General features: G+C 66.4%; 55 protein-coding genes and 1 pseudogene (1 of these 56 running past the window's edge). 34 read left to right on the top strand and 22 right to left on the bottom strand.

Annotation, left to right across the window (positions count from 1 at the left end; genetic code table 11):
- Positions 1-435 precede the first annotated feature (435 nt).
- Genes EV647_RS01530 through EV647_RS01540 form a run of 3 tightly spaced genes read left to right on the top strand, consistent with a single transcriptional unit; the run spans position 436 to position 3,098 of the window.
- Positions 436-1,479, top strand: coding sequence for a sigma-70 family RNA polymerase sigma factor (locus EV647_RS01530; protein WP_238176962.1), 1,044 nt, complete (start codon positions 436-438; stop codon positions 1,477-1,479).
- Positions 1,480-1,500: 21 nt separating this feature from the next.
- Positions 1,501-2,727: an alpha/beta hydrolase gene (locus EV647_RS01535; protein WP_133997241.1), complete on the top strand. Its 1,227-nt coding sequence runs from the start codon at positions 1,501-1,503 to the stop codon at positions 2,725-2,727.
- Complete coding sequence (locus EV647_RS01540) at positions 2,724-3,098, top strand: hypothetical protein (protein WP_133997245.1); 375 nt, start codon at positions 2,724-2,726, stop codon at positions 3,096-3,098. The genes EV647_RS01535 and EV647_RS01540 overlap by 4 nt, the downstream gene beginning before the upstream one ends.
- 514 nt (positions 3,099-3,612) lie before the next feature.
- Here EV647_RS01540 and EV647_RS01545 read toward each other — a convergent pair.
- A complete protein-coding gene (locus tag EV647_RS01545) occupies positions 3,613-3,933 on the bottom strand; it encodes a Dabb family protein (RefSeq protein WP_202876002.1) in 321 nt (106 codons plus the stop codon).
- A gap of 19 nt (positions 3,934-3,952) precedes the next feature.
- Here EV647_RS01545 and EV647_RS43575 point away from each other — a divergent pair, with 19 nt between their 5' ends.
- Entirely contained in the window at positions 3,953-4,255 is a 303-nt protein-coding gene (locus EV647_RS43575; protein ID WP_370342098.1) for a TetR/AcrR family transcriptional regulator C-terminal domain-containing protein, read from the top strand.
- 211 nt (positions 4,256-4,466) lie between these two features.
- Here EV647_RS43575 and EV647_RS01555 read toward each other — a convergent pair whose 3' ends face one another.
- The gene (locus EV647_RS01555) at positions 4,467-5,441 is read right to left on the bottom strand and encodes a hypothetical protein (RefSeq protein WP_133997251.1); all 975 of its coding nucleotides are present in this window, start codon (positions 5,439-5,441) and stop codon (positions 4,467-4,469) included.
- Positions 5,442-5,573: 132 nt separating this feature from the next.
- Positions 5,574-6,026 (bottom strand): hypothetical protein, encoded by a 453-nt coding sequence (locus EV647_RS01560; RefSeq protein ID WP_133997254.1) that lies wholly within the window; start codon positions 6,024-6,026, stop codon positions 5,574-5,576.
- A 372-nt stretch (positions 6,027-6,398) separates the two neighbouring features.
- On the opposite strand from EV647_RS01560, the gene EV647_RS01565 reads away from it, so the two are divergent.
- The 9 genes from EV647_RS01565 to EV647_RS01605 all read left to right on the top strand — a co-directional run bounded on the left by EV647_RS01565 (position 6,399) and on the right by EV647_RS01605 (position 14,947).
- A complete protein-coding gene (locus tag EV647_RS01565) occupies positions 6,399-7,388 on the top strand; it encodes an NAD(P)-dependent oxidoreductase (protein ID WP_133997258.1) in 990 nt (329 codons plus the stop codon).
- Entirely contained in the window at positions 7,385-8,332 is a 948-nt protein-coding gene (locus tag EV647_RS01570) for an RNA polymerase sigma-70 factor (protein ID WP_238176963.1), read from the top strand. Before EV647_RS01565 ends, EV647_RS01570 begins: the two co-directional genes overlap by 4 nt.
- A 10-nt stretch (positions 8,333-8,342) precedes the next feature.
- A complete protein-coding gene (locus tag EV647_RS01575; protein ID WP_133997261.1) occupies positions 8,343-9,065 on the top strand; it encodes an SDR family oxidoreductase in 723 nt (240 codons plus the stop codon).
- Between the two features lie 84 nt (positions 9,066-9,149).
- Positions 9,150-9,911, top strand: a complete 762-nt coding sequence (locus EV647_RS01580) for a metallophosphoesterase (protein WP_238176983.1) — start codon at positions 9,150-9,152, stop codon at positions 9,909-9,911.
- A 17-nt stretch (positions 9,912-9,928) separates the two neighbouring features.
- Positions 9,929-10,765: a PhzF family phenazine biosynthesis protein gene (locus EV647_RS01585; protein WP_255517890.1), complete on the top strand. Its 837-nt coding sequence runs from the start codon at positions 9,929-9,931 to the stop codon at positions 10,763-10,765.
- Positions 10,766-10,947: 182 nt separating this feature from the next.
- Positions 10,948-12,156: an MFS transporter gene (locus tag EV647_RS01590; RefSeq protein WP_238176964.1), complete on the top strand. Its 1,209-nt coding sequence runs from the start codon at positions 10,948-10,950 to the stop codon at positions 12,154-12,156.
- Positions 12,157-12,241: 85 nt separating this feature from the next.
- The gene (locus tag EV647_RS01595) at positions 12,242-12,919 is read left to right on the top strand and encodes a helix-turn-helix domain-containing protein (protein WP_133997267.1); all 678 of its coding nucleotides are present in this window, start codon (positions 12,242-12,244) and stop codon (positions 12,917-12,919) included.
- A gap of 385 nt (positions 12,920-13,304) precedes the next feature.
- Entirely contained in the window at positions 13,305-13,844 is a 540-nt protein-coding gene (locus EV647_RS01600; protein WP_133997269.1) for an alpha/beta hydrolase, read from the top strand.
- Between the two features lie 302 nt (positions 13,845-14,146).
- The gene (locus EV647_RS01605) at positions 14,147-14,947 is read left to right on the top strand and encodes a zinc-binding dehydrogenase (RefSeq protein ID WP_166680179.1); all 801 of its coding nucleotides are present in this window, start codon (positions 14,147-14,149) and stop codon (positions 14,945-14,947) included.
- Between the two features lie 1,214 nt (positions 14,948-16,161).
- Here the strand turns inward: EV647_RS01605 and EV647_RS42745 are convergent.
- Positions 16,162-16,548: a hypothetical protein gene (locus tag EV647_RS42745; protein WP_238176965.1), complete on the bottom strand. Its 387-nt coding sequence runs from the start codon at positions 16,546-16,548 to the stop codon at positions 16,162-16,164.
- A gap of 691 nt (positions 16,549-17,239) precedes the next feature.
- Positions 17,240-17,449 carry a hypothetical protein gene (locus EV647_RS01620; protein ID WP_133997280.1) on the bottom strand — a complete coding sequence of 70 codons (210 nt, stop codon included), beginning with the start codon at positions 17,447-17,449 and terminating at the stop codon, positions 17,240-17,242.
- A gap of 215 nt (positions 17,450-17,664) precedes the next feature.
- Here EV647_RS01620 and EV647_RS01625 point away from each other — a divergent pair, with 215 nt between their 5' ends.
- The 3 genes from EV647_RS01625 (at position 17,665) to EV647_RS01635 (ending at position 19,671) form a co-directional block, all read left to right on the top strand.
- Entirely contained in the window at positions 17,665-18,333 is a 669-nt protein-coding gene (locus EV647_RS01625; protein WP_133997283.1) for a hypothetical protein, read from the top strand.
- Between the two features lie 31 nt (positions 18,334-18,364).
- Positions 18,365-18,913, top strand: a complete 549-nt coding sequence (locus EV647_RS01630; RefSeq protein WP_133997286.1) for a SigE family RNA polymerase sigma factor — start codon at positions 18,365-18,367, stop codon at positions 18,911-18,913.
- Positions 18,914-19,224: 311 nt separating this feature from the next.
- Positions 19,225-19,671 (top strand): hypothetical protein, encoded by a 447-nt coding sequence (locus EV647_RS01635; RefSeq protein ID WP_133997289.1) that lies wholly within the window; start codon positions 19,225-19,227, stop codon positions 19,669-19,671.
- Positions 19,672-20,576: 905 nt separating this feature from the next.
- Here EV647_RS01635 and EV647_RS42435 read toward each other — a convergent pair.
- Together EV647_RS42435 and EV647_RS42440 are read right to left on the bottom strand one after the other, a co-directional pair.
- Positions 20,577-20,831 (bottom strand): hypothetical protein, encoded by a 255-nt coding sequence (locus EV647_RS42435; protein ID WP_238176966.1) that lies wholly within the window; start codon positions 20,829-20,831, stop codon positions 20,577-20,579.
- A gap of 32 nt (positions 20,832-20,863) precedes the next feature.
- The gene (locus tag EV647_RS42440) at positions 20,864-21,019 is read right to left on the bottom strand and encodes a hypothetical protein (protein ID WP_202876007.1); all 156 of its coding nucleotides are present in this window, start codon (positions 21,017-21,019) and stop codon (positions 20,864-20,866) included.
- Between the two features lie 1,410 nt (positions 21,020-22,429).
- Here EV647_RS42440 and EV647_RS01650 point away from each other — a divergent pair.
- From EV647_RS01650 to EV647_RS01665, 4 genes are all read left to right on the top strand, one after another.
- Positions 22,430-23,083: a LysE family translocator gene (locus EV647_RS01650; protein ID WP_166680180.1), complete on the top strand. Its 654-nt coding sequence runs from the start codon at positions 22,430-22,432 to the stop codon at positions 23,081-23,083.
- A gap of 243 nt (positions 23,084-23,326) precedes the next feature.
- Complete coding sequence (locus tag EV647_RS01655; protein ID WP_133997295.1) at positions 23,327-23,701, top strand: hypothetical protein; 375 nt, start codon at positions 23,327-23,329, stop codon at positions 23,699-23,701.
- A gap of 324 nt (positions 23,702-24,025) precedes the next feature.
- Positions 24,026-24,343, top strand: coding sequence for a DUF4326 domain-containing protein (locus EV647_RS43580; protein ID WP_133997298.1), 318 nt, complete (start codon positions 24,026-24,028; stop codon positions 24,341-24,343).
- A 415-nt stretch (positions 24,344-24,758) separates the two neighbouring features.
- Positions 24,759-25,307 (top strand): TIGR03086 family metal-binding protein, encoded by a 549-nt coding sequence (locus EV647_RS01665; RefSeq protein WP_133997302.1) that lies wholly within the window; start codon positions 24,759-24,761, stop codon positions 25,305-25,307.
- Positions 25,308-25,508: 201 nt separating this feature from the next.
- On the opposite strand, the pseudogene EV647_RS42750 reads toward EV647_RS01665, so the two are convergent.
- Positions 25,509-25,900, bottom strand: a pseudogene (locus EV647_RS42750) (transposase); the annotation flags it as partial.
- Between the two features lie 164 nt (positions 25,901-26,064).
- Between EV647_RS42750 and EV647_RS01670 the strand changes: the two are divergent.
- The 5 genes from EV647_RS01670 to EV647_RS01685 all read left to right on the top strand — a co-directional run bounded on the left by EV647_RS01670 (position 26,065) and on the right by EV647_RS01685 (position 31,713).
- Positions 26,065-26,709: a maleylpyruvate isomerase N-terminal domain-containing protein gene (locus EV647_RS01670; RefSeq protein ID WP_166680181.1), complete on the top strand. Its 645-nt coding sequence runs from the start codon at positions 26,065-26,067 to the stop codon at positions 26,707-26,709.
- 689 nt (positions 26,710-27,398) lie between these two features.
- Positions 27,399-28,544 (top strand): site-specific integrase, encoded by a 1,146-nt coding sequence (locus tag EV647_RS01675; RefSeq protein WP_255517891.1) that lies wholly within the window; start codon positions 27,399-27,401, stop codon positions 28,542-28,544.
- Positions 28,545-28,617: 73 nt separating this feature from the next.
- A complete protein-coding gene (locus EV647_RS41825) occupies positions 28,618-28,764 on the top strand; it encodes a hypothetical protein (protein ID WP_166680183.1) in 147 nt (48 codons plus the stop codon).
- Between the two features lie 70 nt (positions 28,765-28,834).
- Entirely contained in the window at positions 28,835-30,505 is a 1,671-nt protein-coding gene (locus EV647_RS01680; protein ID WP_202876008.1) for an ATP-grasp domain-containing protein, read from the top strand.
- Positions 30,502-31,713: an MFS transporter gene (locus EV647_RS01685; protein WP_133997310.1), complete on the top strand. Its 1,212-nt coding sequence runs from the start codon at positions 30,502-30,504 to the stop codon at positions 31,711-31,713. Before EV647_RS01680 ends, EV647_RS01685 begins: the two co-directional genes overlap by 4 nt.
- A gap of 13 nt (positions 31,714-31,726) precedes the next feature.
- Here the strand turns inward: EV647_RS01685 and EV647_RS01690 are convergent, their stop codons facing one another.
- Complete coding sequence (locus tag EV647_RS01690) at positions 31,727-32,611, bottom strand: aminoglycoside phosphotransferase family protein (RefSeq protein WP_133997313.1); 885 nt, start codon at positions 32,609-32,611, stop codon at positions 31,727-31,729.
- Between the two features lie 155 nt (positions 32,612-32,766).
- Here EV647_RS01690 and EV647_RS01695 point away from each other — a divergent pair, with 155 nt between their 5' ends.
- Positions 32,767-33,915: an MFS transporter gene (locus EV647_RS01695; protein ID WP_166680184.1), complete on the top strand. Its 1,149-nt coding sequence runs from the start codon at positions 32,767-32,769 to the stop codon at positions 33,913-33,915.
- Positions 33,916-33,939: 24 nt separating this feature from the next.
- On the opposite strand, the gene EV647_RS01700 is transcribed toward EV647_RS01695, so the two are convergent.
- Together EV647_RS01700 and EV647_RS01705 are read right to left on the bottom strand one after the other, a co-directional pair.
- Entirely contained in the window at positions 33,940-34,830 is an 891-nt protein-coding gene (locus EV647_RS01700; RefSeq protein ID WP_133997319.1) for a hypothetical protein, read from the bottom strand.
- On the bottom strand, positions 34,827-35,321 hold the full coding sequence (locus EV647_RS01705) for a SigE family RNA polymerase sigma factor (RefSeq protein ID WP_133997322.1): 495 nt from the start codon (positions 35,319-35,321) through the stop codon (positions 34,827-34,829). The genes EV647_RS01700 and EV647_RS01705 overlap by 4 nt, the downstream gene beginning before the upstream one ends.
- A gap of 98 nt (positions 35,322-35,419) precedes the next feature.
- On the opposite strand from EV647_RS01705, the gene EV647_RS01710 reads away from it, so the two are divergent.
- Positions 35,420-36,208 (top strand): alpha/beta fold hydrolase, encoded by a 789-nt coding sequence (locus tag EV647_RS01710; protein WP_133997325.1) that lies wholly within the window; start codon positions 35,420-35,422, stop codon positions 36,206-36,208.
- Here the strand turns inward: EV647_RS01710 and EV647_RS01715 are convergent.
- On the bottom strand, positions 36,205-36,975 hold the full coding sequence (locus EV647_RS01715; RefSeq protein WP_133997328.1) for an SDR family NAD(P)-dependent oxidoreductase: 771 nt from the start codon (positions 36,973-36,975) through the stop codon (positions 36,205-36,207). The two genes, EV647_RS01710 and EV647_RS01715, sit on opposite strands and share 4 nt — an antisense overlap.
- Before the next feature lie 132 nt (positions 36,976-37,107).
- Here EV647_RS01715 and EV647_RS01720 point away from each other — a divergent pair, with 132 nt between their 5' ends.
- A complete protein-coding gene (locus tag EV647_RS01720; RefSeq protein WP_133997331.1) occupies positions 37,108-39,939 on the top strand; it encodes an AAA family ATPase in 2,832 nt (943 codons plus the stop codon).
- Here the strand turns inward: EV647_RS01720 and EV647_RS01725 are convergent.
- From EV647_RS01725 to EV647_RS01735, 3 genes are read right to left on the bottom strand one after another with little or no spacing between them, the layout of a single operon-like run.
- Positions 39,936-40,664: an SDR family oxidoreductase gene (locus EV647_RS01725; RefSeq protein ID WP_133997334.1), complete on the bottom strand. Its 729-nt coding sequence runs from the start codon at positions 40,662-40,664 to the stop codon at positions 39,936-39,938. The two genes, EV647_RS01720 and EV647_RS01725, sit on opposite strands and share 4 nt — an antisense overlap.
- Before the next feature lie 21 nt (positions 40,665-40,685).
- Positions 40,686-42,158, bottom strand: coding sequence for a DHA2 family efflux MFS transporter permease subunit (locus EV647_RS01730; protein WP_133997337.1), 1,473 nt, complete (start codon positions 42,156-42,158; stop codon positions 40,686-40,688).
- A 1-nt stretch (position 42,159) separates the two neighbouring features.
- Complete coding sequence (locus EV647_RS01735) at positions 42,160-42,327, bottom strand: muconolactone Delta-isomerase family protein (protein WP_133997340.1); 168 nt, start codon at positions 42,325-42,327, stop codon at positions 42,160-42,162.
- A 159-nt stretch (positions 42,328-42,486) separates the two neighbouring features.
- Between EV647_RS01735 and EV647_RS01740 the strand changes: the two genes are divergently transcribed.
- Entirely contained in the window at positions 42,487-43,842 is a 1,356-nt protein-coding gene (locus tag EV647_RS01740) for an NAD(P)/FAD-dependent oxidoreductase (RefSeq protein WP_133997343.1), read from the top strand.
- 11 nt (positions 43,843-43,853) lie between these two features.
- On the opposite strand, the gene EV647_RS01745 is transcribed toward EV647_RS01740, so the two are convergent.
- The 4 genes from EV647_RS01745 to EV647_RS01760 form a co-directional block, all read right to left on the bottom strand.
- On the bottom strand, positions 43,854-44,552 hold the full coding sequence (locus EV647_RS01745) for a hypothetical protein (protein ID WP_133997347.1): 699 nt from the start codon (positions 44,550-44,552) through the stop codon (positions 43,854-43,856).
- A 75-nt stretch (positions 44,553-44,627) separates the two neighbouring features.
- A complete protein-coding gene (locus EV647_RS01750) occupies positions 44,628-45,587 on the bottom strand; it encodes a family 43 glycosylhydrolase (protein ID WP_133997351.1) in 960 nt (319 codons plus the stop codon).
- Positions 45,588-45,628: 41 nt separating this feature from the next.
- The gene (locus EV647_RS01755; protein ID WP_133997355.1) at positions 45,629-47,041 is read right to left on the bottom strand and encodes a glycoside hydrolase family 32 protein; all 1,413 of its coding nucleotides are present in this window, start codon (positions 47,039-47,041) and stop codon (positions 45,629-45,631) included.
- Positions 47,038-48,096, bottom strand: coding sequence for a LacI family DNA-binding transcriptional regulator (locus tag EV647_RS01760; RefSeq protein WP_133997358.1), 1,059 nt, complete (start codon positions 48,094-48,096; stop codon positions 47,038-47,040). Before EV647_RS01760 ends, EV647_RS01755 begins: the two co-directional genes overlap by 4 nt.
- A 160-nt stretch (positions 48,097-48,256) precedes the next feature.
- Here EV647_RS01760 and EV647_RS01765 point away from each other — a divergent pair, with 160 nt between their 5' ends.
- The 4 genes from EV647_RS01765 to EV647_RS01780 are packed head-to-tail and all read left to right on the top strand — an operon-like array spanning position 48,257 to position 52,756.
- Positions 48,257-49,660, top strand: a complete 1,404-nt coding sequence (locus EV647_RS01765) for a sugar ABC transporter substrate-binding protein (protein ID WP_133997361.1) — start codon at positions 48,257-48,259, stop codon at positions 49,658-49,660.
- Positions 49,660-50,592, top strand: coding sequence for a carbohydrate ABC transporter permease (locus EV647_RS01770; protein ID WP_238176968.1), 933 nt, complete (start codon positions 49,660-49,662; stop codon positions 50,590-50,592). The genes EV647_RS01765 and EV647_RS01770 overlap by 1 nt, the downstream gene beginning before the upstream one ends.
- Positions 50,589-51,428 carry a carbohydrate ABC transporter permease gene (locus tag EV647_RS01775; protein ID WP_133997364.1) on the top strand — a complete coding sequence of 280 codons (840 nt, stop codon included), beginning with the start codon at positions 50,589-50,591 and terminating at the stop codon, positions 51,426-51,428. The genes EV647_RS01770 and EV647_RS01775 overlap by 4 nt, the downstream gene beginning before the upstream one ends.
- Entirely contained in the window at positions 51,425-52,756 is a 1,332-nt protein-coding gene (locus EV647_RS01780) for a glycoside hydrolase family 32 protein (RefSeq protein ID WP_166680185.1), read from the top strand. The genes EV647_RS01775 and EV647_RS01780 overlap by 4 nt, the downstream gene beginning before the upstream one ends.
- Positions 52,757-52,814: 58 nt before the next feature.
- On the opposite strand, the gene EV647_RS01785 is transcribed toward EV647_RS01780, so the two are convergent.
- Entirely contained in the window at positions 52,815-53,759 is a 945-nt protein-coding gene (locus EV647_RS01785; protein ID WP_133997367.1) for a hypothetical protein, read from the bottom strand.
- Between the two features lie 214 nt (positions 53,760-53,973).
- Here EV647_RS01785 and EV647_RS01790 point away from each other — a divergent pair, with 214 nt between their 5' ends.
- Positions 53,974-55,575 carry an MBL fold metallo-hydrolase gene (locus EV647_RS01790; protein WP_133997371.1) on the top strand — a complete coding sequence of 534 codons (1,602 nt, stop codon included), beginning with the start codon at positions 53,974-53,976 and terminating at the stop codon, positions 55,573-55,575.
- On the opposite strand, the gene EV647_RS01795 is transcribed toward EV647_RS01790, so the two are convergent.
- Positions 55,554-56,246, bottom strand: coding sequence for a sugar transferase (locus EV647_RS01795; RefSeq protein ID WP_133997374.1), 693 nt, complete (start codon positions 56,244-56,246; stop codon positions 55,554-55,556). The two genes, EV647_RS01790 and EV647_RS01795, sit on opposite strands and share 22 nt — an antisense overlap.
- A gap of 15 nt (positions 56,247-56,261) precedes the next feature.
- A protein-coding gene (locus EV647_RS01800; protein ID WP_133997377.1) for a hypothetical protein crosses the window boundary here: on the bottom strand, positions 56,262-56,831 show its 3' portion. Its footprint extends 507 nt past the window's final position; the window shows 570 of its 1,077 coding nt (coding positions 508-1,077); its start codon lies beyond the right edge, outside the window; it ends in the stop codon at positions 56,262-56,264.

The following is a 56,831-nucleotide window of genomic DNA, read 5'->3' on the forward strand; positions in this document are numbered from 1 at the left end:
CCCGCTTCCTCCTGACCTCGCGCTGAGGCCAGCATCTTCCGAAGGGGTCAGTTTTCAGTTGCCGCCTGGGGGTCAGTTTTCACCTGCCGTCGACAGTCACTGGTTGCAAGGCGCCCTGCGCACCCGGAACGTCAGGTGATATCACCTTGACCTGGACGACCGACCTCTCGATCGAGATCGGTGAGTTACGCGATCGCGCCGCGCACCAGCGCGCCGTACACACAAGGCGATTGACCGGTGCTCGACCGTCCCACGATGCGCAGCGCATGGGTGCGTCCAGCTGCTGCGCTGGTCGACTCCGCCACCTGGCCGGTCCAGGCGTCGACGTCGTCACCTGATGACCCACGCGGAGCCAGTCGAGGTCGTACCCCTATAGCTTCAGACACCGAGATTGACCCGAACTGGGCGTCGACCGATGAATTTCGGGACGCTGCGGTGTCTACACAACTGATGGGAACTAGACAGTCAGATCAACAAGCCCCAGTCGATGGGCACACGCTCGATGAAGCGCGGCTGGGTGACGAGGCAGCATTTCGGGCGCTGGTGGAGCCGCACCGGCGCGAGCTACACGCGCACTGCTACCGGATGCTCGGCTCGATCGCCGATGCCGAGGACCTGGTTCAGGAGACGCTGTTGGCCGCGTGGAGAGGGATCGGTCAGTTCGAGGGTCGCGCCACGGTGCGCGCATGGTTGTTTCGCATCGCGACCAACCGATGTCTGAATGCATTACGTGCCGCCTCCCGTAGGCCGCACGAACAGAGCACGGGTCTAGTGGTTCCTGAGCAGACTCGTCGGTTCGAGCCTTCGTGGCTCGAGCCGTATCCCGACGCGTTGCTGGACGAGATACCGGATACGGCTCCCGGTCCGCATGCACGCTACGAGAAGCTCGAGTCGATCAAACTCGCCTTCATCATCGCCTTGCAGCAGTTGCCGCCGCGGCAACGTGCGGTGCTGATCCTGCGCGACGTGCTCGGCTACCGCGCCGCCGAAGTCGCCGACATGCTCGAGACCAGCGAGGCAGCCGTCAACAGCGCACTCAAACGAGCCCGAGCAACCCTCGCTGACCGCACGTCGGAGGAAGGGCGGGAACCGGCTCCGGCGACCGACTCGGCTCGCGAGCAGGAGTTGGCCGGGCACTTCGCGGCGGCGTTGGAACGCGGCGATATCGCGATGCTACTCACCCTGCTCACCGACGACGCGCAACTGTCGATGCCACCGGACCCGATCGTGTACGAGGGCGCGGAGGTGGTCGCGGATTTCATCCGGGAGCGGTGCCCAGGTCGGCTCCGCTTGATTGCGACTCGGGCTAACAGTCAGCCCGCCTTTGCCTGCTACGTCCGCGATCCCCAGGCACCGATCTCCCACGCGTACGGCCTCTTGGTCCTCAGCCTCCACGGTGATCGCATCACGGCCATCACTCGTTTCACCGACAGCGGCGTCCTCGCTTCGTTCGGACTGCCGCGCACCCTACCTGAATAGCTATACGAGAAAGGACTTCGGTTGTCGAACACGGATCAGTTGGGTTTACTGATGGCGCGACTGCGTGACCTCCCGGCAGCGGAAGCGGTGGCCGAGGTGAGGAAGTACTTCGAGGGGCTCGATCGGGATGCTGCGATACAACTCGCCGACGAAAGGCCGGACGAGGTTGGCGAGCTGGACGGAGCCCCGATCGAGCTGCGGTATCGGGCGAACCACCTGCGCTTGACACGCGACCGGAACGAGCTTCTCGCAAAAAGCACGGCTGGGGAACCGTCCGGCCACGATGAACAGCGGCTTCGTACCCTCAACAGGCTGATGACTCCGATCACCGAGCTTGGCACCGATCAGGTGGGACGTCCGATCCCAATTCAACGGGAACGGCAATTTCTTGCTTTGGACAATGATGGTGACGGCAAAGTGGTCGAGGTGTTCGGCGACCTGCGAACCGCACGCAATGTCGCTACGTCGATCAACGGCATCCGCGTCGACGAAGAAGACGTCTTCGCCTATGAAAACTACGTCCAGGCACTACGGACGGAAGCTGGTCCCGAATCTGCCACCATCATGTGGATGGGGTACGACTCCCCCGACGGACTCGACGCCGCAAGCCCGAAGGTGGCCTACGAGGCAGCGGACAAATTCCATCGTTTCTCGGCCGGACTTAACGCCGTGATCCGGCACGACGCGCGAACCACGGCGCTCGGCCACAGTTACGGCAGCCTGGTCACCGCACAGGCTGTGCGGATGGGCGCAGAGTTCGACAACGTGGCCTTCGCGGGCAGCCCGGGTCTGGGCCAGGACATCCGTACCGCCGCCGATCTTGGAGCACCTAACACGCGGTTCTTCGCGGCACGAGCGCCGGGCGACTACGTATCGTACAGTCAGTGGTTCGGGCGCGACCCCGCCGAGATGCCTGGAGTCGTCCGGCTCCAAACAGCCGGCGACGTCTCGGTGCGAGGTCACTTGCAGTACTACAGACCGAACAGCGAATCGTTGCGCAACTTCGGACGGATCGTCCGAAGCGACTACCACGCCATCACCGAGACCGGCACATCCGTCGGTCAGGAGACCAGACTGGCACCAGGCATCTCCTGGGCCGGTCCCCTTCGCCCGATCTCAACCGCTGCCGGCAAAGCATTCGACGGTGTCGCCCGCCTCACCGGGGTGCGACCACCATCCCCCGCTACCACGACGACTTCCCAACGCCGACCATCCGAGCAATGCCGGCAAGAAGGGCCTACGCGATGACACTCGAGCAAGCCCGCGACCTGCTCCGCGACGAACTGCTCGCCGCCGCCTGGGCTGTCGCTCCCGGCGTTGTCACACAGGACTCCGGGCCGATCAACCCTGGCGCGCCGTTCGGTGAACGAGGGCCATCGGTCTGCATTGTCACGGTGGAGACAACCGACCCATCGCAGCGACGTACCGGCGCAGAACTCGTCACCGCAGCCGGTCGGGTCCTGGCCGAACGCGGCTGGTACGTCGGCCAGGCCGAAAACGAGACCGGACACCACCGGATTGCCGTCACCCGCAACGGCTTCGACGTGGCCATCCATGCCTGGGACAACGACTGGAAACTCACCCTCACCGGCCAGACCCCACTGCCAGAAGACGCATAGGCACGGGTCGTTGCAATGTATATCCTCTTCACAACCATCAAGGAGATTCACGCCGAGACACTGCCCGTCACCGAGAGCACGCCGCGCATGCGAGTCGACTAACTCGCTATCTCCATCAACTCCGAGGGCTCCGCACCGCTCATGCGGGGGTCGAACGACCGAGTGCTCCGATGGGTGGGGAGTGACGAACTGCCACGACCTGCGTGGTTGTCACCTCAGCCGGATGCAGCCTGAACGCGAGAAGGACTCTGGCGAACCTTCAGCTGGTAGCAACCCATGCGGGGTCGGATCAAGCTGTCGCCGCGGCCTGACGAGCGTCGCAATGGCTCGTGCAGCGAGGCGAGTCTCGCTGTGACCGTGATGTGCTGGACCCGCCAAGTGCCCCGGGCAACGCGCAGCCAGCCTTCGCTCTCTCCGCGGCGGATCGGCAGGCCCGCGAAAGTCGCGCACATGAGGCGCGCACGCCAAACAATGTCCGCCCTCACGCAGTTACGGCCTCAGTCTTCAAGGCCACCTACACGTCGGCCCCGAAGACTTCGTTGATGCGTCGGCCCCAATCCGGGTATAGCTGTGCCTTACTCAGGTGCAGCTCGTAGGCCCCTTGTCCGACCTCCGAGTCGTCTTCGTCGGTGAACCGGATCGCGCTCAACTTCTCGAACGTGTCGAGGATCTGGTCGTCACCGGCGAGGTGGACCGGGTCGTGGATGTACTGCTCCAGGGCTTCCAGGTCGGGCACCGCCACGAGGTACGAGTGCGTGAAGCCGTCGTCAGCACCGCCGAAGTCGGGACCGACCACGCCAAACGCAACAGAGTCCAGCGATGCGATCCGCCGCATGCACGCGGAGCTAGCAAGCATGCCCGAGCTGCAGGACATCGTGCGAGACCGTGCCACGGACAGAGTGAACGACGCACTCGCGGACCGGCTCGCGCGCCTGGCGGTGGCCGGACGGCTGCGGATCACCGACCCAGCGGTCGCGGCCGAACAGCTGGCCGCGTTGCTGACTGCACCATTGGAGGCGCGCTCTCGCTTTGGCACTCGCAAACTTTCCACAGCCCGAGCTCGCCGACGTCACGCGGAACGCGGTACAGACTTTCCTGCGTGCCTACGGCAACGAGCAGACAGGGCAGCCAGTCGTCAGCGGTCGATAGCGAAGTAGTTCTTCTCCCGGCACCAACCACACAGTCAGCAACAGATCTGGCCACGCAACGCGCGATGGTCGCCGTGAAGTCGCAAGCAAGCCGACGGCTGCACCGCCTCACGAAACGAGTCGGGCCATGGCCAAGCAGGTTGACGTGTCGGCGTCGTTACTCCAGACGGTTGAGCGGTGGGATCGGGTCGAGCTGTGACGCCGTCAGGCGGTCGAGGCATCAGTCCGGCTCGTGAGTAATCGGTGGGGTGGAACGCCGGCCGGACGAGCTGGTCGTAGGCCAGCCATTATCCGCGAGGGTCTTCAGGATCGCGGCGCGGTGCGGGTTGAGTGGAATGGAGATAAGGGCCTTGCCACTTGGACTCCGGAGGCGAAGGTACTGACTGCCGGTTGTGGCGGAGGCGATCGCAGTGCGCTGGACAACCTGGGATATGAGCCGGCCGTACGTCACAGTGACGCGATCCGGCCGGATGCTGAGCGAGATCGCGAGCCGGCGAGATGCTTGAAGCGACCGGGCCACCAGGAGAAATCCGATCACAGCACCTGCACCGCCGACGGCTATGAGCACATCGTTTGAAGGCACGCCACCGACGGCGGCCCCAGTGGCGACGATGGCCACGCAGACGACCAGTACCGCGACGGTCTGGGGCGAGGACCTGATCGGCGTTGTCGATCCGTCGCGAACCTGGATCCGGGTTTCGTCTTCGGAGGGCGGCGATGTCGGGATGGGTCTCGGCGGAGCTGGGAAGGTGCTGTCCGGGGCGATCCAGTGCCAGCCGCTGGCCTCAGTAATACGGCGTACCTCCTCAACGTCGAATCGCGCTAGTGGAATCGTGCCTGTCGACGTCGTTCCGTCCAAATGCAGCACCGGTCGGCTGCCGTCGTCTCGCACCCGCAAGACGCTGTCGGGATTCCGGAGCAACTCCAAGCTCGTTCCAGTTGCGCGGAGGCCGGTGATCCTGTCCGATCGAACCTCTATCCAGTCCGGATGCCGGGTCGCGGATCGGGCGGCCCAGATGTACGCGACCGGAACCAGTAGCAGGGCGCCGACAGCAGAGGCGATCGCCACCCACCACACGCCGTCGAAAGCCTCAAACACGGCGATCGCCACCAGGACCAGCGGTCCGCCGATATGAGCGCGGCGCTCCGCCGGAGTCGGCTTGCGCGCACAGACGATCGACACTTGATCCGCCACCGGCACCTCCGAAGATCTGGTACTCAGACGCTATCTACGAGACAGGGCCGACCGAGCTATACGGCGCGCTGTCCAGCGTCCTCGGCAACGCACTCACTGACTTGCCAGAGCTGCCTCAGATCATCCTGGGCGTCAGGATGGAGGCTGGAACAGTCGATCACCGTACGGGTGTGGGCGGCCGTGCTGCTCTTCCCACATGAGGAGGGCAGCTTGCCACCCGGGCAGGTCGGGCCGGTACTCGCGGATCGTTGCGTTGTCCGGGAGGCGACTGATGAACTCCCAGTAGTCTTCCAGTGCCTCGCGCACCTCATCGATGGTGTATTTGGCCTCACCACTCGCAAGCTCAGGAGTGAACTTGAGATCATCAGCTAACCGGGTAACCGTATAGCCCTCGCCGCTCAGCTCCTCTGCCGACTCAACTTCGTTGGCCACGTCCTCGATGACTGCCAGAGCCGCCAGTGCCCCGGAAGGGGTGTGTCCAACATCCGTCACGATCCAACTGCCGAGGACTTGGTAGCGGTGATCGTCAGCCCAGAAGACGGGTAGACGGAAGCGGTCGTCAAGGGTGTACCTGATGAAGCTCACGATGGCCGCCGTAGTGGTGAGGGGTATTTGTGATCGGACCCTTGGCGCTCCGCCAGCCAGCACTTGACTCGGCTCGCTGAGCAGCTTCGCACGGATCGCGCGATTGGTCCTACGACAAGCGAGCCCTGGAGGCGGGCCCAAGGTGCGCACGAGGCCGATCACCGGATGAGAAGCCTTGACCGGCTGGCATTGGCGCTCCGGAAATCGGACGCTCTGCGCTCAGTTCGAGTAGCTGCCGCTGTCATTACATTACAGATACGAGGCTGTAGTGGGATGAGTGTCCTGGGTGCAGCATCATAAGTGTCACAGCGGGGATGGCTGTCTCGTCTCAGGGGTTGTCAGTGGAAGCCTCGGATGTGCGGAGATAGTGACATGCGTGTTTTCGTAGCGGGAGCTGCTGGTGCGATTGGGCGTCGGCTGGTGCCTCAGTTGGTTGCACATGGTCATCAGGTGACGGCGTCCACGCGTGGGCCAGCGAAGGTGGCGCAGTTGCGCAGGCTGGGTGCCGCAGCGGTGGTCGTGGACGGGCTGGACGCGGCGGCGGTCGGTGAGGCGGTCGGCCGAGCGGAGCCGGATGTGATCGTGCATCAGATGACCGCGTTGGCGGGTACGGCGGATCTGCGGAGGTTCGACAAGTGGTTCGCGACGACGAACAAGCTGCGGACGGCGGGTACCGAGCATCTGCTCGCGGCCGCCGAGGCCGCCGGTGTCACCAGGTTCGTCGCGCAGAGCTACACCGGCTGGTCCAATATCCGTGAGGGTGGACCGGTGAAGACCGAGGAGGACCCGTTCGACCCGGACCCAGCCAAGCATCAGGTCGAGTCGATGAAGGGGCTGCAGTTCCTGGACAGCGTGGTTCCGGCGGCGCCGTTCGAGGGCATCGTGCTGCGGTACGGCAACTTCTATGGCCCGGGTGGGTCGGAGTCGCTGGTCGAGTTGGTGCGTAAGCGTCAGATGCCGATCATCGGTGATGGTGGCGGGGCTTGGTCGTGGATTCACCTGGACGACGCCGCGTCGGCGACGGTGGCGGCTGTTGAGCGGGGAAGGCGTGGGGTCTACAACATCACCGACGACGAGCCGGCCGCGGTCGCCGAATGGTTGCCGTACCTCGCGCAGGTCGTCGGCGCCAAGAAGCCGCTGCGCGTGCCGGTCTGGCTGGGCCGTCTGGCCGCGGGGGAGGTCACCGTCCGCTGGATGACCCAAGGCCGCGGCGCGTCCAACGCCAAGGCCAAACGCGACCTCGACTGGCAACCCAGGTGGAGCACCTGGCGCGACGGATTCCGTGAAGGCCTGACCGACTCCCTGACCAACTCCGGCCAGATGCCCAGAACCGCACCCGGCTCGGCAAGGGAAAAAGCGTGACCCATGCACGCAACAGACCCGGCGACTCGGAGGCGTTCGAGGAGCTGCGTCCGTTGATGTTCTCGATCGCGTATCGGATGCTCGCGAGCGTCGCCGAGGCCGAGGACGTCGTACAGGAGGCGTTTGTCCGTCATCAGCAGGCCCTCGAGCAGGGTGTGGACATTGCCTCACCGAAGGCATACCTGTCCGCCGTGGTCGCCAGGCTGTCCATCGACCTACTCCGGTCGGCGGTGAAGCGACGTGAGACGTACGTCGGCCAATGGCTGCCCGAGCCGCTCCTGACCGACGCCGAGGCGGACCCACAAGTGCAGGCGGAACAGGCCGACTCGCTGTCGATGGCCTTCCTGCTGGTACTTGAACGACTGAATCCGGTCGAGCGTGCGGTCTTCCTGCTCCATGACGTCTTCAGCTATGAGTACGACGAGATCGCGACGATCGTCGGCAAGAGTGAGACGAACTGCCGTCAGCTCGCCGCCCGGGCGCGTCGGCACGTGAAGGCGGAGAAGCCGCGCTTCGAGGCCTCGGCCGAACAGCGTGATGCACTGGCCGGCCGGTTCTTTGCCGCCTTCACCCAGGGCGATGTCGAGGGCCTGATCGGAATGCTCGCCGCGGACGTGGTCGCCTACGGCGATGGTGGTGGCAAGGCGCCGCAGTGGAGCATGCCGGTCGTAGGCGCCGATCGCGTCGCACGGCTTTTCGTCGGCATGAGCCGGGACATCACGAAGTACGGGATCACGGTCGAGCCACACGAGGTGAACGGCCAGCCGGGCGCGATCCTGCGGATGGCGGACGGTCAACTGGTGAACGTTTTCGTGCTCGACATCATCGATGGCGTTGTCCAGACGGTGCGCTCGGTCATCAACCCGGACAAGCTGCGTCATCTCGGAGCGGTGGCTGATGTGCGTGCCATCCGCAGCCGGAACAAGGCTCAGAACGACTCGTAGGAGTTCAGCCATGGCTAAGGGCAAGACCGCGCTAGTGACCGGTGCATCGCGAGGGATCGGCCGGGCGATCGCGATCCGGCTCGCCAGCGACGGCGTACGCGTGGCGGTCGGTTACCTGCGCAACAAGGAGCGCGCCGATGAGGTCGTCGAGACGATCGCGGCTGCGGGCGGGACGGCGGTTGCGGTGCAGGCGGACCTTTCGCGTCCTGGTGAGGTTGTGGCGTTGTTCGACCAGGCCGAGCGGGCGATCGGTGCGCTGGACATCGTCGTTGCGAACGCCGCAGACATCATGGAAAGGCCTTTGGCCGACTGCACTGAGGAGGACTACGACCGCATCTTCGGCACGAACGCGAAAGGCGTGTTCTTCGTCCTGCAGCAGGCCGCGCGGCGCGTGAAGGACGGCGGCCGGATCATCGTCAGCTCAACCGGCGGCACGCGGATGTTCTTCGCGAACCAGTCGCTCTATCTAGGCAGCAAGGGTGCCGTCGAGCAATTCGTCCGGTCACTCGCCGTCGAGCTCGGCGATCGCAACATCACCGTGAACGCGATCTCTCCAGGGCCGACCGACACAGACATGATGCAGGACCAGTATCGCGACACCATCGCGATGATGTCGCCGTTCCGCCGCATCGGCCAGACGGACGACGTCGCGGACGTCGCTGTCTTCCTGGCTGGTCACGACGCCCGATGGATCACCGGCCAGAACATCGCCGCAGGCGGCGGAGTCTTCTGACAGCAGAACGCGAACTCGGAAGGCATGGATGAAGATAGGTTTGCAGGGATCGCTGAACAACCAACCTCAGGAGCTGCTGTGGTGATGTCGGTTGCGGTGCTATCCGATGTCCACGGAGTGCTGCCGGTGCTGCAAGCCGTGCTCGCCGAACCGGACGTGACATCGGCAGACCGCATCGTGTTGACGGGTGACATCGTCGCAGGTCCGCAGCCTGTGGCTGTTCTCGACCGTCTCCTGCAGCTAGGCGACCGGGTCATTATGGTGAGGGGTAACGCGGACAGAGACATCGTGACCCTGGCGACGGGCGACATGGTGGACAGTCCGTTCGACATCGACGTCTGGGCGGCAAAGCAACTCTCGCCTCAGCACATCGATGTTCTGGCAGCCCTCCAACATCCGGTCACTCTGCACATCGACGGGTTCGGGCCGGTCTTGTTCTGCCACGGGTCGCCGCGCGATGACAACGAAGTGGTCCTGGTGGACACCAGGTTGTCGCGCTGGGCGGAAGCCTTCGCCGACGTACCAGACGAGGTGCGCACAATCGTCTGTGGACACACGCACATGCCCTTCATGAGGCTCGTCGATCGGCGACTGGTCATCAACTCCGGAAGCATCGGAATGCCGTACGGTGCTCCGGTCGGCCACTGGGTGCACCTGATGGACGGGAACGTCAGTCTCCGACGCACGGATATGGATGCCGACAGCGTCGTGGAGCAGATCGTTGCTGGCTCGACCTATCCCGACCGCCGCGCCTGGGCCGACGAATACATCAGGGCGGTCACCAGCGACGCCGAAGCCCTCGCCGTATTCGCACCTCGGGACGGCCGATCGGCCGCAGGCTCGTGAGCCCGTCCGTCACTGTAGTGAACGCCTGCCAGCGTGGTTGGGAGGGTGGAAGCCCCACGGCAGTGGTGGTCGACGACACTCCTCTGAGTGATTCCGAGCGTCGCGCGATCCCAATTGCTGCTGGCACCTCGCATGCCGTGTTCATCTCTGCCGAGTCATCTCCGGAGGTCTCGCTTCGCTTCTTTACCGTCGCCGGAGAGCTGCCGGCGTGCGGACACGGCACTGTCGCGGCCCTGGCGGTACTTGCTGAGCGCGCCGGGCAGCCGACGTACGAGGCCACCTTGCGGTCCGGTGGCCGAATGTACCGGGGTCACGCAACCGGCGACCGCGGTAGGTTCCAAGCAGCATTCAATCCTGGCCCCGTCGAGCTGCGCCCCGCTGCAGTTGGGGAGAGCGTGCCGATCATGGATGCCTTGGGCTTTGAAGCCGAGGCGGATCTTTGTGTCGCAGCGCTGGAGCGTCCCCGAGTGCTGGTGCAGCTCCCGGACCGCGAGACACTCGCGAGCTTGAAGCCCGACCTGGATCGCCTCCGCGAGGCCTGTGATCAGCTGCGGTTCGTGGGCTGTTACGTCTACAGCACGCCAGGACCGGATGGTCGCCTCGCAGCTCGCATGTTCGCGCCGTCGATCGGGGTGCCCGAGGACATGGCCAACGCCAACAGCACCGCGTGCCTGGCCGTTCACCTGTTCGGCCGAGGCCTGTCCGTCCTACAGGTAGACATGGGCGATTCCCTGGCCCGGCCCGCCACGATCAGGACAACAATCGGCACCGGACGCCGTGTCTGGGTCGGCGGCTGTGCAACGATTCCTTTCGACGCCGAGAAGGTCCACCTAGGTGACGGTGAAATCAAGTAACAGCGAATGCACGTGCTGCTTGATCGGGACTTCGGAAGCTCCCCCAGCGTCGGGCCCGGTGCGGTCTCACCCTTCTCGTCCTGCAGTTCGCCAAGCTCGCCGGTACAAGGAGTCTGCGGGGGCCTACTTAGGTTGAGGAAATCCTGAGTGATGGCCGGGTCTGTCACGAGAGGAGGCTGCCTGTGGACCTGACGACGTACCGCGATCTTTGGAAGACCCAGGGTGTGATGGCGCTGCTTGCCTCGGCGCTGGTCGCGCGGCTGCCGATGATGGCGGTGATGGTGCCGCTGTCATTCCTGGCAAAGGATGCCGCTGGCAACTTTGGCTGGGCCGGTGTTGTCGCGGGCGCCTACTCGATCGGTACAGCGGTCGCCAGCGTGGCCTGGTCACGAATGGCGGACCGCAGAGGAGCGCGGCGGGTCGTTATTGGTACCGGCACGGCCTGGGGGGTGCTGACGGCGGTGGTGGCCTTGTTACCGGACAGCTGGTTTCGGCTGCTCCCGGCCCTGGCGGCCCTGGTGGGTCTGTTTGTCCCGCCGATCATGCAGGCGCTGCGGGCCAGCTGGCCAACACTCGTGCAAGGCGCTCGCCTGAGTGCGGTCTATGCGCTGGACGCGACCGCGCAGGAGTTGCTCTTTCTGGTCGGCCCACTGCTCGGTGCACTTGCTGTCAGCTTCGCCAGTCCGCGGATCGGCTTGTTGACATGTGCGGTGACTGCCGCTGTGGCCATCTGGTGGTTCGGTCTCAAGCAGCGGCCGCGGACGTCGTCCGCCGGTAGCAGCGAGCCCCGACCGACCGCGCGACAGCTGGTGGTCCACCAGTACCGGCTGCCGCTCCTGCTCACCTTCACCTGCCTCGCCATGGGGTTCGCGTCGTTGTCGCTCGGGATGGTCGCGTTCGCCGAGCAACACGGCAACCGCTTGATCGCCGGAGTGCTGGAGACGGTGGTGGCCTTCGGCAGCCTGAGCGGCGGTCTGGTCAGCGGCGCGCTGCCAGGTCGCCGAAATTCCTACGTATGGCGCCGGACACTCCTGCTGGGGGTGCTGGTCACCGGCTGCGTGTTCGCCACATTCTCGGTGGTCGCGCTGGCGGTGACGCTGTTCGCGTTCGGCTGCATGATCGCACCGACGGTTGGCGCGATCTCCGAGCGGGTCGGTGTGCTGACGCCGTCATCAGCGCGGACCGAGGTTTTCGGCTGGATGCTAAGCGGCGGGATGGTCGGGTCCGCGGTCGGATCGGCGACCGCCGGCGCGCTGGTCGAGGCCTTCGGTGTCCCCGCCGCGTGGGCCCTGATGGCGGGGCTGACCGTGCTGGCGACCCTGACCTTGCTCCGCGTGCCGCCACACCGGCCGGCCGGACCCAGCGAGCGAGACGTTGCCGCTCCCGCGTAGAGAACCCGTGGCTCCCTGCGCTAGGCAATGTTCACATCGGCACCGCGCACCGCGAATCGACCGGGCGCCTCAGTACCCTGGAGCGATGAACGGGTATGGGCAGTTCTGTGCGGTCGCACGCGCACTGGATGTGGTCGGCGAGCGGTGGACCTTGCTGATCGTTCGCGAGATGCTCTCCGGGCCGGTCACATTCGGCGACATCCGTCGCGGCATCCCTCGCATCCCACCTGCCACGCTGACCAGCCGATTGCGCTCACTTCGCACCGCTGGCATCGTCGACTTATCCGACCGGCGGTACCAGCTCACTGAATCCGGGCTGACCCTCGCTCCAGTGGTCCGCGAGCTGGCCCGCTGGGCGATGACAACAGAGAGCGCTGCCTTGTCCGATGATGATCTCGACACCGCGGCACTCACGTGGGACATGCAACGTAGAGTCGATGTCGACGCTCTGCCCGAGCGTACCGTGGTCCTCGCCTTTGAGTTCACCGACCGATCGCCTGCTGACCGCTACTTCTGGCTGCATCTATCTAAGGCAGACGTCAACCTGTGTCGGGAGGACACCGGAGCGCCGGTGAGCCTCTGGCTCAGGGCACCGACCGCCGAGGTTACCCGTTGGTGGCTCGGCGATCTGACCTGGTCACAGCTACAGAAGCACCCCGGCGTCACAGTCCACGGCGACCGCGCCCTGCAACGGCAAATACAACGCTGGTTTCTTCGGTACGCGTTCAATCGGAGCGCTCTAGCGCGGATGCCTTCTGCTTAGTGGAGGGACATGGTTCAAGATTTGAACTAGCCTCCCCCGCTGCTCTGACCGGACGATGAATACGTCGGCGTTACTGATTCGTCGACGGACCGGTATCGCACGTCCAAACGAGGACGGAGAAGCAGAGCTCGATGAACACCTCGCCCACTCTGGTGCACCGAGGCGGTTGGCGCCTGGACGCCTCGCCATTCGACAGGCCCCATCGGCGGGGTCCGGACGGTAGCCATCTGGAGCTCGAGCAACCTATTCGACTGACTCAGCTCGCCAACTGGACCGGCGACGGCCGAGTTGATCGTGTGCACCGACTGTGCGTAGGTACTGACCGAGCTAGCTGATAGAGGCGCGGAATAGTGCGCAAGATTCGACCTGGGGAGTCGGGGATTTGATGCGGTTCGTGATGGTGCCCGGAATCGGCAACTCGGATAGCGGACACTGGCAGAGCATCTGGCAGGCCAGGTGGGGTCGTAACGCGTCCAGGATCAAGCCAAGCTCCTGGACCGAGCCCGATCTGGATGATTGGTGCGCTGCCATCGAGCGAGAGGTGCGAGGCGAGAAGGACGTAACACTCGTCGCCCACAGCCTCGGCTGCCTCGCAGCAGCTCACTGGATCGCGACGAACATGCAGGAACCCATCTGCGGCGCCCTGCTAGTGACACCACCTGATCGTCAGGCTCACTCGTTCCCGGCTGTGGCGTCAACCTTCGTCGCCGTCGACGACGGACCGATCAACATCCCAGGTCTCATCGTCTCCTCCGACGACGATCCCTACTGCACCCCTGATGCGGCCAGGGAGATGGCGCGGCACTGGGAGTTGCCCACCGTCAGCGTCGGCGCACTTGGTCATCTCAATTCCGAGAGTGGAGTGGGCGAGTGGATTCAGGGCCAGACTGCGCTCCGCGTGTTTCTCGCTTTGGCTACGAGATGAAGAATGACGCAGTCTGAGCCAGCACAGAATCTCATTCAAACGGCGTCGGCGGAAATTTAATGTTCGAGCATGGAGGACAGTATGCCCCGTGTCATACGGTTCGATGAATATGGTCCACCCGAGGTTCTGCGGGTGGAAGAGGAGCCTGAGCGCGAGCCAATGCCCAATGAGGTCCGACTCAGGGCCGAGGCCCTTGGGTTAATGGCTGCCGATCGACTGTTTCGCGCCGGGACGTACCCAGAGGCCGCTACGCTGCCAGGTGCAGGTCTGGGCTATGAGGTGTGTGTGGCGTCGTAGATGCTGTGGGCGCCAGCGTTCGGAATATCAAGCCAGGGGAACGTGTAAGCAGCTTCACGAACTTCTCTCTCAATGACTACTGCACTCATGCAGAAAGCGTCGTTCTGCCCGAGCGCAGTGTCACCAAGACACCACCAAATCTCACGCCTGAGCAGGGTGCAAGCTTTTGGAGCGCTTACCTGACAGCGTATTGCGGGGTAGTCGAACTGGGCCGACTGGAACCAAGTTCGGTAGTCCTAGCGACGGCCGGAACTAGTTCGGTCGGCACGGCTGCGATACAGGTCGTTAAGGCGCTGGGGGCGACGGTTATCACGACAACGCGATCGCGAGAGCACCGCGAGCGGCTTGAGAGCATTGGTGCCGACCACGTCGTAGTGCTGGCAGACGAGGATCTTCGCGACGCGATTCCCGATATCACGGGCGGACGAGGGGTCGACATCGTTTTTGACGCCGTCGGCGGGGCGCAGTTTGGGAATTTCGGGGCCATAGCTGCGGTCGGAGGCAGCCTCATCGCCTATGGAGTCCTCTCCAATGAGCTACCCGTCGTGCCCGTCGCCGAGATCATGGCAAAGAACCTCTCTATCGACGTCTACACGCTCTTCACTCACACTGGTAATCGGCACTTCAACGCGGAGGGTCAACCAGAAGTAGTCGAGCGCGCCCAACGGTTCATCCTCGACGGGATCGCCCTCGGCCACCTTGAACCGCAAGTGGCTACGTTATTTGAAGGGTTCGATCGATACATCAATGCCACGATGTTTATAGAGAAGGGATGGAGCACAGGAAAGGTAGTAGTCCGGTTGTGAGGGAGTCCGAACGTCGGAATCCATTCCTGGACAGTGGGGCGCGTGGCGTCACGCGTTGATTACCGGATGCGCCGCGGATGCGCCGGCGATATCCCCTCGCGACGCGCAGCGCAAACTCACAGTCTGTCGCGAACCGCCGCTCGCGGCGCTTAGCCGCCGCTCGAGGACGTGCTTAGCTCGATCCGGACTGCTCGCTAGAGCCCCGTTCCAGATGTTCATACTCGATATACACCGGGACGATCTTGGCGGTAATTCTCGCAATGGAGGTGAATCATGAATGATCGCATACGGGTGAGCTGGGGCTGGCGGTTGAAGTGGCTTATGGATGACGTGCGGGAGCACTCGCGGTTGGTGTGGCGGCTCTACGTCAGCCGTATGTACTCCTGGAACAGGCGATGATTGTCATTACGCACGTGAGCTGATGCCATCTCCCACAGCCTGAGCGCCCAGCTCATCGGCCATATCAGGTTCCCGAAGGTCGCGATCGCCACTCACAGAAGCCGTCAGCATCAACGTTTGCCAGCTCGAGGCGGAATTGCGCGGGACGGGCGAGTGAACCGCATGCGCGTGCTCTGTTGGCGGCGATGAACGGCCGCACTGACAAGGCGGAACTCGGATCGATCGGTCCAAATAGATAGCGGCACGGCACCGTGCCCCAGAACCAAGAGGCTGACATATGATCGCTCTGCTGACGCTCGTCGTACTGATCGGCTGGGCGCTCAACCGCAATCACCGACGCCAGGCTTGGCCATCCAGACCGGGCATTGCGCCGAGCGACACGGCCGATCGCGACGCGGAACGCCTGGCCGACGACCTGCGTGCCGGGGACCGGCAACGCCAGGAACGCCCGCCTGACTTGCTGTCGTGGTTCTTTCGCGAGTCGATCAATTGGACGTCGAGACGCCGTGCTGCCGTCCGGCGAGCCAGAGCTCATACCAACTCTGGTCGAGTTTCGACTCGTCGTACGAGGACCGATCGGAGCTAGGGACACAGCGATGAGTTTGCGTTGCCCAGTGTCTGCAGAATGATGGGCCGAGACATGCGGGTGAAGGAGCGCGCAGGAGCCGACATCCTCGGGGCGGCGACATCCAACCGCGCGGTGTGCGCACGGTCCGCGATGTTGTCTAGCGGGCGCGACACTGCTGTAAGCCCGTCACACAAGACAACGAGTCCTTCGCAGAGCGCGGTCAGGCCCCAGGAGCGACCCGCAACATTCACACCCTGGCCGAGAAACTCGGAAGGTAGTCAGACTGATCGCTTCTCAGATGCTTCGGCCGGGACTGTGCGGTCAGTCTCCAGATCGAAGCTTGAACGACCTCGCGCGTCAGCAAGCCGGCCTGAAGCATCGGAAGCTCCTCAAGCACCTGGCGAGCCGTCTGTTGTATGTCCGCGACCTCCAGCATGAGCACAGCTCCCAGCTTGTCGGCGCGGTGGTAGAACTCGCGAACGGCACCGGTCGCGTAGTGGGCCCAAACATAACGCGCTTCTGCACGCCGCAGTGGCGCGAGCCGGGCCGGCTGGAGTACTAGTTGCCATTCGGAGGTACGAGATTGGAGGACCTGGTCACCCAGACAGCAGCCATCGTCATGCCAGAGCAACATCCAAACAAGTTCAAGTCTTGAACCACCGCCGTTCCACGTTGCGTCTGGCAGGGATGACTGGCAACAAGGGTAGGCGTCTCGCGGATCGTTCCTGGGTCCCGTCAGACACCAACCACCGCTCCCCCGGCCCACCGTTCCGCGCTCCGCTCCAGGCCAGGTAGTCCGTGTTACGACGTCGACTAGTGCCGTCGCCAGAAACGTTGAGGTTGTTTGCGGTGCCAGGCTGTCGCCGGGTGGGGTTGGCCGGCTCTGGTGCGTGTGTGGATGGTCGACGGTTTCCAAGATGTTGCCGGTCCTGGTCTGATCTGCAGCCGGACAGAAGCTGTTAGGCGGCCCGGGTAGTGCACTGAGTGTCAACGTGTGCGTGCGTACAGCGTCTCACTGGTGCACTACCCGTCCAGTTGCAGATCACCGCCTTCGAACAGCCGCTCGCGCGGCGTGAGTTGGTTTGGACCCGAACGTTCCTTGGAGAGGCACTAGTTTGCTGCCGGCCGTTACCAGCCAGCTCCTTCGTCGGGGGATCACTTCGTTCAGAGCGCGTTTTCAGTTGGTCGGCGAGCTGGACGGCCTCGATATCCGGTACGCCGGTCATGACTGCCTCGTCCTTCAGGTGATCCCACACCGTCCAATCGTCGGCGGTTCCGCTCGAGTACGCGGTGAAGATCATCGGCTCGTTCGTGTCGTTCAGCCCCTACGCAATCACAGCAGATTCGTAGTCCCACATCATGCCGATGATGCGGCTTTCGGGCAGCTCGGTGCGCAGAAACGTCCTCTCGTAATGCCGCCCAGGCTCGGGCTCGATGACGTTCTCCGCTGGGAAATCGAACCCGTTGTCGAGACATCGGAAGCCGACGAGTCGGGGCGACGCGGCTCTGATCGACAGTGTCTGATCGGTGCGCAAGAGAAAGGGGTGGTGCCGGGGCCAGGTCGGCGGGCGCGATGTGGCTGCAGTGCAGCGCATGCAACCCGGTGTCGGGGTTTGGGAGTACCTACGGGTGGACGTTGTCCATGAGGCAGATCCCTTTCGAGATGCCGCGGTCAGCGGGCAGTCGTCCCCGATGACCGATTTGCTGCACGGCATGGTGCCGGACAGTACAACGTGAAGGAGATAAGCACGTGATTCTCGGTTTCGCACGGAAGGCCGCCATGACGGGTGCGGCAGTCGCTACGCTTGGTGGTGTCGCGTTCGCCGCCTCTGCGTTCGCAGCAACGATCACACATCACGAGCCGGCGGTCACTGCTGGTGTGCAGCCTGCCAGTTTGGCCGGCCAGACCGCCCCGTCGAGCGTCGTCTCCCGGGTCATCAGCAAGGGGATGGTGGATGGACGGGGGTGGTCGGTGGCGTTGGAGTTCTACCCGACATTCCCGAACGGATACGTGATCCCGGCCAAGGCCAAGCCACTGTCCGCGAACAAGTCGTCGTTGGTGTGCCAGCGAATGATGATCGGAGGTGTGCGCATCGACCACCAGGGCGGCCCTTGGGCTGACTGCTCCTTGGTTGCCGGCGCCCATGACCCGAGCCGCGCCGGAGAGGCCGGACTGTGGGGCCTGCAGGACAAGGGAACCAGCGGCTCCCGGCTGTTCGTAGCCAACGTCGAAACCAGAGTCGCGTACGGCGTGGTGAACCTGTCCGACGGCAGCCACCTCAAGGCCACCGCGACCACCGTCCCCGGCACCAGCTACCGAGCCTTCGCGGTGGCCATCCCCACCGCCAAGACCATCACCACCATCGACACCTACAACACCCAGCACCAGCACCTCACCCACGACACCAACTGGCACTAACCCACCACCACGAAGGACGGACGGCACTGCCGTGCTCCACGCGCCATCCGACTCGCTCGAAGAGCCGGACCTCACGTTCACTCGTTTCGTCGCTGCCCGTTGGCGGGCGCTGACCCACACCGCGTATCTGCTGACCGGGGATTTCCACGAGGCGGAAGACCTGGTGCAGACGACGCTGGCCCGGGTCTATCCGCACTGGCGGCGGCTACGGATGGACACCGTGGAGCACTACGTGCGGAGGGCGCTGGTAAACACCAACCGCAGCCGGCATCGCCGCCGCAGGGTCGTCGAATTCCTCCTGCCCGTCTTGCCTGACACCCGTCCCGCCCACGAGGACGGGACGGGTGTTGAGGGTATCGGTGAACACGATGTCCTCGCTCTGGCGCTCAGCCAGTTGCCCCAACGCCAGCGCGCGGTTGTCGTACTGCGGTACTGCGAGGACTTGTCCCTTGAGGAGGTCGCCGACATCCTCGGCTGCTCGGTCGGCACTGTGAAAAGCCAGGCATCGCGTGCCTTGAGCAAACTACGCACGCACCCGGACCTCGCCCACCATTCTGTTCGCCTTGGAGATCCCCGATGACTTTCGAACACGACCCAGACGACGACTGGTTGCGCGTTGCCGTCGAGCGTTCACATGAACTACACGCCCCGTCGCCAGCCCCGATCGACCAGATCCTGACCGCTGGGCACGCTCGCAAGAGGCGGCGCAACACGACAATGATGGCCGCTGTTGCGGCAGTCGTAGCAGTTGTCGGCATCGGGACACTACCGTCCTGGTTGAGCCATTCCACGGGCTCCGGTCAGTTCGCCCCTGCCGCAAGCCCTTCTCAGCAGAGCACTTCGATCGATGCCACCGTGGCTCACGGCGTGGTGGATGGACGGGGGTGGTCGGTGGCGTTGGAGTTCTACCCGACATTCCCGAACGGATACGTGATCCCGGCCAAGGCCAAGCCACTGTCCGCGAACAAGTCGTCGTTGGTGTGCCAGCGAATGATGATCGGAGGTGTGCGCATCGACCACCAGGGCGGCCCTTGGGCTGACTGCTCCTTGGTTGCCGGCGCCCATGACCCGAGCCGCGCCGGAGAGGCCGGACTGTGGGGCCTGCAGGACAAGGGAACCAGCGGCTCCCGGCTGTTCGTAGCCAACGTCGAAACCAGAGTCGCGTACGGCGTGGTGAACCTGTCCGACGGCAGCCACCTCAAGGCCACCGCGACCACCGTCCCCGGCACCAGCTACCGAGCCTTCGCGGTGGCCATCCCCACCGCCAAGACCATCACCACCATCGACACCTACAACACCCAGCACCAGCACCTCACCCACGACACCAACTGGCACTAACCCACCACCACGAAGGACCTACACCGAACCATCCCGGTCGGTTGCACCTGCGGCGCCTCACCCACATTGTGCGATGGCGAGCATCCAGAACCCGATGCGAGGTCACTGATTGCCAGCGTGCTGTCACGCGTCGAGTCGCGGCGCCTGGCCCGACCTGAGCCAGATACACCTCTAGCTTCCCAGCCTGACGGGCTCGCACATGCTCGCGTCCTAGAGGCGGTGACCCGTGCTGCGATAGGGCGTCAAGACGTCCAGGTCGGTATCCAATCAGGCGATGCCATCGATGCCCAGAGGAGACTCCGGGGCGGTCGACCTCATCAAGAATGCGGGCCGCGACGTCTCGGAAGCCTCGGCCCAGCAGGGCGTATTCGAGATGGGTCACGGGTGCCGTATTCGATGCAGGTACGGCTTGAGGTGATGTCCTTCGGCGGCGATCCACACCTCTCGCGCGGGCCCAACCCGCCTGATCTCGCCGCGAATCAGGTGATCGAGCCGCTCCCCAGGGCCCGGATCTCGGGCTCGTCGTGGGCGGCGTGCGGTGGGTCGAGGTGGGTCACCTAGCTCGCTGCGAGCGGACGGCCAACGACGCAATCCGGAGGAAGGCCACACCTGCACCCCGCTCTTGCCACGAATTGGACCTCGTCGACCCCACGACGAAATCCATCGCCGGCGGCGGCCTCGGTGATCAGGGGCGCGGGGTTGCTGGAATTGCTTGCGCAGCCAGGCGGCTGTCTGGACATGGACCGGGTCGGTAATGGTGTTTCCTCTGGCCCAGACGTGCGGGTGTTCGGCCACGACCCGCCCCTCGCAGCGGACCCGGACGCGCTCAAGGTCGCCGGCCAGGTCGACCATCCGCCTCCACTCCACCCTCGGCTGAGCTTGTCGGCTCGCGCGGTACTCGATCCCTAAGGCCGGACAGCGAGGAGGTTCAGCACGATGCAGGAGAACACGACGACATCGTCCTGGTTGAGCAACTCGGTGCGGGTGCGGACCAGGCCGCGGTCGGGCTTCGACTGACTCAGTCGCGCCTCGAGTACTTCAGTGCGCAGCCGGAGTACATCTCCCGGACGTACCGGGGCGAGCCACCGGAGTTCGTCGACACCCGGGCCGCCGAGGCTCGCGACCTCGGACAGGATCTGGTCTGCGTACAGCCGCATCATCAGACTGGCCGTGTGCCAGCCTGATGATGCGGCTAGCCCTTGTACGGCCCGTTCGCCGCGGCCTCGGGATCGACATGGAAGTACTGCGGATCGAACTGCTTGGCGAACTCGATGACGGCTGTCTGGCCGACAATGATGGTGGCCGGATGATCGGTGCGACCGCCCGGCACATAGTCCTCGAAATACATGCGTCCTATTTGACTACACCAGCAACGAAGTGTCGCGGCGCGAGCAGGAACCGATTACTGCCGGGATGCCAACGACCAGCAGGACAGCCATGATGTGCTTCCAGAAGACGTTGATCTGCGCGGAGTGCCGCAGACCAGTCCTTCGCAGCAGGTGTAGATGAGGTCGCCGAGCTCGTGCTGGAAGGCGCGGACCTTGAAGGCCTCGATGGTGATCGACGCCGCTTTCCGTCATGCCGGAGTCGCCGCCGGAGACGGTGAAACTGTCCGGATTCAGATTCGGCGGGTGTACAAGAGTTCGGTGCCGCAGGCGCCTTATCCCAGCCATGTGTTAACAGCCAGCATCGCCCGGTTTGCCTCGTCGTTGCTTGTATACGCAGTTGTACGCCTGCGGCGGCCGCTTGGCGCAGCGCAGCGCATTTCGCGATCCGGGCCAGTCCCTGGCCACGATGCTCCCAAAGCGTACCCATGCCGCCTGACCAGACACGGTTCGATCCGTAGTCTGCCTCGGTCAGCGTGTAAGCCGCGGCTCTCCCGTCGACAGGCACGACCGTACTCACATCCAGGTCGCTCTCGGGCGCCTGCCATATCTCTGCTAGCCACTCGTCGTATGGCATCGCGTCGACGGCAATATCGTTGGGTTCGTCTGCTGTCGCGGCAGCACACACGTGATATACGGCGGCCGGCCCAACTTCAGCCCAGGAGGTGACCGCCGTTCCGACCGGGATCGGTGGGGAGTCCGGAAGGGCCTTGATGTCGGATAGATCCAGCTGCGAGAAGCGCAAATCGCGGGTGTTGGTCAATCCTCGTCCAGTCGGAGATGGACGAAGGCTTCCTCCGGCTGGTCGTACAAGACTCCGAAGCCGCACAACTCGCACCAGACTCGATGCTGGCAGCAACAGATTCCACTAGCAGTTCAGGGACCAGGGTAAGAGGATAAGTCACCGCATGATGGTGTCAGGTCTGAGGGATTACGGCAGTGGAGTCGATGGTGAGGGTTCCGCCCACGACATCGATTGCGGCGGTGAGGTCATTAGGATCGCGCTGAGCTTCCAGTGTCCGAGAGGTCGTTGGCTTGGCGGTGCCACCGGTCCGGACCTAGTCGAGCCCCCCGGTCTCGGTGTACGGCATCTCCACGGGAGATGGGTCGTTCGACGTTCAGAAGAGCGCCCACGCGGTCAACCGGTCGGCAACGCGATCGATGAAGGCGTCGTGCGCAGTGAATCGGGCGCCGACGACAGAGGACGTGCCAGAACCCCACAGAGCACTGCCGGCACCGCGGTGGCGTTCGTGACGTGTGTCTCCGGATCGATTCGGTGCCAGTTGCACCGGCGGTGAGGCACAACCGCCGGCTGACTCCACCTCGACGGACGCCGGTTGTGACCTCTCATTGTCCGTGGCAATAATGTGAGTGTGCCGTCGGAATCGATCTGGATCGTGTTCATCGCCACGTCGATTGGGTTCGCGTTGTTGCCCGGCCCCAACGTTGTGTTCCTGTTCGCGCGATCGGTCAGGTTCGGCCCATGGTCCGCATGGCGATCGGCACTGGGGGTCGAGGCTGCGACTACAACCTTCGCTTTGTTCACAGCCGCTGGGCTCTCCCAGGTGATCGCGGCCAGCACCACATTGTTCGGACTCCTGAAGTGGGGTGGTGTCTGCTACCTATGCTGGCTAGGCATCCGAGCGCTCACTCGCCGAGACCCAGAGATCCCGGAGCCGGTCGGTGACCAGCGCCAGGTTCGCAGTCGCCGCCATCGGAGTCGCGAGTTTGCCCAGGGGTTCGTCTTGGGCATCTCCAATCCCAAGGTTGCGGTGTTCTTCGTCGCCTTCCTGCCGCAATTCGTCACCGCGGGCGCGCCGGCGGCCCCACAGTTGGTGGCGCTCGGCCTCGTATTCGCTGCCTGCGGCCTATTGTGTGACGCACTCTGGTGTACGGCATCGGGCCTCCTCGCGGGCCGAGTCCGCGGAAGTCACAACCTCCAAGGCTATGTGCGACGCACCTCTGGCGTCGTCTACCTTGGTCTCGCAGGTTGGGCTGCCGTCTCGGGCAGCCATCACAAGCCCTAACCTTCGGTTGCTGCGGCTCGTTTGCCGAGGTTCGGCCGGTAAGCGCATCGCCAGAGAGTTCGTCGGACAGATGGCATCGCGCGGAAACTTCCACGGCTTCGGCCCGCGCACCTCATCCAACCGAAGGTTCCTCGGGGGTCCACTGCCCTGAGCGCACTAGTACACCGACTCCGATCTTGACCTGCTGAAGGTATCTTCAGCCAGACGCTAGTGGCAGATACGGACGGACTCAGCAGCCCTCAGATGCAACTGCAGGCAAGGTCGACGCCCGTTTCGACCGACAGCGATTCGGTTTGGCAGCTGGGCGGTAATGCCATGCTGGGACTCGGTCTCATGTCCGTGGTCTGTGGCAAGGGTGATGAGCATGACCGCGCCCTCGGCTTGGGTAGGGCGCGTGACCCGGCTTCGAGCCGATTTGCCACGTCGATTCAGATGATCGACCGGCAGAGAGACCCTTGGTGGCGTGTAAAACACGCCACGTCGATGATTGGCGATGTGCTCGCCTGGTTGCCGTTCATCTTCGCCTACGCCAACGCGAACGGACGTGATGCCCCAGATGGTGGCATCGCTTGTCGCCGACATCTGTTGCGGCGTCCCCGTATCCAGAGGTGGACCTGACCGCGGACCGCCTACCCTTCGAGCTTCCCGGCCTCGTCGACCCCATCCGCCGTTGCCAGTCCAGCCGATTCCGGCTCCGCTTCACACTCGCGGGTCGTGATGGGCGCCGCCCTGCAACGTCAGCTGCAGTGTTGGTTGCCTCGATACGTGTTCACCCATGCTGCTCTCGCGCAGGCGCGTTCTATTCAGCGGCGCGATGCCCGCCTGGCAGTTCAAGATCTGAACTTGTGTCGGCGCCGCCCCGGCTAAACGATGATTGCTGTCCGCACCTAGCCGGCGGCGGAAGGATATTTACGTCCGAAGAGCAACGAGAGGCCTAGTTCGATGAACACGTCCACCACAGTGGTCAACCTGAAGGGGCGCCGCGACGACCCGGAGTACTCCGATGTCATCTACGTCGGGCGGGCGATGTACCGAGGAGGTTGGCACTTGGAGGCCTCGCCGTTCGCCAGTCCGTACCGCCCGGGTACTGACGGCAGCCGCGAACAGGTAGTTGAGAAGTACAGAGCTTGGCTCCTTGAGCAACCTCATCTGCTGGCTCAGCTTGCTGAGTTGCGCGGGCGCCGGCTGGGTTGCTGGTGCACCCCGCTTCCTTGCCACGCACACGTACTCGCCGAACTGGCCGACCAATCTGCGGGGTAGCGAGCAGGAATCGAATTGGATAGATGGGCGATATCTCATCCGGTTCGTGATCGCTCCAGAAGTCGGCAACGCGGACGGCGGGCACTGACGGAGGGTCTGGCAACAAGGTGAGCGACACCGCGTCCTGGGCCGTACCGAGGCTCCTGGGCCGGGCCGACCTAGGTGAGTCGTGCGCAGCCATCGCCCGAGAGAGCCCGGACAGACAGGCAGGTGGTAGTGGTCGCCCAAGGCGGCGCTCAACCCATCAATTCCGAAGGCAGTGAGGGTGAATGGATTCAGGGGCAGACATTGCTCGACTGGTTCATTCTGATGAGCTCGCTGAGCCCTGGACGACCGCGTGAACTGATCGTGACGAGGCTCCGATGCAGTCGCTCGCTCAGCTGAGAGATGATCACCAACGAAGGGAAGACGAGGAATGGAACTGGACCGGGCTTTCGCGAGCACATTGGATATCCTAGGCAAAGTTCAGCATGAGCAACTGAGTGCGGCTACGCCCTGCGCTTCGTGGAACGTGTGCGCGCTGATCAATCACTTCGTCGGTACGGCACGGTGGTGGGCCGCGACCATCAGCGAAACCGGTCAGGTCACCGAGGCTGACTACGCAGCTGGAGATTTCATGGCGGCGTATGAGGAAAGCATCCGGATCGCGACCGCAGCGTTCGAAGTCGACGGCGCGTTACTGAAGTGGGTGCGGCTGCCGTTCGGCGAGTTCCCCGGCGCAGTCCTCCTCGGCTTGGCTGCCATGGAACAGTTCACCCACGGCTGGGACCTGGCCCGCGCCATCGGCCATCCCACAGACCTGGACCCCGACCTGGCCCGCGAACTGCTCGAACGCGCCCAGCTCGCGATCACCGATGGACTACGCGGAGCAGACGGCGAAGCCTTGTTCGGACCTGCCACGAGTGCTCCCTCCGACGCGGGGCCAGCCGACCAGCTCGCCGCCTTCCTCGGACGCTCCGTCTGACCGTGGCCCCCGAGTACGGCGATATCGAGGAGCCGATCCGACGAGAGCTACTCGCGGATCGCGAGGCGACGCGTCTACTCGGGGCGCAAGACCAACGACCGACCGAACAGCGCGAGTGACCAGCAACGTACTTCGTAATCCGTCTGAGAGCTGGGTCCGTGTACAGCACGGGCAGAGTCGGCCAGTCACAGCAGTGCTGCGGGGTTCTGGGAACACGCCGACGACGTCGGTGCTGCGCTTGATCTCCTTGTTTACGCGCTCGAGCGGGGTTGGGCGACCGGATCCTATTCCAGTGACTGATCGGGAAGTCGGCGAACGCGGTGGCGTCGTCGGCCGCGTGGCATGGCTTCGACCTGGACAGTTGCCGGCCGACCATGGTGGCGATACGTCGACTCGTTCGAGGACGCGCATGGGGTCTGGCTGGCGAAGATAACGCGGGCCGCGGCCGCGACCATCTCGGCGTGGCCCTTCGGCACTTGCGTGAGCACGTTGCGCAGGAAGTGCACCGGCACCGCTGCCACGCCGAACCCAGCACGACGGCCTCGATCGCGGCCTTGAGGGCCTAAGTGGGCGTCGGAGACCCGCATCCGCACCCAACGCTTTGACCAGATCGTCGACCTTGCACGTCGACGTGCCCTGCTGGTAAGCCTCCTTGTGTCGCCCCGCCGGTCCATGTTCGCCATGATGCCCGCCACCCGACTGCGTCGGCGGACGATTGTTGGTCGAGTTCCAAAGGTGCATGTGCCAGACTTACGGCGTGGATTCGGCTTCCGATCGCTGGGATGCGGTGTTCCCGATCGCTGGGAAACTTGTTCGTGATTTGATAGAACAGGCCCAGGTGTCCGATCAATGGCTACGGCAGAGCCTCTTGCCGAAGATGTCAGTCGGACAACTGGCCTGCCACCTGGGGCGGCAGCTAACACATGCCGCAGAGCTGCTCCAAGCTTCAACCGACATCCCACCACTGGAGTCGGTCGACACCCATTATTATCGGGCTGCATGGGTCACGTCGAGCTCTCCGGATGATCCGCCCAATGACCGCACCACGGACGAGGCCGAGGCTGCGCTTGGCATAGCTGCGCTCAGGACTCGAGTCAACAAGGCACTCGCCACGCTAGGGCCGCTACTCGTCAGCCGTTCCGCTGCAGACGTGATACCAATTCCCTGGCAAGGCTGGTCCTTGGCCCGGGATGACTTCTTGCTTACGCGCATGCTGGAGATCGTGGTTCATGCTGACGACCTTGCGCTGAGTGTTGGAGTCCCGACGCCGGTGTTCCCGGAGGAGGTCTTCGCGCCCGTGCGCGACCTGCTGGTGCGCTTAGCCGCGCGCCGCCACGGCCAGTCAGCGGTGATAAGCACACTTGCTCGTGCGGAACGCTCGCAAGTCATCTCGGCCTTCTAGCGCTGCGGTGGCATCTACTCGGCTGGGTCCGCCTGCGGCGGTCGCACAGGATTGCAGCGTTTTCCAGTACCTGCGCGTCTCTGGGGTGTCACGAGTCCCGGGTGAGCATGAGACGCCCGGCAGGGGCTACAGCGCAGGAGAACACGCAGGCCGCGCTTTCGGAGCTCTACCACCGGCTCGGGCTGATCCGTAGGGCCATTCGACCAGCCCGAGCAGCATGGTGTTAGCTACCGGGTCACGTCGGCCCTCGCACTGTTCTTGTCGAGCCGCCAGAAGCGCTCAACGTGTTCGCGATCACCTTCGGCGACCGCTTCCCAACCGCCGAAAAGCTACTAATCAACACCGCCGGAGACACCGTTAGCGGGATAGCCCCACCTGCACGACTGTGCGTGTAGACGCCGATCCAGTGCGGGACACAGTTGGTCCGGAAGCTGGCCGATCCCGAAAGTCCAAGTCGCTCGCGCGTTGAGGGGTAGTTGATGGAGCGGCGGGGAGGTCGTCTGGTGGCGTTTGTGAAGGATTTGTGGACTACGGCGGTTGAGCAGGCTGATGGGTCGCTCAAGCGGGAGCGGAACGAGAAGCGGTGGGGGCGGGGGAAGCGGTGGCTGGCGGTTTGGATCGGGCCGGACGGGAGGGAGAAGTCGCGGACGTTCGACACCAAGGTCAGGGCTAATCGGTTCGCGTCTGAGATGGAGACGGATGTCGCACGCGGTGAGTACATCGACCCAGAGGCCGGCACCGTGCGGTTCGAGGTTGTCGCGAAGAGTTGGCTGGGATCGCGGGTTGTCGATCCGACGACGGAGATCCGGTACGAGACAGCGTGGCGGCTGCATGTGCTTCCGGTGTTCGGGAAGCGACAGGTGAAGAGCATCAAGCCGTCCGAGGTCGCGAACTGGCTTGCCGACCTCGAGCGGCGAAAGGGACCGGCGACGGCGCGGACGGCGTTCGTTGTGCTGCACGGGACCCTCGAGCTGGCCGTGGACGACGACACGATCAAGCGAAATCCGGCCAAGGCCGGGGTGGTCACGGTACCGGTCCCGAAGAATCGCAGGGTCGTGGCCTGGAGCGATGAAACCATCGAGCGCATCGTCGAGTGCCACCCGGTTCAATACCGGGCCATTCCGACCATCGGCGCGGCCGCCGGCCTGCGTCAGGGAGAGCTCTTCGGGCTCGCCAAGGACGACATCGACTTCGATGCGATGGTCATCCATGTCCGGCGGCAGGTGAAAAAGCTCGGGAAGTACTTCGTCTTCGCACTCCCGAAGAACGACCGTGAGCGCACCGTGCCCATGTCGGATGGTGCCGCGCTGACTCTCCTGCGGCACATCGAGTCCTTCAAGCCGCTCCCATACAGCTTGCCGTGGGAGCGGCCGAACGGCGAGCCGCATGAGGTCAAGATCCTCTTCCGATGGCGCAACGACCGGCACATTCCCGCACGTAGCTACGACAAGGCAATGTGGCATCCCGCTCTGGCAGCGGCCGGTTTGATCCCACAGCCAACCAGGAACGCGCGAGGAGCACTCCAGTACGTCACCAACCGCGAGACCGGGATGCATGCCCTGCGCCATTACTATGCAAGCGTCGCGCTGGCCGACGGAGTCAACATCAAGGAGCTCGCCGAATACCTCGGTCACGGCGATCCCGGCTTCACGCTGCGCCTCTATACCCACATGCTGCCGTCGTCGCACGATCGAGCCCGCAAGGCGATCGACTCGCGACTCGGGCGGATCTTCTCGTTGGCGGCTCACGGAACAGTGACGGAACAGGCCGCCAAGGCGCACCTGGTAGACCTCGCCGCGCAACAGCTCGATACAGGTCCCGAATTAGGCCTGTGACCTGCGGAAACACCACCAGCGGTCACGACCGTCACATGGCACCACCAGCCTGTTGTAACGCCGGTGAGCGCACATGTTCCAGTTCTACGCCGAGAACCACGACGACTTCACCGGCGACCGCGACCTGGCGAAGGTCCGCGAGCTGAACCCGGACCTGCAGTCCTTCACGACCTGGCTCGAGAACCACCGCGACGAGCTCAAAGCCACGCAATCTGACTGAACTCAAGCGCAGCCGCCGCGGCCCGGGGCCTGGGCCGCGGCCCGTCGTGCGGGCGACCTCGGGTGTACCGATGTCCGAGTTGGCGGACTCACCGTGCCCGCCGGACGAGCTGCTCGGCGCCGCGGCGTACCGGGTGGCGGAGCTGATCGCCGAATCATCGGCCCCGGCAGTCGCTCTGGCACAGCTTCAGCAGCTGGTCGCGGACCGGACGGCTGATGCGCCCGGCGAAGATCCCGTGATCCGCGAGCTGGTGATGCAGCTGATGCCGGGCCGGGCCGGCAACCTGGCCGCGTTGCCTTCGCACCTCGGGATCTCGGAGCTGACCCAGCGCCACCCGCGGAAGCATGCCCACCTGAGGACCCACGGGTCTCGGGATAGGGAGGATTTCCGATGCCCGCGCCCACCTCAGACCAGCAGATTCGGTGGTCAGCAAGTCGTGAGAGAGGAAGCCACGGTGTCCGACCACGTCGTCTCCACCAGCCAACAGTCCTCGGCGGTCACCGCCGCACGGCCTCGCATCCTGGTCATCGGCGGCAAGCTCGACCATGTGCGCAAGGCCCGCGAGCTTGGCCTGGACGTGGTGCACGTCCAGTTCCCCGACGAGTACGACCGCGGTCACTGGCCGTACGTCGACCAGGCGCTGCTGCTCGACTACGGCGACGTCGACCGGCTGCTGCCGCTGGTCCGCGCCCTGCACGAGGCGTACCCGTTCCAGGCGGCGGTGTCGCTGTACGAGCTCGGGCTGTTGCCGGCGGCACGAGTCAACGAGGCGCTCGGCCTCGGCGGCGAGTCCGTAGCCACTGTGGAATTGCTGCTGGACAAGTGGCGGATGCGCCAGCAGTTGGCCGCCAAAGCCGTGAGCCCGGTAGCCGCTGCGGTCGGCCGCTCCGCGCGGGACATCCAGGAGTTCGTCGAGGCGCACGGACTGCCGGTCATCGTGAAGCCGATCCGCGAATCGGGCAGCCTGGGAGTCTTCCGCATCCGCGACCAGGACGAGGTGGACTCCGTCACCGAGCGGTTCCGGGCCCTCGACGACGGACATTGGACCGCGAAGGACCTGTCCTTCGCCGACTCGTTCAGCGAGTTCCTCATCGAGGAGTACCTGGACGGCGCGGAGATCAGCGTGGAGACCCTGAGCTTCGACGGCCGGCATGTTGTCGTCGCGCTGACCGACAAGGAGACCGGCCCGGGGTTCGTCGAGCTCGGACACTCGCAGCCCAGCGACTGCTCGCCCGAGACCTTGGACGAGGTCAGGCGGTTGGTGACGGACTTCCTCGACGCGGTGGGGCTGCGCAACGGTGCAGCGCACACCGAGGTCAAGCTGACCTCGCGTGGCCCGCGGATCGTCGAGTCGCACAACCGCATCGGCGGCGACAGGATCAACGACCTGACCGAGATCGCCTACGGCGTCGACATGGAGCGGTACGCGCTCGGCGCCGGGTTCGACGTCGTGGAGCCGCTGACCGCGGCACCCCGACCTCGCGGCGGAGCAGCCATCCGATTCCTCACTCCGGAGCCGGGACGGATCGTGGAGGTGACCGGACTCGACGCCGTCCGAGCCGACCCGGCGTACGTCGACCTTCAGCTGAAGGTGGGACCTGGCGACGACGTACCGCCCCTGACCTGGAACGAGGACAAGGTCGGTCACATCCTCGCTCGCGGCGCCACTCGCACCGAAGCGGTCGCCCACGCCAGGCGGCTGGCCGCGGCGATCGACATACGCACAGAGCCGCTTGCATGAACACGGATCAGCGGGGCGTCGACGAGTCCCGGTTCCGCGACGCGCTGCGAGGCCTGCCTGCGCGGGTCTGGATCATCAGTCTCGGCATCCTGGTCAACCGGGTCGGCAACTTCCTGCCCGTGTTCATCGTGCTCTACCTGACCGAGCGCGGCTATTCCGCCGGTGCCGCGGGACTCGTGCTGGGCGTGGCCGGTCTGGGCAACGTTCTCGGCAGCGCGTTCGGTGGTTACCTCGCCGACCGGATCGGCCGGCGCTGGACCATCGTGCTGTCCGCCGTGACCACCGCCGGGCTGACCGCGGTCGTGCCGTTCCTCGGCCCGTTCCCGATCATCACCGCAGTGGTCGGACTCATCGGCGTGACGTCGCAGGTCTACCGGCCTGCCGCGGCCGCGGCGCTGCTCGACTCGGTGAGGACGAGCCAGCAACGACTAGCCGCGTTCGCCGTGTTCCGGTTCGCGATGAACGTCGGCGCTGCCCTGGGCGGCGTCATCGGCGGCGTGCTGGCCAGCACCTCATATGTGGAGCTCTTCGTCGGCAATGCCGTCGCGTGTCTGCTCTTCGGGGTCGTCGTGGCAGTGTTGCTGCGGGACGCACCTCGGCAGCAGACCGATCCGGACGACGCGGACTCGCCGGCAGACACGGCGGTTGGATACCGGCGGGCGCTCGCCGACCGCCGGCTGGTGCGATTCCTGCTGATGACCGTGGTCGGGGAGTTCGTCTACATCCAGTCGACCGTCGGCCTGCCCCTGCACGTCACCGAAGTGGGCCTGAGCGCGCGCGACTTCGGTCTGCTCATCGGGTTGAACGGTCTGGTGGTGCTGGCGCTGGAGTTGCCCATCACCGGCGCGGTCTCCCGGTACCGACCGGAGTACGTCCTTGCCATCGGCAACCTGCTCATCGGTGCCGGCCTCGCGCTGACCGGCTTGATGACGGGGATGGTGCTGCTTTCGGTCACGGTGCTGATCTGGACCCTCGGCGAGATGATGTCCAGCTCGGTCGCCGCGGCGTACCTGGGAAGCCTGGCGCCGCCACGGCTCGTCGGCCGCTATCAGGGCCTGTACGGCGTCGCGTACACGGCCGGCACGGGCACCGGCCCCCTCATCGGCGGAGCGCTCTACGCGATCGGTCCCTGGACACTGTGGGCCGTGGTCGCCGCAGCCGGCCTACTGGCCGCCCAGCTCTGCCTCCCCCGCCGCGGCGCTGCTTGACCGACCAGGTCCATCACGAGTCCAAAATGCGGTCGAGGGTTCGGCGGCCCATTTTGCTCATCGTCGGGTTGGTCTCGACGTAGTACCAGACGACGCCCATCGCCTGTTCGAACGCCCAGGCCTTGCCGCGCTCCCACTCCAGATCGTCAGAGCCCAGCGCCCGTCGGAGCATTTCCCGCGGGCCTGGCTCTAGCAGGTGCCAGGCACTGACCAGATCCAGCGCGGGGTCGGCCGGGCCGAAGCCGCCGGTGTCGAGTACGCCGCTGAGCCGGTCTCCCGCGACCAGTACGTTGCCGGGAATCAAGTCACCATGGCTCATCACGTCCGGAGCCGTGCGTGGCAACTCCCGAAAATGGCTCCACACCTGGCGCAGCCGAGGTACGTCGAGCAGCCCCTTGCTCTCCTCGAAGCACTTCGCCATCCAGTCGTCGTGGTGAGCGAGAACGCCGCCACGACCTTCGCCGCTGAACAGCCGCCCCCGCGTCTCCACGTCCCGCAGGGCCGCGATGAAGGCCGCAAGGTCCTCGGCAAAAGCGTCCGACGTACTCGGGTCGGCATCGAAGGCGATCGTTCCCGGCAGCCAGGTCTGGACCGCCCACGGCATGGGGTAGTCCGCTCCGGGTTGTCCGAAGGCGACGGGTTCCGGAACGGGGAAGCGAGACACCTGCGCCAGCTCCGCGCTCGCCTCGGCTTCCTGTTGCAGAACCGCCAACGCCTCGGCAGCATCGACCAGACGCAATGGGAAACGCGCAGAGAGGTCGTTCCCGATGCGGAAGATGGCGTTGACCGTCCCGGTCGAGGGCACGGGTCGAATCGCCTCGCCCTTCCACTGAGGGAACTGTTCCTGGATCAAGGACGCAACGGTCTCGGTCGTCACGTCCACCTGGTCGTCGTGCACAGGCCCATACCTACACGACAGTCACCACAAACAGCACTCATTTTGACTCGGCAGGTAGTGGGTACTGGCGCGGGACGATGAGCGAAGCTGCGGCCCGCCCTGGGGCATCGGTACGAAACGGGCACGTTCTGCGGACCGTCGTGCCTGGTGTCGCGATGATCGCGGTCACTTTCGGGTTCGCACGCTACGGATACGGGCTCCTGTTGCCACAGATGCAGGCCGACCTGGGCATCACACCACGCGCCGCGGGGCTGACCGCTTCGGCCGGGTACGCGTCGTACCTGATCGCGAATCTGTCCGTGATCTGGATGACCGTCAGGCTGGGACCGCGATGGCCGATCGGACTCGCGGCGGCACTCGCGGCCATCGGGATGACGCTCGTCGCGGCAGCCGGCACCTCGTTGGCCGCACAGGTCGGCGTGGTCGTCGCCGGCACCGCGGCCGGTCTGGCATTCCCGCCGTACGCCGACATCGTGGATCAGCACGTGCCTGCGGCTCGGCGTGCCCTTGTGTGGTCGACGATCAGTTCAGGAACCGGTTGGGGAGTCGCGATCGGAGGACCGGTCGCGATCGGCTTCGGAGACGACTGGCGGCTCGCCTGGCTGGTGTTCGTCGTCCTGGCGGTCGGCGCGGGAGTCCTCGCGACGGTGTGCGCACCATCGCGAGGTCGAGACTCGCGCCGGCCCCAGGTGCCACAGCTGAGTTGGACCTGGTTCGTCTGCCCGAAGTCCCGCCCCTTGCTGCTCTCCTCCGTCCTCATCGGGGCGGGCAGCGCTGTGTGGTGGACCTTCAGTGTCGAGGCCCTGCACACAGCCGGGCTTGCAGCCGGAGAAGCCAAGAGTGCCTACGCGGTGTGCGGTGCCGCCAGCCTCCTCGCCTCGCTCAGCGGATCGGTCGTCGACCGCATCGGCCTGCGGAACAGCTACCTCGGCGCCTGCGCACTACTCACCGCAGCACTGGTCCTGATCGCGGTCGGAGCCCGCCAGTTCATCATCGCCCTGCTGGCCGCGGCGTTGTTCGGTGCTTTCTACAGTGCGGTGGTTGCGACCCAGGGCATCTGGAGTGCCGACGTCTTCGCCTCACGCCCCTCAGCCGGGCTCGCCGCAGTCAACACCGCACTCACCATCGGCACCATCGCCGGTCCAGCCGCGGCGGGACTCCTGATCAACCGATCCGGCTACCCCGCCACGCTGCTCGCGGCGGCCTCAGTGGTCGCGATCTCCGTCGTCTTCTGCCCGCCATCGGCACGCCGCCGCGAGATCCTGGCAGCGCACCGATGCCGAGCCACACCGATCCGCGACTGACAACCAGCAGGTGCCCTACGGCCGTCAGGTGCTGATCTTGAACTTCGGCGAGGTCGCCAGTTCGGCCAACTGGCGGGCAGTGAACACCGGTTGGGTCAGCGGCGATCGCTCCGTGCGGTCGCTCTTCTTGGCCTGTGCGAAATACACGACGGTTCCGTCGTCGTACCGGTAAGCTGCCCACTGGTCATAGCTGCCGCGTCCCTTGGCGGTCAGTACGCCGACCTTCTTGCCGCCGACGTCCACGAGGTCGCAGGTGCCGGTCCCGCCCCAGAAGCCCTTCGCCAATGTGCATGGGTCGGTCGCCGGTTTGCCGTTGGGCGTGGTCGACAGCACCAGCAACTTGCCGACCCGGTTGTCTTTCTGCACCGGGATGGAGGCCGAGTACTCCCAGTAGTCCGGCTCCCCGTCACTGGATGCGTACTGGCTCTGCGGCCATCTCATCGGACCGCCGCCCGGGTACTTCAGGTCCGGCGAAGTGAACCCCGGTGGTAGTGACGAGGTCAGGTCGTTCATGAGCTTCACGGCCCGGTCGGCGCGAGGACCCGCGCTCGCCGTGCGGTCCACCTGGCCCTCCGGCCACGGGTCGCCAGTCTTCCGGGTCTTCGGCGCAGTCGTCGGCGCCACCGTGGAGACTGGCTGCGACGCGGATGCCGACGGCGGGAATGCCGACGGTGTACCCGGCCCGCCCGCCACCATTTGGCCCACCGTCCGGTGACCGGTGTAGTTCGTGACCAGTGCGGGACCGGCCGTGACGCCAACCACCAGCGGTACGACGGCGAGCCCGGCCCATGTCGCCCTGCGCCGCTTGCGCGCCCGGCGGGCCTGCTCGAGAGCGTGCGCAGGATCCATCGACGGCGGTGGGCTGCTCCGCACGATCACGTCATGCAGTGCCTCGTTGAGATCCTCTTCGTTCATCGAACCCTCTCCTCTTCCAGCAGTCCACGCAGTGTCGCCAGCCCGCGCGCGGCCTGGCTTTTGACAGTTCCGGCCGAGCAGTCGAGCAGCTCAGCCGTCTGCTCGACGGACTGGTCCTCCCAGTAGCGCAGGACCAGTACGGCACGTTGCCTCGGCGGCACCTTCACGAGTGCCTCCAGCAAAACGAGCCGTTCGTCGGCGAAGTCGGCCGACGGCGCCGCCCGATCGGTCGCCTCGGACGCGACCGACTCGTGCCGGAACCACCCCCGGCGCCGCTCGGACAGGAAGGTACGGATGAGTGTCTGCCGGGTGTAGCTGTCCATCGCCTCGTGCCGCTGGATCCGCCGCCACACCAGGTAGATCTTCGTGAACGTCTGCTGCACCAGGTCTTCCGCACGATGCCAGTCGCCACAGAGCAGGTACGCCGTGCCGCGCATGGCATCGGAACGTGCCGCGAAATACGCCTCGAACGCCGCGTCCCGATCACTCATCCGATCTCCCATCCTCGATACCGGGTTAGACACGCCTCCGGGGCGGAAGTTGGTTGCATCCGCAGGTGGAACCTCGCACACGCGCTAGGGTCACAACCATGTTCGGTGTGCGAGGCAGGACGGCTCATCTGGCGTGGTACCGGACCGATGAGGCGCCGACCGAGGTCTTGTTCCTGCACGGGTTCTCGGACTCTGCACAGTGCTGGGAGCCGGTGATCCGCGCGATGCCCGGGATCCGCGCGCTCGCGATCGATGCGCGCGGGCACGGTGAGTCCGGGCTCCCGGACGAACCTGTTCGCTACGAGTCACATCGCGACGATGCCGCCCTCGTGCTGTCGAGCCAGCCCCAGGACGGCGGGATCGTCGTGGTCGGCCACTCGATGGGCGCGATGGCAGCCGCGCACCTTGCCGCGTCCCGGCCGGACCTGGTCCGTGCGGTCGTGCTGGAAGACCCGCCGACCGGAACCCCTGGCGACCGGTCCGACGAACCGTGGTCCGAGCCGAACTGGCTCGCGGAGGTCCGGGCACTCGACCTGCCGTCACGGATCGCGAAGGGCCAATCCAACGACCCCGACTGGCCCGACGACGAACTCGAGCCCTGGGCCGTGTCCAAGGCGCAGGTCAACCCGCACCTGTTCGATCTGACGTTCCGCGACGCCGGCCCGTTGACCGACCTGCTCGCCGAGATCACTTGCCCGGTCCTGCTGATCCACGGCGACACCGAACGCGGCTCACTGATCTCCACCGAGTACGCGGACCGCTGCGCCCAAGTAGCAGCCGGCGAGTTCCGCGCGGCACATATCGCCGGCGCCGGCCACTCGGTACGCCGCGACAAGCGTCCGCAGTACCTCGCAGAACTCACCACGTTCCTCGACCGATACCGCTAGTGGAGGGTGTAGCCGCCGTCGATCACCACTACTGAGCCGGTCATGAAACTGGACGCCGGCGAGGCCAGGAAGACGACGGTGGGCGCGATTTCTTCGGGTACGGCGTACCGCCGCATCGGGGCGTCGTCGATCCAGCGGGCCTTGAACTCTGGCTCGTCGACCGGCGCCATCTCGGTCTTCACGTAGCCCGGGGCGACGGCGTTCACGCGGATGTTCAACGGCGCCCACTCCGCGGCCAGGGACTTGGTCAGCTGATGGACCGCGGCCTTGGAGGCGTTGTACGCCGGTTGCCACTGCGGACGGTTCACGATCTGCGCGGAGATCGACCCGATGTTGACGATGGTGCCGCCGCCGACCGTCGTGAAATGCCGGGCCGCCTCCTGGCTGAGCTTCCACAGGCCGTCGACGTTCGTGGCGAAGACCGCGTCCCATTCGTCGTCGGGTACGTCGAGCGCCGGCCGGTGAACGCACGCCCCGGCGTTGTTGACCAGGATGTCGAACCGCCCGGTCGCGTCCAGTGCCGCCTGGATCGCCGCCCGGCCGGAGGCCCGGTCGTTCACGTCGAGGCCGACACCGACCACCGTCCGTCCGGTCTCGCCCGCCAGCGCTTCGGCCGCCTGCTGCGAGGCCGCGGCGTCGCGCGCTCCGATCACCACATCCGCACCGGCCTCGGCCAACCCGGTCGCGAACGCACGACCGAGCCCGCGATACCCACCCGTCACGAGAGCCGTCCGCCCGACCAGCGAGAACTTGTCGAGAACCCCCATCACACAACAACCGCTTCGATAGTCATCCCGACATTGTCACCGGTCCCCGCGGCTGACCATGGCACCCCAGCCCGAGCCCGCTTCCGGTAGTGCGTCTGTGGTCTTAGGCTGTTGCGGGTCGGGGAGACTGCGATGGGCCTGAGGTCGGGCGCACCGCTGGAGGGGCGGCGGACTGTGGAACGTGGAGACGGCGTCCGCGGCCAGGAGGCGGAGCGAACTCGACCTGCAAGACTGCTCGGTCGGCGGGCCGAGCGGGCCGTCCTCGACCGCCTGCTCGCCGAGGTCCGCAACGGCACCAGCCGGGTACTCGTCGTCCGGGGCGAGGCCGGGGTCGGGAAGACCGCGTTGCTGACCTACGCGACCGACTCCGCAGCGGACCTCAGCACGCTGCGGGCGGCCGGCGTCCAGTCGGAGATGGAGCTGGCGTTCGCGGCACTCCATCAGCTGTGCGCGCCGCTGCTCGATCGCCTGCATCGGATCCCGGAGCCGCAGCGCCGGGCGCTCGCGACGGTGTTCGGGCTGGCGCCAGGTCCCGCTCCGGACCGCTTCATGGTCGGACTCGCAGTGCTGAGCCTGATCTCCGATCTGGCCGGAGAACAGCCGGTCCTGGTCGTCGTCGACGATGCGCAATGGCTCGACACCGCGACGGCGCAGACGCTCGGGTTCGTCGCCCGCAGGATCGGCGCCGAATCGGTCGGGTTGTTGTTCGGCGCCCGCGAGATCGGAGTGGACCTGCACGGTCTCCCTGAGGTCCAGGTCGAGGGGTTGCCGGCTGACGAGGCACACGCGCTGCTGGGATCAGCTGTCGAGTTCCTGCTCGACGAACCGGTCCGCAAGCGGATCGTGGCCGAGACCGGCGGTAACCCGCTGGCCTTGCTCGAACTGCCCCGCGGCCTGACGGCCACGCAGCTCGCAGCAGGATTCGGCCTGCTCGGCGGACAGGGTCTGCCCGGACGCATCGAGCAGAGTTTCCTGCGGCAGGCCGATGCCCTGCCCGCACCGACCCGGCAGCTGCTTCTGGTCGCGGCGGCCGAGCCGATCGGCGACCCGGTGCTCGTCCGGCGGGCCGCCGACCAGCTAGGGATCGATGCGGCCTTCGCCGAGATCGACGGACTCCTCAGCCTGGGCGAGCGGGTGACGTTCCGCCACCCGCTGGTCCGGTCAGCGCTGTACGGATCGGCCTCCGAGACAGACCGCCGCGCAGTGCACCTGGCGCTGGCCGGCGCGACGGACTCGGCAGCAGACCCGGACCGGCGCGCCTGGCATCTGGCCGCAGCCGCGATCGGACCTGACGAGGACGTCGCTCTGGAGTTGGAGCGGTCCGCCGACCGCGCTCAGGCCAGAGGCGGCTTCGCTGCCGCGGCTGCGTTCCTGCAGCGCGCGGTAGCCCTCACCCGTGATCCGGTCCGGCGGACCGAGCGCGCGCTGGCCGGCGCGCACGCCAGTCTGCAGGCCGGCGCATTCGAAACCGCGTGGGCGTTGCTGGCGACGGCCGAGGCAGGGAAGCTCGACGACCTGGGGCGGGCCCGGATCGATCTGCTCCGCGCCGAGGCGGCGTACGCGCAACAGCGTGGCCGGGACGCGCCTGGCCTGCTCCTGCGTGCTGCCAAGACCCTTGAAACGCTCGACGTACAGCTCGCTCGCGACACCTATCTCGATGCCTGGAGTGCCGCCCTGTTCGCAGGTCAGCTGGCCGCGGGCACCGGTCTGCGCGAGGTGTCGCTGGCAGCCGAGGCAGCGCCGCGGTCCGGCAGCTCCACGCGAAGTTCTGATCTGCTGCTGGACGGCTTCGCGTTGCTGTTCGCCGAGGGCCGGTCTCGTGCGGTGCCGCTGCTCAAGCAGGCTGCCACCGCGTTCGGTGAGCAGAAGGCCTCGACCGAGGAGGTGCTGCGCTGGGGATGGATGGCCACCGCGGCGGCCGCGACCGCGTGGGACTTCGAAGCATGCCGGTCCACCGCCACCCGGCAGGTGGAAGTGGCACGTGGCGCCGGTGCGCTCGCGGTCCTGGCTGTCGGTGTCAACGTGCTCGGCCAGGTCGTCGCCCTGGCCGGCGACTTCGCCGAAGCCACCTCGCTCCGGGCCGAGGCCGACGCGGTCCGAGAGGCCACCGGCACGCACGTGCTGCCGTACGGCGGACTGGTGCTGGCAGCACTGCGCGGACGCCCGGACGAGGCGTTCCCGTTGATCGACGAGACCATCGCGAGCGCGACCGCCGAAGGGCAGGGTACGGCGGCGCAGTACGCGCGCTGGGCGAGGTCCGTCGTACTCAATGGTCTCGGCCGCCACGACGAGGCGTTGCCGTGGGCGATCTCGGCGAGCGAGGACACGCCGGAGCTGTTCGTGTCGTCGTGGGCGCTCAGTGAGCAGATCGAGGCGGCCGCACGAAGCGGACGTCAACGCGAGGCAGCTGCCGCACTCGAGCAGCTGCAGGCGAAGACGCTGGACACCGACGAGCGCTGGGGCCGCGGTATCGAGGCTCGCGCGCGGGGTTTGCTGGACGACGGCGCGACCGCCGAGGGTGCGTACCTCGAGGCGATCGAGCAACTGACCGGCACCCGGCTGCGCCCGGACCTGGGACGTGCCCATCTGCTGTACGGCGAATGGCTGCGGCGTCGTACTCGCAGGGGGGAGGCACGGGCGGAACTGCGCAACGCGTACGACCTGTTCACGTCGATCGGCATGGCTGCGTTCGCCGAGCGGGCGCGTCGCGAGTTGCAGGCGACCGGAGAGACGGTACGCCGACGAGCGAGCGGACCGGCCGCGGGTAGCCGGCTCACTCCGCAGGAGCTCCAGATCGCCTCGCTGGTCCGCGACGGGCTGTCGAACCCCGAAGTGGGCGCCCGGCTGTTCCTGAGTCCCCGCACGGTCGAGTGGCACCTCCGCAAGATCTTCGACAAGCTCTCGATCAGCTCGCGCAGACAGCTGCGCGAGGCGCTGCCCGAGACCGGCCACGAGGCGACCTAGTTCCGGAGCAGTTGCTGACCGCCGTCGACGTCGTACGTCGCACCGGTGAGTGCTGTGTTCGTCATCAGGTGGATGATCAGCGCGGCCACGTCGTCCGGACCGACCACCCGCCGGATCGGAAGCGTGTCGCGCAGCTCCGCCCGCCGCTGTTCGAGCTGATCTCCGAGCAGCCGCGCCGACAACGGTGTGTCGACGAACCCAGCCGCGACGGCGTTCACGCGGACCGGGGCAAGTTCCAGTGCGGCGTTGGCGGCGATCGCCTGCAGTCCGACGGTTCCGATCGCGGCGAGACTCAGGCCGACGCCTGGCCGGCGGGCGCCGGTGCCGCTGATGAGCGTGAGGGAACCGCCGGGACGAACGCGCCCGATGCAGAGCCGGGCGATCCGCAGAGCTCCGAGCAGATCCTCGTCGAGGAGGCGCAGCGCCCGTTCGAAGTCCAGCTCGGCGATCGGTGCGTAGAACGGTCCGCCGCCGCTCACCAGGACATGGTCGAGCTCTGCGGGCAGGTCGGCGAAGACCTGCTCGAGACGCTCCGGATCGCCCAGGTCCAGGGTCGGCGCACTCTCGGCGCCGACCTCGGCGGCGGCCTTGGCGAGTCGTTCGGGATCGCGGCCGGTGACAACAATCCGGGCGCCGGCCGCGTGGGCCTGGTGGGCGGCGGCCAGTCCGATCCCCGAACTTCCGCCGATCACGACCACAAGCTGCCCGTCGAGTCTGTCGCTCATCGTGTTCTCCAGTTCATCAGGTCAGTTGGACACCGGTACCGCACAGCCGTGCACGCGCGGCGTCGCCGGCAGTTGGGTGGCGGGCGGGCGGCCGCGTGCGACGTACAGGAAGGTGATCAGCGCGGCAACGACGCTCAGGCCCGCCATCACGAGCATCGCCGTCTGGTACCGGTGCGCGAGGGGCTGGACCAGGTCGTCCGAGCCGCCGACGCCGAGCAGGGCCGGGACGAGCGCGATCAGCACGACGCCACCGACACGGGAGGCGGCGTCGTTGATCGCGGATGCCTCGCCCAGGTCGGTGTCGTCGACAGCAGCCAGTACGCCGGCCGTGAGCGGTGCGACGGTCAGACCGATACCGAGACCCCACAGCAAAGCGCCCGGCAGGATCGCGTGCAGGTAACTCTCGCCGGGGCTCGCCGCCGACAACCACGCGAATCCACCGGCCACGATCAGGATGCCGACAGCCATCGGCCCACGAACGCCCACGCGAGCCACGAGGCCACCGACGAACGGCGAGACGAGCAGGAAGACGGCTGACTCCGGGATCAACGCCGCACCTGCCTCGGTGGCGCTGTACCCCAGCTGTAGCTGGCACTGCAGGACGACCAGGTAGCTCGCCGCCGACAGGGCTCCGTAGAAGAGGAGAGTCGCGGCATTGATCGCGACGAACTGCTTGATCCGGAAGAGCGCCGTACGCACCATGGGCGCCGGCCGCCGTTGCTCCACCGGAATGAGTACGACCAGGCAGACCACGCCGACGCCGGCCGGCACCAGCACCTTGGCGCTCCCCCATCCGGACGCTGGTCCCGCGGTCAGCGCATAGATGACACCGCCCAGCCCGAGGACGGTCAGCAGAGCTCCCGTCACGTCGACCGAGAGTTCCCGGCGTGGGCGGCTGACTTCCGGTACGCCGTGAAGTACCCACAACGCTGCTGCGATCAGCGGAACGTTCAGCAGGAACACGTAGCGCCAGGAGCCATGGTCGATCAACCACCCGCCGCCGTACGGACCGAGCGTCGTACCGAGAGTCGACAGCCCTGCCCAGATGCCGATCCCCTTGGCGCGGTCCGCCGGGCGCAAGGTGCCGTTGAGCAAGGCCAGGCTGCTGGGCACGACCATTGCTCCACCGGCTCCTTGCACGACCCGCGCGGCGATCAGCGCCGCGGTGTTCGGCGCTGCCGCGCAGCACAGCGACCCGATCAGCATCACGACCAGACCGGTGATCAGGATCCGGCGCCAGCCGAAGTGGTCGGCCAACGCACCGGCGAGCAGAAGCAGGGCGGCGACGGTCACCAAGTAGCCCGTCAGAACCCATTGCAGCCCACTCACCCCGGTCCCGAGGTCGCGACCGATCGCCGGAATCGCGACGTTGACCATGTACGCGTCGATGAAGCCGACCATCGAGGCGAGCACCGTCGCCGCGATCAGCAGCGCCCCGGCCCGCCCACGCACCGCGACCCCCGAGTACGCCGCCCGCTCGTCGCTGGCTGTCATCTCACACCCTCCCGTCAGCCGCAGCCGGATCGTTCGGGTGCGGCGACAGCGGGGTCACCTCGTCGGTCCGCCAGATGCGCAACGGCATCGAGGCCAGGACCGTCTCCAGGTCCGCGGCGTCGGTGGTTCCGTCCGGCACCCGGGTGGTCATCGTGACGAGGAATTCCATCTCCGCCTCCGGCTCGTGGATGTTCTCGCGTCCACGATGTGGCTTCGGCGGCGGGGATCACCCCCGTGACTGTCACTGGTTGCCGGGGACCAGGGACACTCACTGGCCCGACGGGCGCGTGGTCCGGGTGAATCTGAACCCGAGCGAAAGGAGTCCGCGATGGACAGGAAGCACGAGTACGACGTGATCGTGCTCGGGGCCGGCGCCCCGGGAGAACACTGCGCCGCAACATTGGCCAAGGGTGGGGCGCGCGTCGCCGTCGTCGAGCGGGAACTGCTCGGCGGCGAGTGCTCGTACTGGGCCTGCATCCCGTCGAAGACCCTGCTGCGCCCGGGCGAGGCGCTGGCCGAGGCCCTCGACGCGCCCGGTGCCCGGGAGGCCGTCACCGGTTCCCTCGACGTCGCCGCGGCGCTGGCGTGGCGGGACTTCATGGTGTCCGGCTACGACGACTCCGGGCAGGTCTCGTGGGCCAAGGGCGCCGGAATCGAGGTACTGCGCGGACACGGCCGGCTCGCGGGACCGCACACGGTCGCGGTGGACGACCGGACCTTCACCGCCGACGCGATCGTGGTCGCGACCGGCGCCGACCCGATGATCCCGCCGGTTCCCGGGCTGGCGGATCTTCCCGGCGTGTGGACGAATCGCGACGTCACCGGGATGGTCGAGGTACCGGACCGGCTGCTCGTCCTCGGCGGCGGCGCCACCGGCGTCGAGATGAGTCAGGCGCTGGCCCGGATGGGCACGGCCGTGACGCTCCTCGAGCGCGGCGAACACCTGCTGACCCGCGAGCCGCGAGCGGTCGGCGAGGCGATCGCCACCGCACTCGCCGCCGACAACGTGGACGTCCGGGTCGGCATCGGCGCGGAACGAGCCGCGCTCGCGGGATCGACGTACGTCGTCGACCTCAGCGACGGGACCCAGGTGACAGGTGACCGGATCCTGGTCGCGACCGGTCGCCGGCCGCGCGTCGACGGCATCGGACTGGACACCGTCGGCATCGATCCCGACCCACGCGGCATCCCGGTCGACGACACACTCCAGGCAGCTCCGGGCATCTGGGCGATCGGCGACGTCACCGGGCTCTGGCAGCTGACCCACGTCGGCGAGTACCAAGGCCGTGTTGCCGCGAGCAACATCCTTGGAACCCCACGTACGGCGAGCTACGAAGCGGTGCCGCGCGTCGTGTACAGCTACCCGCAGGCCGCGTCCGTCGGCGCCGCGGACGGCGCGTTCGTGGCGACCGTCCAGCTGTCCGGGGTGCCGCGAACCTCGACGTACCTGCGCTCGTACGATACGCAGCCGGGCTTCCTCACCCTCGTCTCCGACGGCACCGTGATCACCGGCGCGTACGCCGTCGGCCCGGAAGCCGGCGAATGGCTGCAACAAGCGACCCTCGCCGTTCGCGCGAAGGTCCCGCTCCCCGTGCTCCTCGACGTCATCCAGCCGTTCCCGACGTTCTCCGAAGCCTTCCTGCACGCGCTGCGCGACCTCGAAACCCAGATCGCCGCCCGCTGACTACCCGGTAGTCAGGGACCGAGGAGTCCGACGGCGAAGGAGACGACCAGGACCGAGAGCATCAGGGCCGAGACCGATTCGACCGCCATCAGCAGCTTGGCCCGAACGGTCAGCGGCATGGTGTCGGTGGGGCTGAAGGCCGACGAGTTGGTGACGGACACGAACAGGTAGTCGATGAATCCCGGGGTCCAGCCGGACCTGGCCGAGGACCGCCGCGCCACTTCACTGATCGCGTCGTGGTCCTCGTCCTGGGGAAACCGGAAGTCGGCAGCGGGCAATCCCGGCCGGTCGACCCGGAAGCGCGAGACCGGACCGCCCCGATCAAGCTCCCAGTACGCGAGCGCGAACACGAGAACGTTCGTCAGCCACACCTGGCCGGCGGCTGCCAGCAACTGACCACCCGCTGTCGCCTCCCCTGCAACCAGCGACCGGATCAGCAGCACGAGGGCAGTCGTGTTGGACAGCGCGATCAGCAGCACGAGGCCGATCGACAGCCGTCGCAGCAAGCGGTTCTCCTTGCTCATCCGGCGCGGGTTGGCCAGGACCAGTGGAACGAACAGCAGCAGTTCCAGCGCCGGGATCACGAACCGTGGCCCGATCTGCAGAGCGCTGGGCAGTACGGCGTACAGCCCGATCGCCGCCATCACCGCGACAGCAGCCGGCAATCGGGGCTCGGCCGGACGGGTCTGCCGCGTCCGTTCATCATTCATGCGAGCCACCCTGGCACAAGAGTCGCGGGGCACCGCGCAGGCGGCGTCGGTCGGTAGCCGGCGGTCCGTTCTTTGTCAGGCCAGGTACGGGCGGCCGGCGCCGTCCCACTTGAGGACACCGGTGTAGGCCTGGCGCTTGCTCGAGTCCTTCACGCCGTTGTGGTTCGCGTCGACGTACGCGTGGAAGGCGATCCGGGTGGTCGCGCCGACGTTGATGACGGTGGCGCCGCCCGGTCCGCAGAGGCGGGTCGACCTGGTGGTCATCAGGGTCTTGACTCGGGTGAAGCGACCGCCCCAGAAGGTGCTCGCGGACCACACGTCGGTGTTGTAGGAGCAGTTGATGTAGTCGCCGCGGGAGGCGAACAGCCACACCTTGCCGCCGTGCGCGATCACCGACGGGCCCTCGATCTTCGTCGAGCTGACGATCTTGGCGATGCTCTTGCCGACCACGCGCGTCCCCGTCTGCGTGTCCATCTGGACCGCGCGGATCTGGAAGCCGGACGCGTTGCGGTAGTCGCTCTTGTAGATCAGGTACCGCTTGCCGTCCTTGGCCCGGTACGCCGCCGGGTCGATCGCCTCGTAGCCGCGCGAAACCCACGGCGAGCAGACGACCGGCTTGGCACCCGGGGTGTAGTTCCCTGCCGGACGACGGGAGGTCGCGACGCCGATGCAGTGCACGTGCCGCGACGCGGACTCGCCGGTGAAGTACATGACGTACAACGCGCCGCGGCTGTCCGAACTCTGGAAGACCTCCGGCGCCCACATCAGCGGCTTGCCGTGGTCGACCCAGGCCGGGATCGTCGCCATCGACTTGTGGATCGCCGACCAGCCACCGCTCGTCGTCCAGCGCGTGCCGTATCCAGCGCCGGTCCGGAACAGGTAGTACTTCGAGCCAAGGTGCGCGAACCCGGGATCGGCGAAGTCCTCACTTCCAACCCGCCGCACACTACTCGGCCCAACCGCCTGCGCAGCCCCCGGCTGCACAACAATCAGCCCCACGAGGGCCATCACAACAGCCAGCACAATACGACGCACGAGAACCTCCACAAACCCTGGGCGGACGAGGCCCCCGCAATCTAACCCGCCGGCCGGGCCACCTGGAGTTCTACGAGGTCTACGGCGCCGTCGGTGACGAAGAGGCCGAGGTGGCCTGGGCCCAGTTCGTAGCGGCGGAAGGTCAGGGCTACTCGGTTGTCTACGATGGCCTGACCGGTGGTGCCGTCCAGGAGGATCTGCACCGTGTGCCGACCGGGTGGGAGCGGACAGGCCCGTTCGAGTTCCACGACGTACGGGACGTCGCCGTCGACCTGCCATTGGGCGGGACCCGTTCGTCCGCGGGGCCAGCGGTCGAGGACGATGCGGTTGCGCTGCGGCTCGAGTCGTACGACGGTGGCGTCCTCCCCGTCCGCACTGGCGTGCAGCAACAACCCGAGCGCCTGCGTGCCGGCCTCGACGTCAACGGTCAGCGTGATCAGACACCGCTCCGGCGCGAGCTCCCCGACCCACGCGGCGTACCGATCAAGAGCAGGCTCGACGTCGAGTTTCACCTGCTGGACGTCGGAATACGTCGCCACGACCTCCGCAGGAAGTCCGAACGCCAACGACCCGTCGTCCTCCAGATGCGCCTCGAGTACGGCGAGATCGCCCGCCCACTCCCACCGGCCGGCATCGGAATCGCCTTGTTTTGTGGGGATCCAGCCGATGAAGAACCGGCGCCCCTCGTGCTCGACCGACTTGGCCGCGTAGAACGCGCGCCCGTCGACAGTGTCACGCCCCGGCGCGAGCCACGGACCGTCCGGCCCGCGCGCGATCCGATAACGGGTCTGGAACGCGTCGGTGAACTCGGAGTACACCAGATACCACCAGTCGCCCCACTGGAACACGTCCGGGCACTCCTGCGTGATGAACCGGTGCGGCTCCCACAACGGCTCCGCGATCGTCCACCGCTCCAGGTCGGTCGACGTCAATCGCGCGACAACACCACACCGGCGATCCGGCGCATCGGCGTACCGTGCCGCCAGGATCATCTGCCACGGCTGATCGGCTGCGGGCCGGTACACGAACGGATCCCGCCAGTCCTGCGGCACAAAGCCTGCAGGCGCACCGAAAGAGAGCTCGGGCTGCTTGGTCCATCGCGTCGGATCGCCGTCGCTGATCGCGTGACAGACGACTTGGTACGACCCGTTCGCGTCCCCGCGCCGCGGATTGTGCCCGGTGTAGAAGAGATGCAGCTGAGAGCCATCGGCAACCACACTGCCCGTGTAGCAGTCGAAATCGACCGCATCCCGATCCCCGGCCGGCAGTACGACGCCGTGGTCCGTGTACTGCACGAAGTCCGTGGTGGACACCAACGCCCACGGCATCCCACTCGCACCGGCGGTCGGGTCCTCCGGACGCTCGTCCAGCAGGTAGAACAGCCAGATCCGGCCGGCGTGACTGAACGGGATCACATCACCGACGAAACCCGACGACGGGCGCCAGTGGCTCATTTCGCAGTAACCCGTGGTCGCCGGCGCGGCGGATCACCGACCGACTCACGCTCGATCAGTGGGCAGTCGACGATCACCCGCTCGGGTGCATCGTCCGGGCCGGCCACCACGAGCTCGCCTGCCCGTCGGCCCAGCATCAGGTGCGGCAGCTCGGCGGTCGTGAGGCCCGGACGGACCTGGTCCGCGACATCGGGCTGATTGTCGAAGCCGACGATGCTGACGTCCCGCGGGCACTCCAGCCCGAGCGCATGCAGGGCAAGCAGCGCGCCGATCGCCATTCGATCGTTCCCGCAGACCAAGGCTGTCGGCGCATGCTCGGTGATCACCTCGGTCGCGAGGTCGTACCCGTTCCCGATCTGGTAGGTGCCGTACCGATGGACGAGGTCGGCCGGACGCAGACCGGCCGCCCGCGCGGCGTCGTCGAATCCGCGCCGGCGTTCCTTGCAGGCATAGTCGTTCCGCATGCCGCCGAGGAACGCGACCTCGCGATGCCCGCGCTCGAAGACGGACGCCGCCGCGGCGCGCCCACCGGCGTACTCGTCGGCCAGCAGGATCGTGTCGGCGTGCCCCTCCTCGGGCCAGCAGTTGACGAAGATCGTCCGGATCCCGTCGAGGCGCGGGCTGCGGTGCAGCGGCTTGGGCGAGAGCGAGGCGTACACGATCGCGGCGACTCCTTGCCCGACCAGGCTCGCCACCGCGTCGTCGCCCTGCCCCGGGTCGTCGGTCGTGTCGACGACCATGCACACGTAGCCCGCCGGCTGGACGACCTGTTGCAGGCCGAGCACGATCAGACCGGCGTACGGCTGGGACACGATCCCACTGGTCACGACGCCGACAGTGAACGACTTGTTCGACCGCAGCAGCTGGGCCGCCCGGTTGGGGACGAAGTCGAGCTCGGCCGCGGCCTGGAGCACGCGCCGCCTGGTCTCCTCGGCCACCGCGACGTCGCGGCGGTCGTTGAGCACGAACGAGACGGTCGGCTGGGACACCCCCGCGCGTCGGGCGACGTCGGTCATCGTGACGCGTTTCGGCCGGCCGTCCGACTGCTTCGCCATGGTCCCCCTTCACGGTGCGCGGCTCGCCCGCCGCCGTCAATTTTCTATCACAGATGGACCCAATACGTATTGCGTCCCACCGTACACCGCTGCTACCGTCCCGGGTCAATACGTATTGGGCGGCGCGCCGGGCCGCCCGAGCGGTCAAGGAGGAACCCTCATGACAGGTATGAATCCGCCCGGAGGCTCGCTCGCCCGCCGTACGCTGCTGAAGGCCGGAGCCGGTGGGCTCGGGCTCGCCGCGCTGGCCGACCTGGCCGCCTGCAGCAAGGACGGCGGCGGCTCGTCGAAGTCGCTGAAGATGCTGTACTTCGGCGAGCAGGCACAGGCGACCCAGCTGCAGAACCGGCTGCAGCCGCAGATCTCCAAGCTGGACGCGAGCATCAAGTTCGAGATCTCCGCCATCAACGGCACCGACTGGAACGACTTCCTGGCCAAGGTGCTGACCCAGATCGCGGCCGGGACCCCGCCGGACATCATCAGCGTCGCCACCGAGGGCCTGCAGCTGATGGCGTCGAAGGAGCTCGCGGTCCCGCTCGACGACTACGTCACCAAGGACCTGGATGCGCTGAAGGAGTACTTCGCCGACATCCACCCGGCCCTGGTCGAGTCGATGATGTACCAGGGCCACCTGTGGGAGCTCCCGGACAGCTTCAACGCCGGGAACATGTTCTACAGCACGGGCCTCTTCCAGCGCGCCGGCGTCGTACCACCGAGTGCGGACTGGACCCTCGACGACTTCGAGACCGCGGCCACCAAGATCGCCAAGTTCAAGGGCATCAACGCCTTCGGCTGGGTGGTCCGGCTGTGGGGTAGTTGGACGTCCTTCATGTACGCGAACAACGCCAACCTGCTCGAGGAGGGCAAGTACGACGGCGGCGACTGGCTGTGGAACAAGGCGTACGCCGGTGACGCTGCCGCCGCGGGCCGCAAGGGCGGCTGGAAGTGGGGCGCACCGACGGCGAACTCGGACGCCACCGTCGAGGCGCTGAACTACATGATCGAGCTGACCAAGAAGGGTCTGTCACCGTCGCCCGATGTCGGCGGTGGCGGCACCCTGCAGGGCCTGTTCGCGTCGAACCGGATCGGGATGTCGATCGGCGGCGGGTTCTGGGCCGGCGGCCTGACCAACGCCGGGATGAAGAACGGCAGCTTCGACGTCACGATGTTCCCGAAGTGGAAGAGCCAGCGGCACCTGTTCGGCGCCGGCGGGTACGCGATCTTCAAGTCGTCGAAGAAGAAGGACCTGGCCTGGGAGGTCCTGAAGCTGCTGGTGAAGCCGGAGACCTTCGACCTGGTCTTCCCGGGCAACGTGACCACGCCCGGCCGCAAGTCCCTGGTGACGGCCGCGCGGTACGCCAAGACCGGCCCGAAGCACTGGTCGGTCTTCTACGACACGCTGACCAAGCACCCGGACACCGCCCCGATCCCCGCCCCGCCGTACTACAACGCGCTCGCGACCGCGCTGAACCAGCGCACCACGCAGGCGATCTCGTCCGGTAACGCGAAGGCGGCTCTGGACGGGCTGCAGTCCGACCTCGAGAAAGCAGCAGGAGCGAGCTGATGGCTGCCGTCACCGCGGAGGTGCGCGAAGCCGTCGTGAAGCGGCGCGGTCACCCGTCCTCGCACGGAGAGGCGCGGTTCGGGTTCGCGATGATCGGGCTGTCGGTGCTGTTCGTCGCAGTCTTCACCGCGATCCCGATCGTCGCCTCGCTGGGTCTGTCGTTCTTCTCCTGGGACGTCATCTCGACACCGGAGTACGTCGGACTGGAGAACTACCAGCGGCTGTTCACCGACGGGCCGGTGCTCAAGTCGTTCGGCGTAACCCTGGGGATGGCGCTCGCGATCGTCGTACTGCAGTTGACCATCGGGCTCGGGCTCGCCGTCCTGGTCAACCAGCGCAAGCTGGTCTGGGTACGGACGTTGTTCCGTACGGCGTTCTACCTGCCGCTGCTCGCGTCCACGGCGGCCGTGTCGATCTTCATGGGCTACCTGTTCGACTACAAGTTCGGGGTCGTGAACTACTACCTCAACCTGCTCGGGATCTCGAACGTGCCGTGGCTGACCAGCGGGTTCGGGGCGGCCGCGACGATCGTGCTGATCGCTGTGTGGCAGCAGATCGGGTTCACGTTCGTCCTGTTCGTCGCGTCGCTGATGTCGGTCCCCACCGACGTACTGGAGGCCGCGCAGATCGACGGCGCCGGGGGGTTCCGGACGCTGTTCCGGATCAAGATCCCGTTGATCAGCCCGACGATCCTGTTCGCCGCGGTCGTTGCCCTGATCAACGCGATGCAGCTGTTCGACCAGCCGTACATCATGACCAAGGGCGGCCCGGGGTCGGCGACCACGACGGTGACGATCCAGATGTACCAGAAGGGCTTCCAGAACCTGCAGTTCGGGTACGGCTCGGCGATCGCGATCGTGCTGCTGGCGGCGATCCTGGTCATCACCGGGCTGCAGTTCCTCGCGGCACGAAAGCTGGTGTTCTACCAATGACAGAATCCACCGGAACGCTGGCCCGGATCGGCCGGATCACCGGCGTCGCGGTGCTGGTGATCGCCGCGATGATTGCCCTCGGCCCGTTGTTGTGGACCGTCACCACGTCGCTGCGGACGCCGGCCGAGGCATTCAGCAATCCACCGCAGTGGATCCCGCTGCATCCGGACTTCTCGAACTACGGCGCGGTCTTCGACCGGATCCCGATCGGCCGGTTCTTCTTCAACAGTGTGATCGTCACCGGGCTGATCGTGGTCGGGCAGACCATCACCTGCACGCTGTCCGGGTACGCGTTCGCGATGGTCAGCTTCCCGGGGCGCTCGGTGATCTTCGGGATCTTCCTGGCCACCATGATGGTGCCGCTGCAGACGATCATCATCCCGGTGTTCGTGATCATCCGGTACCTCGGACTCTCCGACAGCCCGTTGTCGCTGGTGGTCTCGGCACTCGGCAGCGCGTTCGGCACCTTCCTGATGCGGCAGTACTTCATGCAGATGCCGAAGGAACTGGGCGAGGCGGCCCGGATCGACGGGGCCGGTCACTTCCAGACGTTCCTGATGATCTACGCCAAGATGGCCGGTCCGGCGATCGCCACGCTCGCGATCCTGAACTTCTCCGGCTTCTGGGCGGAGTTCTACCGGCCGCTGATCTTCCTGCAGTCGCAGGACAACTTCACGCTGCCGCTCGGGCAGGTCGGTCTGCAGGGGAACCTCGGCACCGGCTCGATCTCGGTCGTGCTGGCCGGCGTCGTACTGGCGATCCTGCCGAGCGTGCTGCTGTTCATCTTCGCCCAGAGATACTTCATCGCAGGCATCACGGCAGGAGCATCACGGTGACCCAGACCCAGTCCGCAGCCCGATCGGCCGAAGTGGTGGCGCACCTCCGCCCCGCGTTCCACATCCGGCCGCCGCGCGGATACCTCAACGACCCGAACGGGCCGATCGAGGTGGGCGACGACGTACACCTGTACTTCCAGTCGCGGCCCACGCTCGATCACCACGTACCGGTCGAGTGGGGGCACGCGACCTCGCCCGACTACGTGCGCTGGACGTTGCACCGGCCCGCGATGGCGCCGCAACCGGGCGGGCCGGACACCGACGGCTGCTGGTCCGGCAACACGGTCCTGGACGACGGACGGGTCCGCGCGTTCTACTCGGGCCACATCGAGGGACGCCCGTACCAGTCGGTGCTCACCGCCGTGTCCGACGACAGCGGCGTGTCGTTCGGGCCGCCGCATCAGGTGGTGCCTGACCCGTCGGACGCGATCATGTTCCGCGATCCCTTTGTCTGGCAGGAGAACGGCAGCTGGTGGATGGTCGTCGGCGCCGGGTACGTCGACCGTGGGGCGAGCATCCCGTCGTACCGCTCGACCGACCTCGAGAACTGGACGTTCGCCGGTCCGCTCGCCGAACTGCCCCGCGGCGTGGTGGACGGTTACGACACCGGGGCCGCGTGGGAATGCCCGCAGATGCTCACGATCGACGGCCGCCGGATCGCGGTGGTCGGGTCGTGGTCGCCGGAAGGTGGGCCCGCTGACGTGCTGTCGTTCGATGTCGACGTACCGGTGGTTCCGCGGCGCGTCGATCACGGGACCAACTTCTACGCGGCGTCGGCCTTGCGGGACAGCCGATTCGGGCCGCTGCTGTTCGGCTGGCTGACCGAGGGACGGGACCGGCCGGGTTGGACCGACGACTGGGCCGGGGTCATCTCGCTGCCCCGGGTCGTCTGGCTCGGCTCGGACTCGTCACTACGCAGCGCGCCCGTACCGACGCTCGACACCCTCCGCGTCGGCGATGGCTCACCCGCCAACGGTGCGTCGACAGGCGCACAGTGCGAAATCGTCGTACCGGAAGGCTCCGGGCAGGTCGTCATCCATTTCAGCGAGCAGGAACGCCTGGTGATCGAACTCGACGCCGACACCCTCACCATCGACCGCACCCAAGCCAGTCTCAGCCCCCACGCCCACGGCGGCCGCATGCAGGTCACGGACGCCTTCGACTCCGAATCCGACCGCCCAGCGGCCCGAATCATCCTCGACGGCTCAACCCTCGAGGTCTTCACCAGCGCCGGCCGCGTCCTCAGCACCCGCGTGTACCCGACCACGTCGCCCAGGTGGCGAGTCGAAGCTCCGGCCAACGCCCGCTACTGGACACTCGCCCGCTGACAGAAGCAGAAGTGCTGGCCGAGGCACACGGCCTCGGCCAGCACTTGAGCGGATGTGACTACTCGCCGACCAACTGGTCGTAGTGCGTGGTGATCGAGACCGCGTCGACGCCGTTGAACGTGGCGGGGACCTTGCCGTACGAGAGGAAGGCAGTCTTGGAACCGTTCGCCTTGCTCATGCCGTACAGGTAGCCGGACTTCGTGTCGCGGTCCACGCCGACGACCAGCGAACCGCCACGGGTACCGCAGCCGTAGACGACCAGCGACTCGTACGCCGACCAGCCGGAGGAGCGGATCAGCTTCATCACCGGCTTGGCCCCGGCCGCGACCGGGATGTGGGCGGTCCACAGCGCACCGGCGTTGGTGGTCATCAGCAGTGTGTCGTACGTCGCGTTCTCGCTGAGGACGGTCATCGCCTTGAAGCCGCGGAAGCCCGGGATCGGGCCGAGCGCCTTGAAGCCGGCGCCGACCATCGAGTACCGGTACAGGCTGCCGTTGGTGTTCAGGCCGTACAGGTACGCGTGCCGCGGCAGGCCGACGCTGTAGTTCGACGTGGCGATCGACTTGAAGCTGGTCCAGCCCGAACCGACCTTCTTGAAGGTCGCCACCGGCGGCTTGCTGTCCGGAATGTACGTCGTGTGCCGGTACAGGTTCCCGCCCTGCAGCATCAGGCCGTAGAAGTAGAACTGGGTCGCCGCGGCGTTCGCCGCCAGGTACCAGGTCGCGTTGGCGCGGGTCCCGACGAACTTGATCGGGTCGCCGTACGGGTAGACCTTCACGGGGCGGCTGGCCTCGACGTCCACGCCGTCCACCATCCCGGCCGCGCTGGGCGACGCGATCGAGGTCAGGCAAGCGTCGACGGTCGCCGCCTTGGTCGTCGGCGCGGTCTTGGCAGCCCAGGAGTGCGTGCCGTCCGGTGTGGCCGCAGTAGCCGGGGCGGATGCGGCCACAGCCGAAATCAGGCCGACACCGGCCAGAGAGAGCGCAAGGCGCTGCAACTTCATAAGGAGTCCCCCTCCACAAACGTCTCGAAGAGCTCGAGATCGCGCCGACTATAGCCGAGCCTGCGGGTCTCTGACGAGAAAGTTGCAGCTACCTGCAATCGCCTGCGCTCAGGACTCCGGGACCAGACACACCCGCTGACCTGGGCCGGATGGCGTAGTGGTTCTCGTGCGGCGGGGGGATGCCTCGGCCCGGGCGTGCCGGGAGCCTGGTGACATGAGTGAGCCGATGGTCACTGCGCTGGGGCATGCCGGATTGCGGATCGACGGACCAGGGGTCCGGGTGCTTGCCGACCCCTGGTTGTCGCCGGGAGGGGCGTTCCTCGGGTCATGGTTCCAGTTCCCGGACAACGCCCATCTGCTCACGCGCGAGCTCCTGGACGTCGACGTGGTCGTCGTGTCGCACGAGCACCTGGACCACCTCGATCTCGACCTGATCGCCGGCCTCCCCGAGGCCGTGCCGGTCGTGGTTCCGCGCTATCCGTCCACGATCATGCAGCGGCGGCTGCGAGCGATCGGCCGGACGCGGATCGTCGTACTCGACGCCTGGGAGCGCCACGCGCTGAACGACCGGGACTGGCTGACGGTGATTCCCGAGCAGTGCCCGATGAGCCACGACTCCGCCGTACTGTTCAAGATCGGTGACCGCAGTGTGATGCACACCAACGACGCGCGGATCTCACTCAGCCAGACCAGGCGAGCCGTCACCGAGGTCGGCGGTCCGCTCGACGTCATGGGTGTGCAGATGTCCGGTGCGAGCTGGCACCCGGTTCGCTACGAGTACGACGAGGTCGAGCGGGAGCGGATCGCCACGATCAAGCGGATCGGCAAGTTCAAGGCCGTCACCCGCCTGGTCCGGCAGGTCCAGCCCCGGCTGGTGATGCCGTACGCGGGCCCGCCGTGCTTCCTCGACGACGACCTCTTCGAACTGAACAGCGGCCTGCACCCCGGCGGGATCTTTCCCGATCAGGGTGAGGCGGTCGCCTGGCTCGCCGACCGGATCCCGGAGCAGGACGCCGTCTGCCTCCTGCCCGGAGACCGGATACTGCTCGACGACCTGTCCGTCGTTCGCGATCCGCAATGGAACGGCTTCGCGCTGGACGCCGGACCGGCCGAGCGCCGCCGCTACCTGAAGGAGTACGCCGCGCGCCGTCGGCCGGCCGTCGATGCCGCCTGGGCCGCGAATCCCGAGCCGCGGCCGGGACTGGCGAAGCGGTTCAAGGAACATGTGGAGTCGCTCGGGACGCTGTCGGAGTACTTCCTCGCCCGGATCGGCATGACGCTGCGGTTCGAGGTCATGGGCCCGAACGGTGGCCTGTGGGACGCCCACATCGGTCCGGACCGGGTCTGGGTGGATCTCGACGGCGGCAACGGACACGCTGACTATCGGCTGACGCTGGACGGGCGCTGGCTCGACGGTGTGGTGTCCGGCCGGACCCGGTGGGAGGAACTGCTGCTCTCGCTGCGCTTCACCGCACGCCGGCAACCCGATCGCTACAACGACTACCTGGTCGGCCTGCTCAAGCACGCGGACCGCGCGGCGTTGCGAGCGGTCGAGCTGTTCGAGACCGCCCGGGATCCGCAGGAGACGATCGAGATCAATTCCGGTGGCAAGCAACTGTCGGTGAGCCGGTACTGCCCGCACGCGGGCGAGGATCTCGCCGAGACCGGTGTCGTGGTGAACGGCGTACTGCGCTGCCTCGGGCACAACTTCGAGTTCGACCTGGCCAGCGGACAGTGCCTCAACGCCCGCTGCGACCCGATCGTGGTCCGGTCCGCCGACGTGGCCTACGAGGACTACGAGGACGCAGCCGTCTGACCCGCCACCGGCCGCTGCAGATCGGCGAGGCCGACCACGAACAGCGCGGTCACGACGAGGTAGTACAGCGTCCGCCGGAGCGTCGGGCGGTCCAGGTACTCGCGGTCGGCCGCGACACGGAGCGGGACGAGCACCTCGAGATACCAGCGTTCCACGTCGGTCCGGCCGTCCGGAGGTACGGCGGACCGCTCGCGATACCGCAGCTGCGCCGGTCCCGTGAGCCCCGGGCGAGCGAGCAGCACCGGGCGGCAGTCGGCGGGATACCGGGCGGCCAGTACGGCGCTCTCCGGCCGCGGACCGACCAGGGTCATCTGTCCACGGACCACGTGCCACAGTTGCGGTAGCTCGTCGATCGCCGTACGCCGGAGGAAGACGCCCACCCTGGTGATCCGCGGGTCCGCGGCAGCGGTGACTTCGGGGCCAGAGGCAAACATTCGCATGGTGCGGAACTTGTACAGCGAGAACAGCCGGCCGTTCTCACCGACGCGGGCCTGCCGGAAGAACACCGGCCGCCCGCTCGTGCAAAGGACCAACGCGGCGACGACGGCGAGCAGCGGCGAAACCAGCACCAGCAGGAGGCCGCCGACCACGACGTCCAGCAGTCGCCGCACCGGGCCGACTGTCTCGCGGGAGGCTGCGTGCCGTCCTGGCACTCGGATACTCGATGCCATTGCTTCTCCTCTCGACTAACCCGTGCCGGCGGCGACGAAGACCGCCGTGAACGCCTCGGCGGCACGATCGCACTCGCGGCCGAATCCGGCTGAGTCCGTGGGCAGCGACGAAGGCGTCATGTGGGTGAGCAACTGAACGCCGTCCTGCTTGCGCCGGACCAGCGCTGTCCACAAGGTGTTCCCGCCCAGGTCTGGAGCGAGGAGGCTGACCACCTGTCCCTGATAACGCTGCCGCCAGGTCCAGACGTCGACCGCCTTCGCGCCCGCGCCGACCGGGACATCGATGTACGTGCTCGCGTCGGACGCTGCCTGATCGGCCGACCCTTGATAGCCGTTGGCCGCGGCAAGCGCCTTGCGGGCCTGCAGGACGGTCAGCGAACCCCATCCCTGTGCCACCACGCGCTTCCACGCGGCGGACTGCGCATCCCGCCGGTCGGTCCCCCACTTGGCATAGATGTCGTCCTCCAGCAGACCGGTGCTGAGATCCAGATGGTCGATCAGCCCCGCGTGCAGGTAACTCTCGACGGCGGCAGCTGTTGCTGCCGGATACTTCCTCCGGACTCGTTGCGCACACGACTCCTGGTT

This window comes from Kribbella sp. VKM Ac-2566, from assembly GCF_004366005.1.
GTDB lineage: Bacteria > Actinomycetota > Actinomycetes > Propionibacteriales > Kribbellaceae > Kribbella > Kribbella pratensis.

Coding starts and splice junctions, on each gene's coding strand:
- EV647_RS01540 (WP_133997245.1), top strand. CDS start 2,724: ATGACACTCGAGCAAGCCCGCGACCTGCTCCGCGACGAACTGCTCGCC.
- EV647_RS01545 (WP_202876002.1), bottom strand. CDS start 3,933: ATGCGGCGGATCGCATCGCTGGACTCTGTTGCGTTTGGCGTGGTCGGT.
- EV647_RS43575 (WP_370342098.1), top strand. CDS start 3,953: ATGCCCGAGCTGCAGGACATCGTGCGAGACCGTGCCACGGACAGAGTG.
- EV647_RS01565 (WP_133997258.1), top strand. CDS start 6,399: ATGCGTGTTTTCGTAGCGGGAGCTGCTGGTGCGATTGGGCGTCGGCTG.
- EV647_RS01575 (WP_133997261.1), top strand. CDS start 8,343: ATGGCTAAGGGCAAGACCGCGCTAGTGACCGGTGCATCGCGAGGGATC.
- EV647_RS01580 (WP_238176983.1), top strand. CDS start 9,150: ATGTCGGTTGCGGTGCTATCCGATGTCCACGGAGTGCTGCCGGTGCTG.
- EV647_RS01595 (WP_133997267.1), top strand. CDS start 12,242: ATGAACGGGTATGGGCAGTTCTGTGCGGTCGCACGCGCACTGGATGTG.
- EV647_RS01600 (WP_133997269.1), top strand. CDS start 13,305: ATGCGGTTCGTGATGGTGCCCGGAATCGGCAACTCGGATAGCGGACAC.
- EV647_RS42745 (WP_238176965.1), bottom strand. CDS start 16,548: ATGTTGCTCTGGCATGACGATGGCTGCTGTCTGGGTGACCAGGTCCTC.
- EV647_RS42435 (WP_238176966.1), bottom strand. CDS start 20,831: ATGATGCGGCTGTACGCAGACCAGATCCTGTCCGAGGTCGCGAGCCTC.
- EV647_RS42440 (WP_202876007.1), bottom strand. CDS start 21,019: ATGTATTTCGAGGACTATGTGCCGGGCGGTCGCACCGATCATCCGGCC.
- EV647_RS01655 (WP_133997295.1), top strand. CDS start 23,327: ATGCAACTGCAGGCAAGGTCGACGCCCGTTTCGACCGACAGCGATTCG.
- EV647_RS43580 (WP_133997298.1), top strand. CDS start 24,026: ATGAACACGTCCACCACAGTGGTCAACCTGAAGGGGCGCCGCGACGAC.
- EV647_RS01665 (WP_133997302.1), top strand. CDS start 24,759: ATGGAACTGGACCGGGCTTTCGCGAGCACATTGGATATCCTAGGCAAA.
- EV647_RS01675 (WP_255517891.1), top strand. CDS start 27,399: ATGGAGACGGATGTCGCACGCGGTGAGTACATCGACCCAGAGGCCGGC.
- EV647_RS41825 (WP_166680183.1), top strand. CDS start 28,618: ATGTTCCAGTTCTACGCCGAGAACCACGACGACTTCACCGGCGACCGC.
- EV647_RS01680 (WP_202876008.1), top strand. CDS start 28,835: ATGTCCGAGTTGGCGGACTCACCGTGCCCGCCGGACGAGCTGCTCGGC.
- EV647_RS01685 (WP_133997310.1), top strand. CDS start 30,502: ATGAACACGGATCAGCGGGGCGTCGACGAGTCCCGGTTCCGCGACGCG.
- EV647_RS01695 (WP_166680184.1), top strand. CDS start 32,767: ATGATCGCGGTCACTTTCGGGTTCGCACGCTACGGATACGGGCTCCTG.
- EV647_RS01700 (WP_133997319.1), bottom strand. CDS start 34,830: ATGAACGAAGAGGATCTCAACGAGGCACTGCATGACGTGATCGTGCGG.
- EV647_RS01705 (WP_133997322.1), bottom strand. CDS start 35,321: ATGAGTGATCGGGACGCGGCGTTCGAGGCGTATTTCGCGGCACGTTCC.
- EV647_RS01710 (WP_133997325.1), top strand. CDS start 35,420: ATGTTCGGTGTGCGAGGCAGGACGGCTCATCTGGCGTGGTACCGGACC.
- EV647_RS01715 (WP_133997328.1), bottom strand. CDS start 36,975: ATGGGGGTTCTCGACAAGTTCTCGCTGGTCGGGCGGACGGCTCTCGTG.
- EV647_RS01720 (WP_133997331.1), top strand. CDS start 37,108: ATGGGCCTGAGGTCGGGCGCACCGCTGGAGGGGCGGCGGACTGTGGAA.
- EV647_RS01725 (WP_133997334.1), bottom strand. CDS start 40,664: ATGAGCGACAGACTCGACGGGCAGCTTGTGGTCGTGATCGGCGGAAGT.
- EV647_RS01730 (WP_133997337.1), bottom strand. CDS start 42,158: ATGACAGCCAGCGACGAGCGGGCGGCGTACTCGGGGGTCGCGGTGCGT.
- EV647_RS01735 (WP_133997340.1), bottom strand. CDS start 42,327: ATGGAATTCCTCGTCACGATGACCACCCGGGTGCCGGACGGAACCACC.
- EV647_RS01740 (WP_133997343.1), top strand. CDS start 42,487: ATGGACAGGAAGCACGAGTACGACGTGATCGTGCTCGGGGCCGGCGCC.
- EV647_RS01745 (WP_133997347.1), bottom strand. CDS start 44,552: ATGAATGATGAACGGACGCGGCAGACCCGTCCGGCCGAGCCCCGATTG.
- EV647_RS01755 (WP_133997355.1), bottom strand. CDS start 47,041: ATGAGCCACTGGCGCCCGTCGTCGGGTTTCGTCGGTGATGTGATCCCG.
- EV647_RS01760 (WP_133997358.1), bottom strand. CDS start 48,096: ATGGCGAAGCAGTCGGACGGCCGGCCGAAACGCGTCACGATGACCGAC.
- EV647_RS01765 (WP_133997361.1), top strand. CDS start 48,257: ATGACAGGTATGAATCCGCCCGGAGGCTCGCTCGCCCGCCGTACGCTG.
- EV647_RS01770 (WP_238176968.1), top strand. CDS start 49,660: ATGGCTGCCGTCACCGCGGAGGTGCGCGAAGCCGTCGTGAAGCGGCGC.
- EV647_RS01775 (WP_133997364.1), top strand. CDS start 50,589: ATGACAGAATCCACCGGAACGCTGGCCCGGATCGGCCGGATCACCGGC.
- EV647_RS01785 (WP_133997367.1), bottom strand. CDS start 53,759: ATGAAGTTGCAGCGCCTTGCGCTCTCTCTGGCCGGTGTCGGCCTGATT.
- EV647_RS01790 (WP_133997371.1), top strand. CDS start 53,974: ATGAGTGAGCCGATGGTCACTGCGCTGGGGCATGCCGGATTGCGGATC.
- EV647_RS01795 (WP_133997374.1), bottom strand. CDS start 56,246: ATGGCATCGAGTATCCGAGTGCCAGGACGGCACGCAGCCTCCCGCGAG.